Genomic DNA, 55,902 nt, shown 5'->3' on the forward strand with positions numbered 1-55,902 from the left:
CCGACGGTGGAGAGGACGACCGCGGCGGGGAGCGCCGGCTTGATCTCCTTCCACTTCGTGCCGAGACCGCCCTCGGCGAGGATCACGACGAGCGCGGCATAGCCGATGACCTGCGTCAGTTCCGCGTTGTCGAAGGCGACGTTGCCGATGCCGTCCTGCCCCATCGCGATGCCGATGCCCAGGTAGAGCAGCAGGCTGGGGAGCCCGCTGCGGGAGGAGATCCGCACGGCCGCGACGGCCACGAGCAGGACGAGGGAGCAGACGAGCAGGAGTTCGTTGAGCTGGTGGACAGTCAGTGGCCGTTCCTTCCCCTCACGTGCGGCTGGATCGTTCCTCCAGCGGCCGGTACTTCGTTACCTTACCTAATCTTTAACGCTTTCTTGACGCCCTCTTTGCATGTCCTCGCCCACCAGTACGGTTCTCTTCCTGACACCGCGTCCGGGCCGTCCGGACGCTGCGCCTAAGGTTGCTCCCGTACTCCAGGACCACCCTGCCCCTCGAAGGACAGCGATGCCCTCCAACACGACCGCGCCCCCCGGCAAGAAGACCGCCAAGAAGAAAGGGCGGCGCGCCCGCCTGCTCCTCCTCGTCCTGGTCGTCGCCCTGGTCGCGGGCATCGGCTTCGGCGGGTACTGGGGAGTCAGCACCGTCCGGGCCTCGTTCCCGCAGACGACCGGCGAGATCCGCCTCGACAAGCTCTCCGCCGACGTGGAGGTGAAGCGGGACGCGAACGGCGTCCCGCAGATCTACGCCGACAACGAGACGGACCTCTTCCGCGCCCAGGGCTACGTCCAGGCGCAGGACCGCTTCTACGAGATGGACGTCCGCCGGCACGTGACCGCGGGCCGCCTCTCCGAGATGTTCGGCGAGAGCCAGGTCGACACCGACGCCTTCCTGCGCACGCTCGGCTGGCGCCGGGTCGCGCAGCAGGAGTACGACGAGGTCCTGTCGCCGGAGACGAAGAAGTACCTCCAGGCGTACGCGGACGGCGTCAACGCCTACCTGAAGGACCACGCGAAGCCGGCCGACGTCTCGGTCGAGTACGCGGCGCTGGCGCTGACCAACGACTACGCGATCGAGCCCTGGACCCCGGTCGACTCGGTGGCCTGGCTCAAGGCGATGGCCTGGGACCTGCGCGGCAACATGCAGGACGAGATCGACCGCTCGCTCATGACGAGCCGGCTCAGCGCGCAGCAGATCAAGCAGCTGTACCCCGAGTACCCGTACGCGCTCCACCAGCCGATCGTGGACAAGGGCGCCGTCGACGAGTCCACCGGGAAGTTCGACCCGAAGGCCGAGGCCACCGAGGAGGACGGGACGACGACCGGGGACACCCCGGGCTCGGGCCCCGGCGGCTCCGGCGGCGGCGTGGCCTCCCAGCTCGGCGCGCTCTCCGAGGTCCTCGACACGGTCCCGGCGCTGCTCGGCCCGAACGGCAACGGCATCGGCTCGAACTCCTGGGTCGTCGCCGGGCAGTACACGACCTCCGGCAAGCCGCTGCTCGCCAACGACCCGCACCTCGCGCCCCAGCTGCCGTCCCTCTGGTACCAGATGGGCCTGCACTGCCGCTCGGTCTCGGCGACCTGCCGCTACGACGTCGCCGGCTACACCTTCTCCGGCATGCCCGGCGTGATCATCGGCCACAACGACAAGATCGCCTGGGGCCTCACCAACCTCGGCGCCGACGTGACCGACCTCTACCTGGAGAAGATCGGCCCCGACGGCTACCTCGTCGACGGCAAGGTCAAGCCCTTCGTCAGCCGCGAGGAGACCATCAAGGTCGCCGGCGGCTCCGACCGGAAGATCACCGTCCGGTCCACCGAGCGCGGGCCGCTCGTCTCCGACCGCTCCTCCGAACTGGAGCAGGTCGGCCAGACGGCGCCCGTCGGCAACGCCGCCCCCGACCGGGGCACCGGCTACGGCGTCTCGCTCCAGTGGACGGCGCTCCAGCCGGGCAGGTCGATGGACGCGATCTTCGCGCTCGACCGCGCCAAGGACTTCACCACCTTCCGGGCCGCCGCGAAGAACTTCGAGGTGCCCTCCCAGAACCTGATCTACGCCGACACCGAGGGCAACATCGGCTACCAGTCGCCCGGCAAGATCCCGCAGCGCGCCAAGGGCGACGGCACCCTGCCCGCGCCCGGCTGGGACTCCTCGTACCGCTGGAAGGGATACATCCCCTTCGACCGGCTGCCCTACGAGTACAACCCGGAGCGCGGCTACATCGTCACCGCGAACCAGGCCGTGATCGACGGGAAGAACTACCCCGACCTGCTCACCAAGGACTGGGGCTACGGCTCGCGCAGCCAGCGGATCAACGACCTCATCGAGTCGAAGACCAAGGACGGCGGCAAGATCTCGCCGGACGACATGCGGACCATGCAGACCGACAACCGCAGCGAGATCGCGACCCTGCTCAACCCGCTCCTGCTGAAGATCGACATCGCGGACCCGTCGGTCCGCGAGGCGCAGAAGCTGCTGGAGGGCTGGGACTACACCCAGGAGCCCGACTCGGCCGCCGCCGCCTACTTCAACGCGGTCTGGCGCAACGTCCTCAAGCTCGCCTTCGGGAACAAGCTGCCCAAGGAGCTGCGCGCCGAGGGCGACTGCATCAACGTCCTCCCGGCCCAGGCCACCGGACCCGTCGACGAGCAGAACAAGCTCGTCCGCGAGTGCGGCGAGCGCGACCCCGACTCGGCGCAGCCGGACGGCGGCGACCGCTGGTACGAGGTGGTCCGCCCGCTCCTGAAGCAGGAGAAGAACGAGTGGTGGACGACCCCCGGCAGCCGCACCGACGCGGCCACCGAGACGCGTGACCAGCTGCTCGCCCGGGCCATGAAGGACGCCCGCTGGGAGCTGACCGCCAAGCTCGGCAAGGACGTCTCCACCTGGAGCTGGGGCCGGCTGCACCAGCTGACCCTGAAGAACCAGACCCTCGGCACCGCGGGCCCCGGTGTGGTGCAGCAGCTCCTCAACCGCGGCCCGTGGAACCTGGGCGGAGGCGAGGCGGCCGTCGACGCCACCGGCTGGAACGCGGCCGGCGGCTACGACGTCATCTGGGTCCCGTCGATGCGGATGGTCGTCAACGTCGGCGACTGGGACAAGTCCCGCTGGGTCAACCTGACCGGCGCCTCCGGGCACGCCTTCCACTCGAACTACACCGACCAGACGGACGCCTGGGCGAAGGGCGAGCTGTACGACTGGGCCTACGGCAAGGCGGCGGTCGACGCGACGACGAAGGACACGCTCACGCTGAAGCCCTGATCAGGGGCGGAAGCGGGTGACCCCGGCCGGGGTCACCACCGCGTGCACGGGGTGGTCGTGCGGTTCCTCCGGGACCCGCGCGACCACCTCGTCCGCGTAGAGGAGCACCACCAGGGCCGGATCCACGCCCGCGCGGGCGAGCCGGGCCAGGACCCGGTCGTACGAGCCGCCGCCCCGCCCGAGCCGCATCCCGCGCCCGTCGACGGCGAGGCCCGGCAGCAGCACGGTGTCGGCGGCGCACACGGCCTCGGGGCCGAGCCGGGGCCCGGTGGGCTCCAGGAGGCCGCGGCCGGCCCGCGCGAGCGCCTCGCGGCCCTCGTACGCCGCCCAGTCCAGGTCGTTGTCGGGCAGCAGGACGGGGAGCAGGACCCGCACCCCGCGCGCGTGGAGGGCGTCGAGGAGGGCGCGGGTGCCCGGCTCGCGGCCGACGGAGACATAGGCGGCGACGGTGGCGGCTCCGGCGAGTTCGGCCAGTTCCATTCCCCGCCGGGCGAGGGATTCGGCCGTGTCCGCGAGGGAGTCGGGGGTGAGCGCGGATCGGGCGGCCAGAAGTCGGCTGCGCAGCACGCTCTTTTCGGACAACTCCGGTGTCATGACGGCCCTCTGTACGGTCGTGAAATTCTCGTAACTATCTTTATGCCAAGAAAGTTAACCGAAGTCACATCTTCTTCTCATTCCGAGTGGCTAAGGTGCTCCGCATGAATCTGTCGCTCCCCAGGCTCGGCCGGATCAGCAAGGCTGTCATCCCCGCTGCCGGTCTCGGTACACGCTTCCTCCCCGCGACCAAGGCGACGCCGAAGGAGATGCTGCCGGTCGTCGACAAGCCGGCCATCCAGTACGTCGTCGAGGAGGCCGTCGCGGCCGGTCTCTCCGACGTCCTGATGATCACCGGCCGGAACAAGCGTCCGCTGGAGGACCACTTCGACCGGAACTACGAGCTGGAGGAGGCCCTGATCCGCAAGGGCGACGGCGAACGCCTCTCCAAGGTCCAGGAGTCCAGCGACCTGGCCACCATGCACTACGTCCGCCAGGGCGCCCCGCGCGGCCTCGGGCACGCCGTGCTCTGCGCCGCCCCGCACGTCGGCGACCAGCCCTTCGCGGTGCTCCTCGGCGACGACCTGATCGACCCGCGCGATCCGCTGCTCGCGCGGATGGTGGAGGTCCAGGAGCGGGAGGGCGGGAGCGTCATCGCCCTGATGGAGGTGGAGCCCTCCCAGATCCACCTCTACGGCTGCGCCGCCGTGGAGGCGACCGCCGACTCCGACGTCGTGCAGGTGACGGACCTGGTCGAGAAGCCGGATCCGGGCGAGGCGCCCAGCAACTACGCGATCATCGGCCGCTACGTCCTGGATCCGGCCGTCTTCGACACCCTGCGGGAGACCGAGCCGGGCCGGGGCGGCGAGATCCAGCTGACCGACGCCCTTCAGAAACTGGCCTCCGACGAGAAGATCGGCGGCCCGGTGCACGGCGTCGTGTTCAAGGGGCGCCGCTATGACACCGGTGACCGCGGCGACTATCTGCGTGCCATTGTCAGACTCGCGTGCGAACGTGAAGATCTGGGACCGGACTTCCGGGCCTGGCTCCGGAGATACGTCAGCGAGGAGATGTAGCACCTTGAGCAGCAGCGCGGCACCGTCGCCGTCCCACGACGACCACGAGAAGCACGACCACGGGGAGGGGGTCGCGGACCCCTGTGCGGGCCCGGCCCGCGGCCTGTGGTCCGTCGACGAGCACCTCGACGACATCCTCGCGACGGTCTCCCCGCTCGAACCGATCGAGTTGCAGCTCCTCGACGCCCAGGGCTGCGTCCTGGTCGAGGACGTCACGGTGCCGGCCGCGCTGCCGCCCTTCGACAACAGCTCCATGGACGGATACGCGGTCCGGGTCGCCGATGTCGCCGGGGCCACCGAGGAGTTCCCCGCCGTCCTCACCGTCATCGGCGACGTCGCCGCCGGCGCCGGCGGCCTGCCCGAGGTCGGCCCCGGCCAGGCGGCCCGGATCATGACCGGCGCCCCGCTGCCGCCCGGCGCCGAGGCCGTCGTCCCCGTCGAGTGGACCGACGGCGGTACGGGCGGGGGCGCGGCCACCGGCATGACCGCCGCCAGCGCCGCCCCCGAGGGCTCCGCCGGCGAGGTCAGGGTCCACCGGTCCGCCGAGGCCGGCGCCCACGTCCGCAGGGCGGGCAGCGACGTGCGGGCCGGGGAGCTCGCCCTCGCGGCGGGCACGGTCCTGGGGCCGCCGCAGATCGGCCTGCTCGCCGCGATCGGCCGGGGCACCGTCAGGGTCCGCCCCCGCCCGCGCGTGGTCGTCCTGTCCACCGGCAGCGAGCTCGTCCAGCCCGGCGAGCCGCTGGGCGAGGGCCAGATCCACGACTCGAACAGCTTCGCGCTCGCCGCCGCCGCGCGGGACGCGGGCGCCCTGGCCTACCGGGTGGGGGCCGTCGCCGACGACGCCGAGTCGCTGCGCGCCACCATCGAGGACCAGCTCATCCGGGCCGACCTGCTCGTGACCACGGGCGGGGTGAGCGTCGGCGCCTACGACGTGGTGAAGGAGGCGCTGTCCGCCGACGGGCAGGTCGACTTCCGCAAGCTGGCCATGCAGCCGGGCAAGCCGCAGGGCTTCGGCGCCGTCGGAGCCGAGCAGATCCCGCTGCTCGCCCTGCCGGGCAACCCGGTCTCCTCGTACGTCTCCTTCGAGCTCTTCGTGCGCCCCGCGATCCGCGCCCTGATGGGCGTCGAGGACCTGCACCGGCCCCGGGTGCGGGCGCTGCTCGCCGCCGACGCGGCCGTGTCGTCCCCGGCGGGCCGCCGGCAGTTCCTCCGCGGCACGTACGACCCGGAGGCGGGCACCGTCACACCCGTGGGGGGTGCCGGATCCCACCTGATCGCGGCCCTCGCGCACGCGGACTGCCTGCTCGTGGTCCCCGAGGAGACGGAGAGCGTCGCGCCGGGCACCGAGCTGGAAGTGGTCCTCCTCGGCTGAGGGGGCGAGGGTGGGGGTACGGTGTCGTCCTTCACACAGCGACCGGGAGTGTCACGGCCATGAGCACGCAGCAAGGTCTCACCCACATCGACGAGGCGGGCGCGGCCCGCATGGTCGACGTATCGGCGAAGGACGTCACGTCCCGCACCGCCCGCGCCAGCGGGCGGGTCCTCGTCTCGCCGCGCGTGATCGAGCTGCTGCGCGGCGAGGGCGTCCCGAAGGGCGACGCGCTCGCCACCGCCCGCATCGCGGGGATCATGGGCGCCAAGAAGACCCCCGACCTCATCCCGCTCTGCCACCCGCTGGCCGTCTCGGGCGTCACCCTTGACCTGGCGGTCGCGGACGACGCCGTCGAGATCCTGGCGACCGTCAGGACGACGGACCGCACCGGCGTCGAGATGGAGGCCCTGACGGCCGTCTCGGTGGCGGCCCTCACCGTCGTCGACATGATCAAGGCGGTCGACAAGGGCGCGGTCATCTCCGACGTACGGGTGGAGGAGAAGACGGGCGGCAAGTCGGGCCACTGGACGAGGGCCGAGGCGTGACCGGCGCGGGCCGGGAGCCGGGGGCGCACGAGCACGGCGGGGCGCTGACCGGCCCGTACACCGCGCTGGTCGTCACCGCCTCCAACCGGGCTTCGGCCGGGGTGTACGAGGACAAGGGCGGGCCCCTGATCGCCGAGGGGCTGACGGCCCTGGGCTTCGCCGTGGACGGCCCCCGGGTCGTGCCGGACGGGGCGCCGGTCGAGGCGGCGCTGCGCGAGGGCGTCGCCGCCGGGTACGACGTCATCGTCACCACCGGCGGTACGGGCATCTCGCCCACCGACGAGACCCCCGAGGTGACCCGCCGGGTCCTGGAGCGGGAGATCCCCGGCATCCCGGAGGCGATCCGCGCGTACGGCCGCGAGAAGGTCCCGACGGCGGCGCTCTCGCGCGGTCTGGCCGGGGTCGCGGGCGGCACGCTGATCGTGAACCTGCCGGGGTCCCCCGGCGGGGTGCGGGACGGGCTCGCCGTCCTGGAGCCGCTCCTGCGCCATGCCGTCGACCAGATCCGCGGCGGCGACCACCCGAGAGCGTCGTGATCCCGTCCTGGCCGGCGGTCCTCGTCGACGGCGAAGTGCTGCTCCGCCCGATAAAGATGCGCGACCAGGCGGCCTGGCGCGAGGTGAACCGGCGCAACCGCGAGTGGCTGCGGCCCTGGGAGGCGACGGTGCCGCCGGCACCGCCCGGTGCGCCGGTCGCCCAGCGTCCGACGTACCGCCAGATGGTGCGCCACCTGCGGTCGGAGGCGAACGCCGGGCGGATGCTGCCCTTCGTCATCGAGTACCGGGGGCGGCTCGTCGGCCAGTTGACGGTGGCCGGGATCACCTGGGGCTCCATGTGCTCGGGGCACGTGGGGTACTGGGTGGACAGCGAGGTGGCCGGGCGCGGGGTGATGCCGACGGCGGTGGCGCTCGCCGTCGACCACTGCTTCCGCACGGTCGGGCTGCACCGCATGGAGGTGTGCATCCGTCCGGAGAACGGGCCCTCGCGCCGGGTGGCCGAGAAGCTCGGCTTCCGCGAGGAGGGCCTGCGGCCGAGGTATCTCCACATCGACGGCGCCTGGCGGGACCATCTGGTGTTCGCGCTGACGGCGGAAGAGGTGCCGGAAGGGCTGCTGCGGCGCTGGCACCACACGAGAATGCAATAAGTGTTCGAATTCCATCGCCAGTTGACGGTCAATCGATTGGAACAATCACAAAAAAGTTCAGTGATATCAGCCAGATCGTGCGACACACCGGGCCAATTGGCCGATGCGTGTTACAGAACCCCTCTACCGTGTGAGGCGTGAGCAGCAGCGGCCTCATCTACGCAGTCATCGTCGGGGCCTGGGCCGCCTACTTGGTGCCGATGTGGCTCCGCAGGCAGGACGAGTTGAACGAAGCCCGTCCGACGGAACGCTTCAGCACCGCCATCCGGCTGCTTTCCGGACGGGCGGGCATGGAGCGCCGGTACGCCAGGGAGCTGAAGCAGCGGGACCGTACGGCGGAGGGACCGACGCCCGACGTGGACCCGGACGCGGAGACCGAGCATCTCAGCTCGGTCGACGTCCGGGCCTTCTCCGCGCCCGCGGCCAGGACGGAAGCGCGCCTGGAACTCCCGGAGCCCGATCCTGAACCGGCCCCGCACCCGGCCCCGGCACACCCCGCCCCGCACCGCCCCGCACCGGGCGCCGCCGAGCGGGCCCGCAGAGGCAAGGTCCTCGCGCGGCGCCGCCGGGTCACCACCCTCCTCTTCGCCGTGTTCACCCTCGGCGCGGTGGTCGCGGCCGTCGGCGGCGTCCCCTTCCTGTGGGCGCCCGCGGTCCCCGCGCTGCTCCTCAGCGCGTACATCGTGCACCTGCGGGTCCAGGAGCGACGGCGCTTCGTGTACGTGATGGACCGGCGCCGCGCCGAGGCCGCCGCCGCCCGTCTGCGCGAGAGCCGGCGCCCGGCCCCGACGCCGGAGCCCGAGGCCGACGCGGCCCCGATGGCCCCGGCGCTCTCCCCGCAGGAGGCGGACCGGCGGGCCCTGGTCGAGCAGACCGACCACGCGGAGTGGGTGGACCAGCAGCGCGAGCGCGGCCCGGCCCGGGGCGACAGCTGGGACCCGGTCCCGGTGCCGCTCCCCACGTACGTCACCGCCCCGGTCGCCCCGCGCGCCACGAGCGGCATCGACATCACGGACCCGGAGACCTGGAGCGCGGCCCGCTCCTCGACCGTCGCCGACCCGGCTCCGGCCCCGTCCCCGGCGCCCCGGCAGCGCACCCCGCAGCCCCGGCCCGGCCGCACCCCGCTCTTCGACCAGTACGCGGACGACGACCGCCCCCGGGCGGCCAACGAATGACCCCGGCCGGGGGCCGCGAGGGCCCCCGGCTGACCTGCGGGGGAAGCGATTTTTGTTCTTCCCGATCGGGATGCTAATGTTTCACACGTCGCAAGGGCCTGTGGCGCAGTCTGGTAGCGCACCTCGTTCGCATCGAGGGGGTCTGGGGTTCAAATCCCCACAGGTCCACAGACACGGGAATCCCGTCCGATCGAAAGATCGGGCGGGATTTCTGCTTTCCCGGACTCGGCCGGTCGGCCCGCGCTCCAGGGCGCGGGCCCGACGGTGCGTCAGGTCAGGGGCTTCGCGAAGCAGCGGCTGTTGGGGTAGTCGCGGTAGTGGCCGAACTTCGCGCAGGGGGTGTAGCCGCTGGAGGTGTAGAGGGCTATCGCCTCCGGCTGGGCGGTGCCGGTCTCCAGGACCATGCGGGTGCGGCCGGCGGCACGGGCGTCGGCCTCCAGGGCCGCGAGGACGCGGCGGGCCAGGCCCAGGCCGCGGGCCTCGGGGACCACGTACATGCGCTTCAGCTCGGCGTCGCCGTCCGCGTAGCCCTCGTCGTTCGCGTCCTGGGTGCGCCAGCCGCCCGAGGCGACCGGGCGGCCCTCGGGGTCGTACACGAGGAGGTAGAGACCGCGCGGCGGGACGAACATTCCGGCGTCCAGCGGTGTGACATCGCCCTCGTCGTCGTAGCGGACGGCGTACTCCGCCTGGACCGCGTCTTCGAGCTTGACGGCGTCGGGGTGGTCATAAGGCGTGGGCTGGATGTTCATACGGTGAAGTGTATATGTGTGCATGGGGGTGGTGTCGGTATTCTCCCGGGATGCTCACTGTGACGTCCGTGAATGTCAATGGTCTCCGCGCCGCAGCCAAGAAGGGCTTCGTCGAGTGGCTGGCGGCCACCTCCGCCGACGCCGTCTGCCTCCAGGAGGTCCGCGCCGAGGAGGCGCAGCTGCCCGAGGAGGTGCGCAGCCCCGAGGGCTGGTTCACCGTGCACGCCCCCGCCGCCGCCAAGGGGCGCGCCGGAGTGTCGCTCTACACCCGGCGCGAGCCCGACGCCGTCCGCGTCGGCTTCGGCTCCGCCGAGTTCGACACCAGCGGCCGGTACGTCGAGGCCGACCTGCCCGGTGTGACCGTCGCCAGCCTCTACCTGCCCTCCGGCGAGGTCGGCACCGAGCGCCAGGACGAGAAGTACCGGTTCATGGGCGAGTTCCTGCCCTACCTCAAGGACCTCCGGGCCCGCGCGGCCGCCGACGGACGCGAGGTCGTCGTCTGCGGCGACTGGAACATCGCCCACCGCGAGGCCGACCTCAAGAACTGGAAGGCCAACCGGAAGAACGCCGGCTTCCTGCCCGAGGAGCGGGAGTGGCTCGGGAGGGTCCTCGACGAGGGCGACGGCGGCTACGTCGACGTCGTGCGGGAGCTCCACCCCGACCAGGACGGGCCCTACTCCTGGTGGTCCTACCGGGGGCGCGCCTTCGACAACGACAGCGGCTGGCGCATCGACTACCAGATGGCCACCCCCGGACTCGCTGCCAGGGCCGTCAAGGCCCACGTCGAGCGCGCCGCCACGCACGAGGAGCGCTGGAGCGACCACGCCCCCGTGACCGCCGTCTACGAGAGGTAGCCGGCTCCCGCGCCCGGACGGGGCCGGACCTGGCGGGCGGTCACGAGGACGTCCCGGGGGCCTCGCCCAGGCGCCGGTCCAGGGCCATCGACAGCTCGGCCTCGACGACGCTCTTGGCGAGCGGGCGCAGCCGCCACAGGTCGTCGCCCTGCGCGTGGGTGCGCAGGAGCTCGGTGAAGAGCGCGGCGAGTGCGTCGGCGTGCTCGCGGACGCGGCTGCCCGCCTTGAGGACCTCGGCGAGCGGGACGCCCTCCCGGACCAGGGCGGCGGAGACGTCGAGCAGCCGGCGGCTGATGTGGATGATCTCCTCGCCGTCGGTGACGAGGTAGCCGAGGTCGAGGGCGGCCGCCAGGTTCTCGGCGGTGACCTCGCCGGCGAAGTGGTCGGCGAGCTCCTCGGGGGTGAGGCGGACCGGCTCCTCCTCGGAGGGGGCGGGGAGCGCGAGGACCTCGCGGACGTTGCGGCCGCTCTCGAAGGCGGTGGTGAGGTCGGCGATGCCGTTGAGGGTGTGGCCCCGCTCCAGGAGGGCGGCGATGGTGCGGAGCCGGGCCAGGTGGCCGTCGTCGTACCAGGCGATGCGGCCCTCGCGGCGGGGCGGCGGGATCAGGCCGCGCTCGCGGTAGAAGCGCAGGGTGCGCACGGTGATGCCGGCGGTGGAGGCGAGCTCCTCCATGCGGTACTCGCGGTGCGCGGGGGCGGCGCCGTCCGTGGTGACGGTGGGCGCGGAGGCGGGGGGCGCGGCGACGGCGGGCGTTCCTTCCGCAGCGCCGCCGGGTGTCCGGTGCGGGCCGCGGTCCGGCGTCCCGCCCGATGTGCCGCCCGGCGTCCCGCCCGTGGTGCCGCTCGTCGTCCGGCGTGGGCCGGGGTGCGGGGCACCGCCCGGCGCCCCGTTCCTGGTGTCGCCCGGGACCTCGGGTGGGCCTTCCTGTGCGCCCGTCTCGGGACGTGATCCTTCTGCCACACCCGCCAGCCTATGTTGTACCGCCGGTAACTTTCCCTCGTCGTACCCCTACCGCTCGGTAGGGAGCTGCTCTACAGTCCCGACTGTGCCAGTGATTGCTGGCGTAATCGTGGCCGGGCGCACGGGAGGCGGCATGGCGAAGCACGAGCAGGTCAAGGTGGCGGTGATCGGGTCGGGATTCGGCGGCATCGGGGCCGCCGTCCGGCTCCGCCGCGAGGGGGTCACCGACTTCGTCGTCCTGGAGCGGGCCGACTCCGTGGGAGGCGCCTGGCGCGACAACAGCTATCCCGGCTGCGCCTGCGACGTCCCGTCCCACCTCTACTCCTTCTCCTTCGCGCCCAACCCCGACTGGCCCAGGACCTTCTCCGGGCAGCGCCACATCCGCGCCTACCTGGAGCACGTCACCGACACCTTCGGGATCCGCCCCCACCTCCGCCTCGGCCACGAGATGCTGAAGGCCCGCTGGGACGCCGACACCCTGCGCTGGGAGATCGAGACCAGCGGCGGCACCTTCAGCGCCGAGGTCCTCGTCGCCGCCGCCGGGCCGCTCTCGGACCCGAGGATCCCCGACATCCCGGGCCTCGCCGACTTCCCCGGCAAGGTCTTCCACTCGGCCCGCTGGGACCACGACTACGACCTGCGCGGCAAGCGCGTCGCCATGGTCGGCACCGGCGCCTCCGCCATCCAGATCGTGCCCGAGATCCAGCGCGAGGTCGGCCGCCTCACCCTCTTCCAGCGCACGCCCCCCTGGGTCATGCCCCGCATGGACCGCTCGATCAGCGCCCCCGAGCGCTGGCTCCACCGCGCGCTCCCCGCCACGGCGACCCTGCGCCGGGGCATCCTCTGGGGCATCCGCGAGCTCCAGGTCGGCGCCTTCACCAAGCACCCGGGCGAGCTCGGCCTGGTCGAGAGGCTCGCCAAGGCGAACATCGCGCGCTCCATCAAGGACCCGGAGCTGCGGGCCAAGCTCACGCCCTCGTACCGCATCGGCTGCAAGCGGATCCTGCTCTCCAACACGTACTATCCGGCGCTCGCCCGGCCGAACGTGGACGTCGTCGCCTCCGGCCTGCGCGAGGTCCGCGGCTCGACCGTGGTCGCCGCCGACGGCACCGAGACCGAGGTCGACGCGATCGTCTTCGGCACCGGCTTCCACGTCACCGACATCCCGATCGCCGACCGGATCGTCGGCGCCGAGGGCCACACGCTCGCCGAGTCCTGGAAGGACGGGGTCCAGGTGCTGCGCGGCGCCACCGCGGGCGGCTTCCCCAACCTCATGATGATCATCGGGCCGAACACCGGCCTCGGGAACTCCTCGATGATCCTCATGATCGAGTCCCAGCTGAACTACCTGGCCGACTACCTCCGCCAGCTCAAGGTGCTCGGCGGCCGGGCCGCCCTCGCCGTCCGCCCCTCCGCCGTCGGCGCCTGGAACCGCAAGGTCCAGTCCCGGATGGAGCGCACCGTGTGGAAGGCCGGCGGCTGCGACAGCTGGTACCTCGACGCGAACGGCCGCAACACCACCCTGTGGCCCGGCACCACCGCCGAGTTCCGGCGCGAGACCCGGCAGGTCGACCTCTCCGAGTACGAGGTGATCCGGGCGCCCAAGCCCGCGCCGGCGCCCCAGGCCCCCACCGCCCGGAAGAAGAAGGAGACCGCCAAGTGACGCTCCACAGCCTGCCCGCGCCCCGCGCGCTCACCGCCGTCTCCGCCGACGGCACTCCGGTCCACGTCGAGGTGTACGGCCCCGAGGGCGCGCCCGCCGTCGTCCTCGCCCACGGCTGGACCTGCTCGATCGCCTTCTGGGCCGAGCAGATACGGGCGCTCGCCGCCGACCACCGGGTCATCGCCTACGACCAGCGCGGCCACGGCAGGTCCCCGGCGCCGGCCGCCGACCGGGGCGCCGGCTACTCCACGACGGCGCTCGCCGACGACCTGGAGGCGGTGCTCGCGGCGACCCTCGGCCCCGGCGAGCGGGCCGTCCTGGCCGGACACTCCATGGGCGGCATGACGGTCATGGCCGCGGCCGGGCGGCCCGGGTTCCGGGAGCACGCCGCCGCCGTCCTGCTCTGCTCCACCGGGCCCTCGCGGCTGACCGCCGAGGCCACCGTCGTACCGCTGCGGCCCGGCGGCCTGCGCAGCCGGCTGACCGCGGCCGTCCTCGGCTCGAAGGCCCCGCTCGGCCCGGTGAACGCCGTCTCGAAGAAGGTCCTGAAGTACGCGACGATGGGACCGGGTTCGGCGCCCGAGCGGGTCGAGGCCTGTGCCCGGATCGTGCACGCCTGCCCGCGCGGCGCCCGGCACGGCTGGTCGCACGTCCTGGCCGGACTCGACCTGGAGGCGGGACTGCGGGAGCTGCGGCTGCCGGTGGCCGTGCTCGTCGGCACCGCCGACCGGCTCACCCCTGCCGTCCACGCGCGGGGGATGGCGGAGGCGCTGCCGCACTGCACGGGACTCGTCGAGCTGGCCGGCATGGGCCACATGACGCCGGTGGAGGCCCCCGAGGCCGTCACCGCGCAGATCCGTGAACTGACCCTCACGTACCTGGGCGTGAAGTCCGGGGACCAGGAGAAGGAGAAGCAGGCATGAGCAGGGTGAGCCTGGAAGGACAGGTCGCGGTCGTCACCGGCGGGGCCCGGGGGGTCGGGGAGCTCCTCGCCCGCAAGCTGTCCGCGCGCGGCGCGCGGATCGCGCTCGTCGGCCTGGAGCCGGAGCAGCTGAAGGAGGTCGCCGGGCGGCTGCACACCGAGGCCGACTGGTGGCACGCCGACGTCACCGACCACGAGGCGATGGCCCGGGTGGCCGCCGAGGTGAAGGAACGGTTCGGGAAGGTCGACATCGTCGTCGCCAACGCCGGTGTCGCGTCGGGCGGTCCGTTCGTCGACTCCGATCCGGCCGCCTGGCGGCGGGTCATCGAGGTCAACCTGATCGGCGGGGCGGTGACCGGACGGGCGTTCCTGCCGGTCCTCATGGAGTCCCGGGGGTACTTCCTCCAGATCGCCTCGCTCGCGGCCATCACCCCGGCCCCGATGATGACGGCGTACTGCGCCTCCAAGTCGGGCGTCGAGGCCTTCGCGCACAGTCTGCGCGCCGAGGTCGCGTACAAGGGCGTGAAGGTGGGCGTCGGTTACCTGTCCTGGACCGACACGGACATGGTGCGGGGCGCGGACCAGGACGACGTGATGAAGGAGCTGCGGCAGCGGCTGCCGTGGCCCTCGAACCGCACCTATTCGCTCGGTCCGGCCGTCGACCGGATCGTGGCCGGCATCGAGCGGCGCTCGGCCCATGTGTACGCGCAGTGGTGGCTGCGCGGGATGCAGTCGGTCCGCGGCTACCTGCCCGGGGTGATCGCCACGGTCGGCAAGCGCGAGATGCGGCGCTTCGAGCCCCGCCTGAGCTCGGTCTCCAAGGGTCTGGTGGGCGCGGGGGGCGCGGCCGACGAGCAGGCGCGGGCGGAGGGCCCGGCGGCGCGGTAGCGGCGCACGGGACGGCTGTCGGGCCGGAGTCGGCCGCCCGGTAGCCGTCCGTCACTGATCGAAATGCGTGGAATCTGCGCCCGTGCAAGGCTGGTCGAGGCCCGCGGGGCACATCGCCCCCGGCCCCTCACACCCCTCTAGGAGTGAACCCTCATGGGCATGAAGGACCAGTTCAAGGACAAGGCGGATCAGCTCAAGGAGCAGGCCAGGCAGGCCTCGGGCAAGGCCAAGGACGAGGCGTCCGAGCGCGCCTCCCAGGGCCGGGGCCGCTCCGAGGAGGACACCCGCCGGGCCCAGCAGGAGGCCCAGGACCGCATGAACCAGGACTACGACGCCTGACGTCGGCCCGTCCTTGACGAAGGCGCACCCGGGACGCCGGGTGCGCCTTCGCGCGCGTCCGGCCCCGGGTCCTTCGCGCGCCCGGGTCTTCGCGCGCGTCCGGCGCCGGGTCCCTGCCGCGCCCGGATCCCTTCCCGCGCCCGATCCCTTCCCGCGCCCGGACCTCGGCCCGCGCCCGGCCCCCGGCCCTCGCCTTCGGGCCCGTCCGGTGGCCGTGCCCGGATTCGGATCTCGTCCGGTATCTCCCGCGCGCCCGCGCCCGGATCTTCGTACCGTGATCGGCATGGCCGTACTCGAGCGACTCCGCCCCGATCACGCACCCGCCCTGCTCCTCTTCGAGCGGGAGAACCGGGCCTACTTCGCCGCGCGCGTGCCCGACCGGGGGGACGCCTACTTCGACGCCTTCGCCGAGCGGCACCGGGCGCTGCTCGACGAGCAGGAGACCGGCGCGATCGTCTTCCACGTCCTGGTGGCGGAGGGCGGGGAGGTCATCGGCCGGTTCAACCTGGTGGACGTCGCCGACGGGAGCGCCGAGCTCGGCTACCGGGTGGCCGAGCGGGCCACCGGGCGCGGGGTGGCGACGGCCGGGGTGCGGGAGCTGTGCCGGCTGGCCCGCGAGGAGTACGGGCTCAGCCGGCTCACCGCCGCCACGACCCTCGACAACGCGGGGTCGAGGACCGTGCTCGGCCGGGTCGGGTTCGGCGCGGTCGGGAGCGTCACGCTCGACGGCGGCGCGCCCGGCACCGCCTACGAGCTGGACCTCGCGCTGACCTCCTAGGGAGCGCTAGGGCGTGTCGTCGAACTCCCGTCTGCCCTCCGTGCGACGACGGGAGTGTGACGACACGCCCTAGCCCTCGGGCCGCGGCGGCAGTTTCGGGCGGGAGCGGTCCGGGAGGGACTCGTAGCCCGGGGGGCTCGCCGCCGGGGTCTCGTCGAGCAGGGCGAGGGCGACGTGGACCGCGTCGTCGAGCTGGGCGTGCCGGCCCTCGGCCCAGTCGAGGGGGGTGCGCAGGACCGCCAGGTCGGGTTCGACGCCGTGGTTCTCCAGGGACCAGCCGTACTCGGGGAACCAGGCCGCGTTCATCGGGACCGTGATCTGGGTGCCGTCGCCGAGCCGGTGGCGGCCGGTCATGCCGACGACCCCGCCCCAGGTGCGCTGCCCGACGACCGGGCCGAGGCCGAGGAGCTTGAAGGCGGCGGTGATCATGTCGCCGTCGGAGGAGGTGGCCTCGTCGGCGAGGGCGACCACGGGGCCGCGCGGGGCGTTGGAGGCGTAGCTGACGGGCTGGGCGTTCCGCGTGAGGTCCCAGCCCAGGATCTTGCGGGTCAGCTTCTCCACGACGAGTTCGCTGATGTTGCCGCCGGCGTTGCCTCGCACGTCGACGATGAGGGCCGGCCGGGAGACCTCCATCCGCAGGTCGCGGTTGAACTGGGCCCAGCCGGAGCCGCCCATGTCGGGGATGTGCAGGTAGCCGCAGCGGCCGCCGCTGATCTCCCGTACCACCGCGCGCCGTTTGGCGACCCAGTCCTGGTAGCGCAGGGGCCGTTCGTCGACGAGCGGGACGACGGCGACGCGGCGGGCCCGGCCCTCGCCCTCGGCGGGGGTGAAGGTGAGCTCGACGGTGGTGCCGCCGGTGCCGGAGAGCAGCGGGTAGGGCCCGGCGACCGGGTCCACGGGCCGGCCGTCGACGTGGGTGAGGACGGCGCCCTCGCGGATGCCGGTGCCGGCGAGCGGGGAGCGGGCCTTGGAGTCGGAGGAGTCGCCGGGGAGGATGCGGCGGACCGTCCAGCCGGCCTCGCGGGGCACGAGGTTGACCCCGAGCAGGCCCATCGGCCGCTGGTAGTGCGGCGGGCCCTCGTTGCGGCGGGCGGGGGTGACGTAGGCGTGCGAGGTGCCCAGTTCGCCCATGACCTCGCGGAGCAGGTCGGCGAACTCGTCGGGGGACGCGACCCGTTCGACGAGGGGCCGGTACTGGTCGAGGACGGCCGTCCAGTCGACCCCGCCCATGCCGGGCTCCCAGAAGTAGGCGCGGACGATCCGGCCGGCCTCGTCGAAGGCCTGGCGCCACTCGGCGCCCGGGTCGATCTCGTGCAGGATGCGCCGCAGGTCCAGGTAGACGGTGGAGTCGCCGTCGCCGGACTCGGTGGCGGGCACGGCCCGCAGTTCGAAGTCGTCGGCGACGACGAGCCGGGTGCCGTCGCCGCTGACCGCGAACCAGTCGAGGTCCTTGGCGAGTTCGCTCTTGCGGGCCTTGGTGATGGAGAAGTGCTCCAGGGTGGGCTTGCCCGAGGTGTCGGTCGGGTTGGCGAAGGTCTCGCCGAGCGCGCCCGAGATCGGCCAGCGCAGCCAGACCAGGCCGCCGCCGCTGACGGGGTGCAGCGCCGAGTACTTGGAGGCGGAGACCGGGAAGGGCGTGACGCGGTCGGACAGGCCCTCGATCTCGACGGTGACGGTGCCGTCGGCGGCCTCCGTGTCGTCGTCGGCGGGGTCGAGCCCGCCGGCCGCCGGCCGCCCGTCGGGAAGCAGCGCGAACGGGGACGGCGTGGCGGAGGAGAGCGGGACGAGGTAGGGGCGGCAGCCGAGCGGGAAGGACAGGTCGCCGGTGTGCACGTCGTACACCGGGTCGAAGCCCCGCCAGGAGAGGAAGGCGAGGTAGCGGCCGTCCCGGGTGAAGACCGGGTTCTCGTCCTCGAAGCGGCCGTTGGTGACGTCGACGACGGTGCGGGCGCCGGGGCCGGAGATCCGGGCCATCTTGATGGAGCGCAGGGAGCGGCCGATGCCCGGGTGGGACCAGGTCAGCCAGTCGCCGTCGGGGGAGAAGGCCAGGTCGCGGACGGGCCCGTTGACGGACCGGATCAGCTCGGTGACCTCGCCGTTGGACTCCTCGGTCGCGTCGAGGAGGAGGAGCCGGCCGTCGTGGGAGGCGATCGCGAGCCGCTCGCCGTCCGGGTCGGACACCAGCTCCTCGACGCGGCCGAGGTCGCCCGAGGCGAGTCGGCGGGGCGGCCGGTCGCCGCTGGCGCGCGGCAGGTAGGCGACCTCGACGGCGTCCTCGCCCTCGGCGTCGGTGACGTACGCGACCTGGCCGCCGCTGCCGAGCATCTCGGGCAGCCGGACCCGGACGCCGGGGGTGTCGATGATGGTGCGGGCGGGACCGTCGCGGTGCGTCAGCCAGTACAGGCTGCCGCGCACGGAGACGGCGGAGGCCCGGCCCGTCTCGTCGACGGAGACCGCGTCGACGTGGTGGGCGGCCGGCACCTGGTAGGAGCGCCGGCCGACGCGCTGACCGCCGAGGCGGACCGCCAGCCTGCGGGGGCGGGAGTCGGCGGTGAGGGCGTCGACGACCCACAGGTCGCCCGCGCACTGGTAGACGACCCGGTGTCCGTCCGTGGAGGCATGCCGGGCGTAGAAGTCGTCGTGGTCGGTGTGGCGGCGCAGGTCGGTGCCGTCGGGCCGGCAGGAGTAGAGGTTGCCGACGCCCTCGTGGTCGGAGAGGAAGGCGACGCGCCCGCCGACGGCCATGGGGGCGTCGAGGTGGCCGCCGATGCCGGGCAGCAGGCGTTCCCCGTGGAGCCAGAGGCGGCCGGTGGCGCCGCCCAGGTAGCGCTTCCAGGCGGCCGGTTCGTGCGGCGGCTTCCCGGTGAGGAGGAGGCTGCGGCGCTCGCCGTCCTGTCCGGTGATCGTGGTGTCGTCGGTGACCGCTATGTCCGAGACGGGGCCCCAGGGCAGGCGGAGGCCGGGGGAGCCGTCGGTGGGGACGGTGTAGGCCCAGGAGTAGTACGAGAAGGGCTGCCCGTGCGAGGAGACGGCGAGGATGTCGGAGCGGCCGTCCTTGTCGGGGGGCGTCCAGCCGCAGACCCGGGTGTCGGTGGAGCCCCAGTGGGTGAGGCGCCGGGCGGGGCCGCCGTCGATGGGGACGAGGTGGATCTCGGGGTCGAGGCTGCGCCAGTTCGTGTAGGCGATGTGGCGCCCGTCCGGCGAGAAGCGCGGGTGGCCGACCCGGGTCCGGTCGACGGTGAGGCGCCAGGCCCGGCCGGGGCGGTGGCCCTCGGGGACGAGCGGGGCGAGCCACAGGTCGTCCTCGGCGGCGAAGCACAGCAGGTCCTCGTGGAGGTGCGGAAAGCGGAGATACGCGACGTCGTCACTCACCCGTTCATGCTTTCCGCGCGGAGGGGGCGCGGCAACTCGTACACGCATGCGGACGTCCGCGGGAGTGTGGCCCAGGACACGTACGAAACGGTTTCGTTTCGCTGGGGGGCTGGGTATATCGTTGTGGTGTACGAAACCGTTTCGTTCGGATCGGAGCCCCGGCCATGGCACGCAGCAGACTCACTCCCGAGCGGGAGTCCGAGCTGTACGCGGCCGTGCTCGACCTCCTCCGCGAGGTCGGCTACGACGCCCTCACCATGGACGCCGTCGCCGCCCGCACCCACTCCAGCAAGGCCACCCTCTACCGCCAGTGGGGGAGCAAGCCCGAGCTGGTCGCCCGGGCCATGCGGCACAACAAGCCGGTCGACATCGCCGACATCGACACCGGATCCCTGCGGGGCGACATCCAGGAGATGCTCGCCCTCACGGACGACTGCCAGATGGACAAGGACGCCGCGCTGATGCGGGGTCTCGCCCATGCCGTCCACACCCACCCCGAACTGCACCGCGCGCTGCGCGAGCTGCTCATCGAACCCGAGATGAACGGCCTCGACGAAGTGCTGCAACGAGCGGTCCGCAGGGGGGAGATCGACGCCGGGAACCCGGCGCTCAAGCTCGTCCCGCACATGCTGATCGGCGCGTTCATCGCCCGCCCCCTGATCGAGGATCAGCCGGTCGACCGCGCCTTCCTCAGCGCCTACTTCGACGCCGTCGTGCTCCCCTCACTCGGCGCCTGAAGCACCGGAGGCACCGGCCTCCGCAGCCCCACCTCTGCACCTGACGACGAACCGCTCACGCCGTCGGGCCGGCTCCCCATGCCCTGTCCCGCCCCACACTGGGAGTACGCCCCCGTGGCCACGTTCCTCTACAAGCTGGGCCGCACCGCCTTCCGGCGCCGACGGCTCGTCGCCCTCCTCTGGGTGGCGCTCCTCGCGCTCGCCGGCGTCGGTGCCGCCACCGCGCCCACCGCAACCTCCAGCTCCTTCTCGATCCCCGGCACCGAGGCCCAGCGCGCCTTCGACCTGCTCGAAGAGCGCTTCCCTGGCGCCGGAGCCGACGGGGCCACCGCCCGCGTCGTCTTCCAGGCCCCCGAGGGCGAGAAGATGACCGACCCGGCGCACAAGGCCGTCGTCGAGGAGACCGTCTCCGCGCTGAAGTCCGGCTCCGACCAGATCGTCCAGGTCACCGACCCGTACACCGCGCACGCCGTCTCGCAGAACGGCTCCACCGCCTACGTCTCGGTCTCCTACAAGGTCAACGCCATGGAGCTGACCGACGGGACCCGCGACGCCCTGAAGCAGGCCGGGGAGAACGCGCAGGGCAAGGGCCTGACCGTCGAGGTCGGCGGCGACGCCCTCCAGACCATGCCCGAGCAGGGCGCCAGCGAGGCCATCGGCATCGTCCTCGCGGGCTTCGTCCTGGTCGTCACCTTCGGCTCGCTCGTCGCGGCCGGACTCCCGCTGCTCACCGCCGTCATCGGCGTCGGCATCGGCGTCTCGACGATCACCGCCCTCGCGAACGTCCTGGACCTCGGCACCACCACCTCCACCCTCGCGTCGATGATCGGCCTCGCCGTCGGCATCGACTACGCCCTCTTCATCGTGTCCCGCTACCGCGCGGAGCTCGCCGAGGGCCGGGAGAAGGAGGAGGCCGCCGGACGCGCGGTCGGCACCGCCGGCTCCGCCGTCGTCTTCGCCGGACTCACCGTCGTCATCGCCCTGGTCGGCCTGGCCGTCGTCAACATCCCGATGCTGACGAAGATGGGCTTCGCCGCCGCGGGCACGGTCGCCATCGCGGTCCTCATCGCCCTCACCCTGATCCCGGCGCTGCTCGGCTTCGCCGGCGACAAGGTCGTCAGCCGCAAGCAGCGCAAGGGCACCGCCAAGACCAGCGACAGGCCGAACGGCGGCACCCGCTGGGCCCGCTTCGTGATCCGCCGCCCGCTGATGGTGCTGATCGTCGGCGTCCTCGGCCTCGGTGCGATCGCCGTGCCCGCCGCCTCCCTGGAGATGGGCCTCCCGGACGACGGCGTGAAGCCCACCTCCACCTCCGAGCGCCGGGCGTACGACGCGCTGTCCGACGGCTTCGGACCCGGCTTCAACGGCCCGCTGATGGTCGTCGTCGACGGCGACAAGGCCACCGCCGACCGGACGGTCTCCACGATCAAGGGCCTCGACGGCTGGGCGGCGGTCACCCCCGCCACCCCGAACAAGGCCGGCGACGCCGCGATGATCACCGTGGTCCCGAAGGACCGGCCGTCCTCGACGGCCACCGAGGGGCTGGTCCACGACATCCGCGACGCCACCGGCGACGACGTCCTCGTCACCGGCGCCACCGCGATGAACATCGACTTCTCGCAGAAGATGAACGACGCCCTGGTGCCCTACCTGGCCCTCGTCGTCGGCCTCGCCTTCGTGCTCCTGACCCTGGTCTTCCGCTCGGTCCTCGTCCCGCTGAAGGCGGCCCTCGGCTTCCTGCTCTCGGTGGTCGCGGCCCTCGGCGCGGTCGTCGCGGTCTTCCAGTGGGGCTGGCTCGGCAGCCTCTTCGGGGTGGAGCAGACCGGCCCGATCATGTCGATGATGCCGATCTTCATGGTGGGCGTCGTCTTCGGCCTCGCGATGGACTACGAGGTCTTCCTCGTCACCCGCATGCGGGAGGCGTACGTCCACGGCGAGCGTCCCGGCGAGGCGATCGTGACCGGCTTCCGGCACAGCGCCCGGGTGGTCACCGCCGCCGCGGTGATCATGATCGCGGTCTTCTCCGGCTTCATCGGCATGGACGACCAGATGGTCAAGATGATCGGCTTCGGCCTGGCCGCCGCCGTCCTCTTCGACGCCTTCGTGGTCCGCATGGCGATCGTCCCGGCCGTCCTCGCGCTCCTGGGCCGCAAGGCCTGGTGGCTGCCGAAGTGGCTGGACCGGATCCTGCCGAACGTGGACGTGGAGGGCGAGGCCCTCTCCCGGTCCGCCGAAGGAACCGGCGCCGCGAAGCCGGACCTCGTGAAGGTCTGATCCCGGCTCCGGGCCCCGTGCGCCGTCAGTGCGTCGTCATCGACGTGCTGGCGGCGTACGTGTGCTTGAGGAAGCGGAGCAGGGCCGTGGTGTCGAACTGGACGACGGTGACCCCGTCGTCCGTGTGCAGCTCGACGACCGTCTGGACGCGGCCGCAGGGCCAGACGCCTATGTCGCCGCGCCGGGTCGGGGCGCGCAGGCCGGTCTCCAGGAGGGCCCTCGGGAAGGACCACTCGACGGCGCCGGGGAAGCCGAGGCGGACCGTGGCGGGGGAGTGATCGGGGTCGTAGCGGAGGGACACCGGGACCGGGCGGGAGAGCGGGGCGTCGCTGATGATCCGCCCCTTGGCGTGGTCGTCGACGATGTGGTCGTGCGGGCCGGCCATCGGAGGCTCCTCACATTTGTCCTCTTATCGACTAATGGTTCCACTTCTTCCCGCCGGAGGCGCGTCGCATGCGCGTCCGGTGACCGGTGTGCGCGGAGTCACGTGCCGCCGTGCGCCGCCGTTCTGTGACCGATGCGCTCTTGCAAGCTCTTCGCAGGAGCGCTCTATCATTCCGGACGTGCATGTACCTGACGGATTCATCAACGCCCCCGTATCGGCCGCCGCCGGTGTCGTCGCCGCCGGCGCCGTCGCCGTCGGCCTGCGCGGAGCCCGCCGCGAACTGGACGAGCGGACGGCACCGCTCGCCGGTCTCGTCGCGGCCTTCATCTTCGCCGTCCAGATGCTGAACTTCCCGGTCGCCGCGGGGACCAGCGGACACCTCCTCGGCGGAGCGCTCGCCGCGATCCTGGTCGGCCCCTGGACCGGCATCCTGTGCATCGCCGTGGTCCTGCTCATGCAGGGCATCCTCTTCGCCGACGGCGGCCTCACCGCCCTCGGCGTGAACATCACGGTGATGGGCGTCGTCACCGTCGTCGTCGCCTACGCGATCTTCCGCGGCCTCGTCCTCGTCCTGCCGCGCACCCGGCGCTCCGTGACCGTGGCCTCCTTCGCCGCCGCGCTCGTCTCCGTGCCGGCCGCGGCCACCGCCTTCACCCTGATCTACGCGATCGGCGGCACCACCGACGTCCCCGTCTCCAAGGTCCTCACGGCCATGGTCGGCGTGCACGTCCTGATCGGCATCGGGGAGGCCGTCATCACCATGCTGACCGTCGGCGCCGTGATCGCCGTCCGCCCCGACCTGGTCCACGGCGCCCGCGGCCTGACCGCGCCGCTCAAGCTCCGCGTCGACGGCGCACTGGTCGACGCCGCCCCGGCCCCCGCCCCGGCCCCGGCCCCGGCCGCCGGCGTCTCCCCGAAGAAGCTGTGGGCCGGCGGCCTGGTCACCGCCCTCCTCCTCGCCGGCTTCGTCTCCTTCTACGCCTCCGCCAGCCCCGACGGCCTGGAGAAGGTCGCCGCCGACAAGGGCATCGACGCCAAGGTCGAGGACCACGCAGCCGCCGACTCCCCGCTCGCCGACTACGGCGTCAAGGGCATCGAGGCCCCCCGGCTCTCCGGCGGCCTGGCCGGCGTCATCGGCGTCGGCGCCACCCTGGCCGTCGGCTCCGGCGCCTTCTGGGTCGTCCGCCGCCGCAAGACCGCCGCCCAGGAGGCGTGACATGGGTGCGGGGCACGCGCACAAGCTCTACCGGGACGGGCGGTCGCCCGTCCACGGGCTGCCCCCGCACACCAAACTCGTCGCCGTCCTCGGCTTCGTCGTGGTCGTCGTCTCGACGCCCCGCGAGGCCGTCTGGGCCTTCGCCCTCTACGCGGCGCTCCTCGCGGGCGTCGCGGCGAAGGCCCGGATCCCGGCCGGCTTCCTGCTCAAGCGGCTGGTCATCGAGGTCCCGTTCGTCGCGTTCGCCCTCCTCATGCCCTTCGTGGTGCCCGGCGAGCGGACCACCTTCCTCGGGATCCAGCTGAGCGTCCCCGGCCTGTGGGGCGCCTGGAACGTCCTCGCCAAGGGCACCCTCGGCGTCGCCGCCTCCGTGCTCCTCGCCTCCACCACCGAACTGCGGGCCCTGATCCTCGGCCTCCAGCGGCTGAAGCTCCCGCCGCTGCTCGTCCAGATCGCCTCGTTCATGATCCGGTACGGCGACGTCATCACCGACGAGATGCGCCGCATGTCCGTCGCCCGCCGCTCCCGCGGCTTCGAGGCCCGGGGCGTCCGCCACTGGGGCGTCCTCGCCAAGTCCGCGGGCGCGCTCTTCATCCGCTCCTACGAGCGCGGCGAACGCGTCCACCTCGCCATGGTCAGCCGCGGCTACACCGGCACCATGCCGGTCATCGACGAGGTCACCGCCAGCCGCGCCCAGTGGGCGTACGCCGCCGCCCTGCCGCTCACCGCACTCCTGATCTGCCTCCTGGGATGGACCCTATGACCGCCTCTCTGGACGTGCGCGGCCTCGCGTACGCGTACCCCGACGGCCACCAGGCCCTCTTCGGAGTGGACCTGACCGTCGGACGCGGCGAGCGGGTCGCCCTCCTCGGCCCCAACGGCGCCGGCAAGACCACCCTCGTGCTCCACCTCAACGGCATCCTCACCGGCGGCGCGGGCACCGTCACCGTCGCCGGGCTGCCGGTCGGCAAGCAGCACATGGCCGAGATCCGCCGCAGGGTCGGCATCGTCTTCCAGGACCCCGACGACCAGCTCTTCATGCCGACCGTCCGCGAGGACGTGGCCTTCGGACCGGCCGCCGCCGGGCTCCGGGGCGCCGAGCTCGACGCCGTCGTCCGCGGCGCCCTCGAACGGGTCGGCATGGCGGAGTTCGCCGACCGGCCCCCGCACCACCTCTCCTTCGGCCAGCGCCGCCGGGTCGCCGTCGCCACCGTCCTCGCCATGGAGCCGGAGATCCTCGTCCTGGACGAGCCGTCCTCCAACCTGGACCCGGCCTCCCGCCGCGAGCTCGCCGACATCCTCCGGACGCTCGACGTCACCGTCCTGATGGTCACCCACGACCTGCCCTACGCCCTGGAGCTCTGCCCGCGCTCGGTCGTCCTCAGCGAGGGCGTCATCGCCGCCGACGGGCCGACCGCCACGATCCTCGGCGACGAGGACCTGATGGCCCGGCACCGCCTGGAGCTGCCCTTCGGCTTCGTCCCGGGCTCGGTGGCCTGAGCCGCCCCCGGAATCCGCCACTCGGCGACCGCGTTGCACCATGGAGGGTCGGATCGGCGAGTGAGGAGCGGGGACGTGGACGTCCAGGGCACGGTGGCGGCGGGCTGGGAGCCCGTCAGGGACGCGTTCCTGCGCAACTTCGAGCAGCGGGGCGAGCGCGGCGCGGCCGTCGCCGTCCACCACGACGGCGAGAAGGTCGTCGACCTGTGGGCGGGCACGAAGGACGTCGACGGCACGGAGCCCTGGACGGCGGGCACCGCCCAGGTCGTCCGCTCGGCCACCAAGGGCGTCGCCGCCGCCGTGCCGCTGCTCCTGCACCAGCGCGGACAGCTCGACCTGGACGCCCCCGTCGCCGTCTACTGGCCCGCGTTCAAGGCCCACGGCAAGGAGCGGGTGACCGTACGGCAGCTCCTCGCGCACCGGGCCGGAGTGCCCGTCCTCGACCGGCCCCTCAGCCTCGCCGAGGCGGTCGACCTGCCGACGGCGACGGCCGCGACGGCCGCGCAGGCCCCCGTCTGGGAGCCCGGCACCGCGCACGGCTACCACGCCCACACCTTCAGCTGGCTCCTCTCCGGACTCGTCCAGGGGGCCACCGGGCGCACCGTCGGCCGCTGGGTCGCCGAGGAGATCGCCGGACCCCTCGGCCTCGACCTGTGGATCGGCCTGCCCGCCGCCGAGGCGCACCGGGCCGGCCGGCTCGGGCCCGTCGAGGAGATCGACCCGCCCGGCGGCGGCGCGCTCCGGCTCCGCCCCAAGCGCTCCGTCACCGAGGCCTACCAGGACCCGGCGTCGCTCACCCGGCGCGCCTTCGGCGTCATCGACCCCAAGCCCGACGAGAACGACCCCGTCTACCGGGCCGCCGAACTCCCCGGCTCGGCGGGCGTCGCCACCGCCCGCTCCCTGGCCCGGTTCTACGCCGCCACCCTCGGGCCCGTCGACGGGGCCGAGCGCCTCTTCGCCCCGGCGACGGTCACGCTGGCCCGCACGGAGGAGTCGGCGGGTCCGGACCGGGTCCTCCTGGTCGGCACCCGCTTCGGCCTCGGCCACATGCTGCACGGCCCGGCGTCCCCACTGCTCGGACCCACCTCCTTCGGCCACCCCGGCCGGGGCGGCTCCCTCGGCTTCGCCGATCCGGAGTCCGGCATCGCCTTCGGGTACGTCACCAACGGCATGCGCAGGACGGTCACGGCCGACCCGCGCGCCCAGGCACTCGTCCGGGCGGTGCGCTCCGCCCTGGGGTGAGAACCCGCCCCGCAGGCCGAAAACGCCCTCTGACCGGCCGAAAAACATGTCCCCGCAGGGGACTTGACATTGTGCGCGGAAGTCGGGGAGTTCCCCGGCCACCTGGCCGATACCGTGTGGCCGCTCCCCTGACCGAGGGAGCGGGCGCGGGGGTGCGTGGTGATCGAGATTCCGCTGCGGCGGTCCGGATACGGAACGGTCCGGCTCGCCGAAAGCCGGCTCTGGGAGACGTACGGCAGCATCGGGCTGCTCTCCACCGGGCGCGGTCTCGCGCCCTGGCCGTACGCCCGCTGGGACCGGGCGGCCCGCCGCTCGCTGACCCGCGCCGACGTGACCGTCCCGGGCTGGCTCGTCCATCTCCACCGCGCCCGGGGCGGCGTCCTCCCCTCGTTCCTCCTCGTCGTCCCGTGCCCCACCCGGGGCGACCTCGCGGCCGACCTCGCCGCGCTCGCCGCCGTCCCCGCGGCCCGCGTCCGGGAGGAACTGGAGCAGTGGTTCCCGCAGGGGATCCCCGCCGAGGTGCGCCCCCTGTACGCGGACCCGCCCACCCGCCTCGCCGAGCTGTGCGACGTCCTGCCCCGCTACCGGCGCGCGGCCCTGGCGCCGTACGAGGCGTCCCTGCGCGTCGCCACGGAGGAGGACATCCTGCTGCGCGCCCGGATCCTCGCCACGCAGGGCCCGGAGCGGCTGCTCGGCTCCCTGCGCGGGCTCCGGCTCTCGCGGCACGGCGACGTCCTGCGGCTGCACGGGGCCGGGACGCCCGGCCGCACCGCCGTGGCGGACGTCTCGCGACTCGTCCTCGTCCCCCTGGTGTTCGGCAGGGGAGCCCCGTACGCCGCGACCGCGCCCGACGGCACCACGGCCGTCGCCTACCGCGCCGAGGGAGCCGCCGCGCTCCTCGGGGAGACGCGACCGCCCGGCCGAAGGGACACCGGCGCGGAGCCCGGCCCCGGGGACCGGCTGGAGATCCTGCTCGGCCGCAGCCGGGCCGGCGTCGTCCGCGGCCTCGTCGCCCCCACCACCACCTCGGACCTGGCCGCCGCCCTCGGGCTCGCCCCGAGCACGGTCTCCGAGCACCTCGCCGCCCTCGTCGCCGCGGGCGTGGTGCGCCGCCGCAGGGAGGGCGTACGGGTGCTCTACGAGCTGGACGGCCCGGGTGTCGCGCTGCTCCGGCACATGGACGACAGGCGTAGGGTCAACGCACCCGACACGTAAACCAGTTGAAAGCAGGAGGAACCGAATGAGCACGGACGGTACGGGCGTTGCACACGACACCTACGAGAAGCTGCTCGCCCTGCTGGACGAGCGCGGCGCGTCCTACCGGGTGATCGAGCACGCCCCCGAGGGCGCCACCGAGGCGGTCAGCGCGCTGCGGGGCCACGCCCTCGACCGGGCGGCCAAGTGCATCATCGCCATGGTGAAGATCGGCAAGAAGGAGAAGCGCTTCGCGCTCGTCGTCGTCCCGGGCGACCGGCGCATCGACCTGAACGCGGTGAAGGCGCTGTACGGCGGCACGTACGTCTCCTTCGCCTCCCCGGAGATCGCGGAGGAGCTCGCCGGCTCGCGGAGCGGCACGATCCTCCCCTTCTCCTTCGACGAGCGGCTCGAACTGATCGTGGACCCGGACCTGCTCGTCCACCCCGAGTTCTTCTTCAACGCGGCCCGGCTCGACCGCTCGCTCGCCCTCTCCGTCGAGGATTACCGGACGATCGCCGAGCCGCGCGTGGAACGGGTCTCGACCGTCTGACGCCCGGCCGTCAGGCGACGGCAGGCGTCAGGGCGAGCACCATCCCGAGCCCGACGAGCACGGTCCCGATCACCTTGTTCAGCACGCTCTGCCGCCGCAGCAGCCGGGTGCGCAGGGACTGCTGGGAGAAGAGCACGGCCGCCAGCGCGAACCAGACCAGGTGCGCGAACGACATGAAGAGGCCGTAGCCGACCTGCTGGAAGACCGGGGTGTCGGCGCTGACGACCTGGGTGTACGTGCTCAGCACGAAGAGCATGGTCTTGGGGTTGAGCGCGTTCGTCAGGAAGCCGGTGCGCAGCGCCCCCGCCTTCGACAGGCCGGCGTCGTCCGACAGGTCGATGTCCACCTGGGCCTTGGTGACGAACGTCTTGTACCCGATGTACACCAGGTACGCGGCGCCGATCAGTTTCATCGCGGTGAAAAGCATCGGGGTCCGGGAAACCAGGAGTCCCACGCCCAGCATGGTGTAGGTGACGTGGACGAGAACACCCAGCGCAATACCGACGGCGGCGAGAACGCCGGCGGTCCGCCCGTACAGATAGCTGTTCCGCACGGTCATCGCGAAGTCCGCACCGGGACTGATGACTGCCAGAATGGTGATGACCGCTACGGCGATTAGCTGACCCATTTTCCCGTCTTCTCACTCGGGTGGTGAAAGGGCGCGGGCGCGCCGTCGTGGCCGCCCCCGCGCCGGACCGTCCTCCGGACGCCTACGGCTTGTGACGGTAGGTGATCACCAGCACGTCGCGCGAGGCCGGGGAGGCGGGGTCCACCTGCTCGATGGGCGTGACGCCGTGGTAGACCCGCTCGTCGTTGACGAGCGCCACGTCGAGCGGGTCGGTGAGCGAGAACTTCTCCACCGGCCGCTGGTCCAGGTCGAAGACGGTGGACTCGCCGCCGATGGCGTTCGAGCGGCCGATCATCGCCATCAGGACGAAGGTCACGCCGTCGCGGTGGACGCCCTCGGGGGTCGGCAGGCCGACCTCCTCGCCGTCGACCTCGATGCGGAACTGGTGGGCCTCGATGTGCCAGCCCGAGTACGGGGCGAGCCGGCCGAAGATGTCGCAGCCCAGCGTCAGGAGGCTGTCCATCGTGCGGCCGCGCAGGATCTGGTCCTCGAACGGCTCGTAGTGCCGGGCCACGCCGCCGTTGAGGTTGTTGTAGTCGAGGCCCTGGTAGTGCGGCTGGTGGTCCTCGAAGCGGTAGTCGGCGCTCGCCCGCGGCGCGCTCAGCGTCGCGTGCCGGCGGCGGCGGTAGCGGCCGCCGTCCGCCATGTAGCCGTCGAGCGGCATCCGGGACCAGCTGTCCCGGAAGGGCTCCAGGTCGTCGAGCGCGCTCTCCGAGCGCCGCAGGAGCAGCGACCTCACCTTCTCGCCGGAGATCAGGTCGAAGCTCCGGGAGGAGAGCGATTCGACGATCTCCTCGACACCGGACTCGTACGACGCGTGCGACGCGGACGCCTGCTGCTGGGCAGCCATTTCTTCCCCCTGGGTCAAAAATTGTTCGTCGGCGGGACCGATCGTGTTGTTCCGCCGCCGTGCGTGTCAAAGACTTTCGGCCCTGGCCGAATGGCCTTGAGTCCGCGCTCTCTTGCCATTCGTCCATGAATTCCGTGAACAATGTGTTGCGAAAAGGTTTCACGGGATGCTGGGATCGGCCCATGGATCTCACGAGGCGTTTCGACGGATACGCGGCACTGGTCACGGGCGCGGCGCGCGGCATCGGCGCGGCCACCGCCCGGCGGCTGGCGGCGGAGGGCGCGCGGGTCCTCGTCACCGACATCGACGAGGCGGCGGCCCGGGAGACGGCGGGGCGGCTGCCGGGAGCGGAGGCGCTGCGCTGCGACGTCGGCGACCAGGAGTCGGTGGACGGGGCCGTCGCGCACGCCGTACGGGCCTTCGGCCGCCTCGACGTCCTGGTGAACAACGCCCTCGCCCCCGTCGCCGCCGACCGGGACCGCTTCGAGGACGAACCCGACGAGGGCTGGACCGGCCAGCTCGGCGTCACGCTGATGGGCGCCGTGCGCTGCTCCCGGGCGGCGCTGCCGCACCTCGCGGCGGCCGGCGGGCGCGGGGCGATCGTGACGATCGGCTCCGTCAACGCGGAGGCGGACTTCGGCGGCCACGCGTACAGCGCCGCCAAGGCGGGCCTCGCGTCCCTCACCCGCACCCTGGCGGGCGACGCGGGGCCGCGCGGGGTCCGGGTCAACCAGATCAACCCGGGCACGATCGCGACCTCGGCCTGGGAGGGCCGGGAGGCCGACCTCGCCGCCCTGGCCACCCGGGTCTACCCCCTGGGCCGCGTCGGCACCCCCGAGGACGTCGCGGCGGCGGTGGCCTTCCTGGCCTCCGCGGACGCCGCCTGGATCACGGGCACGACCCTCCGCGTGGACGGCGGCCTGCTCGCGGTGAACACCCACTTCGCGGAGGTGCTGAACCCGTAGCGGGTGTTCCGACGCTCAGGCCGCGGGCTTCTTCATCAGCTCCAGGAGCGAGGAGAAGCTGTCCGTCGCGTGCCCGGCGTCCATGCCGCGCCGGAACAGCTCGACCACGGCGGCCGGCAGCGTGGTGTCGACGCCCGCGTCCGCGTGGGTGTGCAGGACGTGCTCGACGCTGGCCGTCCCCATGGCGAGCCGGTCCACGTCGCCGTCGTGCCGCGCGCCGTCGACGCGCTCGGTGTAGAAGCCGAGGAAGCCGGGGAGCGAGTTCGCCGTCTCCACGGCGTGCGGCAGGATGTCCGCCGCCTTCAGGCCGTTGGCGTCGGCGAGGGCCACGGCCTGCCAGTAGCTCAGCATCGAGGTCCAGAACATGGTCATGCCGATCTGGTACATCAGCGCGGCGAGCCCCGGGTCCTCGCCCCGGTGGTCGGTCCGGCCGGTGAGGACCTCCAGGGCGGGCCGGTGCGCCTCGAAGGCGTGCAGCGGACCGCTGTAGAAGGTCGACGACTCGGCCCGGCCGATGCCGGAGGGCGGCACGGTCACGCCGCCGGTCAGCTGGACGGCTCCGCGCTCGGCGGCCCAGCGGGCGGCGGCCCGGGCCTTCTCGGGGGTGTCGGAGCTGAGGTTCACCAGGACCCGGCCGGACAGCGCGCTCTCGGCGGGGCCGAGCGTGGCGTACACGGCGTCGTAGTCGGTGAGGCTCAGGATCACCAGCTCGTTGGCGGCGAGTGCCTGCCGGACGTCCGCCGCGAGGGTCGCCCCGCGGGTGACCAGGGCGTCCGCGCGGGACGCGGTGCGGTTCCAGACGGTGACGTCGTAACCCCGGTCGAGGTAGGCACCGGCCATGGCCCGGCCCATGGGGCCGAGGCCGATGACGGTGACGGAGGGGCGGGTGGTGCTGGGCATGACGGTCTCCACTCTTCGTGAGCGACGGGGGAAGTGCTAAAACGACCGCTCTATTTAGCGCGTGGTGAGAACGTAGCACGGTTCTAGAACGAGCGCTCTACTTAGTCGCCGGATAGAGTGGGCGCATGCAGACCAGCACACGGGACCGGATCGTCGTCGCCGCCGCGCGACTTCTCCAGCGGCAGGGCTATGTCGGTACGGGCATCAAGCAGATCGCCCAGGAGGCCCAGGCCACCCTCGGCTCCGTCTACCACTTCTTCCCGGGCGGGAAGGAGACCGTCGCCGTCGCCGCGATCCGGCACAGCAGCGAGGAGTTCGCGGACCTCCTGCGGACGGCGCTGGACAGCGAGGAGGACCCGGCGGACGCGATCGTGGCCTGCGCCGGGCGACTCGCGGAGGAGCTGCGGGAGTCGGGCTGGATCGACGGCTGCCCCGTCACCGCGGCGGCCCTGGAGACGCTGGGCACCGAGTCGGAGATCCAGCGGGCGTGCGGCGACGCCCTGCGCGACTGGCAGGCGCTGGTCCACGACAAGCTGCTGCGCGGCGGCTTCTCCGCCGAGAGCGCCCGGGAGCTGGCGAGCGTCGTGATCTCGGCCCTGGAGGGCGCGGAGGTCACCGCCCAGGTGGCCCGCAGCGAGGAGCCCCTCCAGGTGGCGGGCCGCCAACTCGCCCGCCTGATCCGGGCGTCCGAGCGGTAAGGGCCGGCGGCCGGTCGGCGACCGCCGCCTGCCGGCAGGTGTCCTCGTGGTCCGCGTCCGTCCGGCGTCCCTCGTGGGTGGGTGTCGTCAGTCCGAGGTCTCGCGGACGTCGGCCAGGGTGGCGCCCGCGTGGTCGATCAGGGTCTTCGGGTCCGTCGCGAAGACCGTGTGCGGGGTGCCCGCCGCCGCCCACACCACAGCGTGCTCCAGCACGCCCCGGTCGGCGATGACCCGGGTGCGGGTGCGGTGGCCGAAGGGCGGGACGCCCCCGATCGCGTACCCCGTCGCCTCCCGGACCGCCTTCGCGTCCGCGCGCGTCACCTTCGCCGCGCCCAGCTCCTGGCGGACCCGCTCGACGTCCACCCGCGAGGCGCCGTCCATCAGGACGAGCACCGGCTCCCCGTCGGCCGCGAAGATCAGCGACTTCACGATCTCGGCGACCTCGCAGCCGATGGCCTCGGCGGCCTGGAGAGCGGTGCGGGTCTCGTCCGGGAAGCGGCGGATCTCGACGTCGAGACCCAGCTCCCGCAGGGCGGCGGCGAACCGGGGGTGGGCGGCGGACGCGGTGTCCTCGTCGGTCGTCATGGCCCGCACGCTAGCGGTCGGCGCACGGGCGGCGCGACGGCGTTCCGGCCCGTGGTCACCCGGCCTTCAGGACCCGCGCGACGACCGGGCCCGCCGCGTCGCCGCCGTGGCCGCCGGCCTGGACGACGGCCGCCGCGGCGAGGTCGCCGGAGTAGCCGGTGAACCAGCTGTTGGACGTGGCCTGGCCGTCTATCTCGGCGGAGCCGGTCTTGGCGCCCTTGGGGGACGGGACCCCGCTCATCGCGCCCGTGGCGGTGCCGTCGGAGCGGGTCGCCGCCGCCGTCATCATCCGGCGCAGCCCGCGCGCGACCTCGCCGGGGAGCGGCTCCGCCTCGGCGAAGTCACGGTCGTCGAGCTCCCTCGCCACCAGGTACGGCTGGAGGAAGCCGCCGTTCTTCGCGGTCGCGGAGAGCGAGGCCACGTTCAGGGCGCTCATCGCGATCCTGCCCTGGCCGATGTACGAGGCGGAGGTCTCGTTCCCGGCCGACTCGGGCACGGAGCCGTCCCAGGCCCCGACGCCGATGTTCCACTCCTGGCCGATGCCGAACCAGCGCCGGGCGGTCGCGCCGAGCGCGGTGTCCGCGATCTTCTGGTCGGCGAGGGGGCCGATCGCCTTGATGAAGGCGGTGTTGCAGGAGCGGCTGAAGGCGTCGGTGAGCGTGGCGCCGGAGATGCTGAAGTCCTTCAGGTTGTGGAAGGTCCGGCCCCTCGACAGCACCTCGGAGGGGCACTCGACCTTGTCGCCCGGCCCGGCCACGCCGTGCTCCATCATCATCGCCGCCGTGACGATCTTCATCGTCGAGCCGGGCGCCTGCTGGCCCTGGAGCGCGGTGTTGAACTCGGTGGCCGGGTTGTTCGCGACCGCCCGGATCGCCCCCGTCGACGGCTCGACCGCGGCCACCGCGGCCTGCCCGAACCCCTTGACCGCCTTCTCCGCCGCCGCCTGGACGCCCGCGTCGATGGTGGTCCGCAGCGTGCCCGGCTTCCCCTTCCGCAGCACGAGGAGCGGGGTGTCGGGGAGGCTCTCGCTGCCCGAGTCGATCCAGGTCTCGACGCCCGCGGTGCCGTCGACCCTCGCCCCGTACCGCCTGCGCAGCTCGGCCAGGACCGGCCCGAGCGAGGGGTACTTCGCCGCCGTCAGCTCCACGCCGTCGTGGTCCACGGCCTTCACCTCGGCGGTCTTCGCGACGCCGGTGCGCAGGGCGCCGGCCGCGGTCAGCTTCGGGTGGAGCACGCTCGGCTGCCACTTCACGAGCGGGCGGCCGGTGGTCTCGCCGCGCACCACGGTGAGTTCGGAGGCGTACGACCAGTCCTTGGAGACGTCCTCGTAGGTGATCGTGGCCTTCACCGTGAACGGCACCTTCGCGCCGACCGGCGTCCCCGGCGTGATGACCGCCTTCGAGACCTTCCCGCCCTCGCGGTAGGCGGCGACCGAGGTCCCGGCCGTGACCGGGTCGTTCGTCAGCTGTCCCGCCCGCTCGGGCTCCCCGGCGGCCCAGGCGGCCAGGAAGTCCTTCGCGGTGGTGGTGACCTCGTCGGGGGTGACGGGCCCCGTTCTCGGCGCGGCCTCGGAGCGCGTCCCGGTCTCGCCGCCCGTCACCCCGGTCCACAGGTTGTAGCCGCCGTATCCGACTCCGCCCGCCACCACGGCGAACACGCCCCCGACGATCGCGACCTTGGCCCCACTGCGCATGGCTGCGCCTCCCCTCCCCCGGTGGACCGTCGAGTCAAGCAGTCAGGACGTTCGGGTGTCGAGCACCTGTCGTCACATCCGTCAAACCTGCCCCGGCTGTTCCCGGTTACGATACTTTGAACGCGTTCAAGTCTGCGGGATCGGGGGCGGGGCATGCACGTCGACACGCGACACGGTGTCCATCCATGGCAGTTCGGTCTGGCGCTGCTCGCCGTGATGACCCCCGTGGTCCCGGCGCTGGCGTGGGTGGACGACGGCTTCGTCGCCCTGCCCCTCTTCCTCGGGACCGCCGCGGTGACCGCCGTCCCGCTCCTCTTCCACGGCCGACCCGCGGGCTTCGCCCTGGCCGCCTGGGCCGTCTCGCTGCCGCTGCTCGCGTGGAGCTTCCTCGGCGCCCTGGCGGGGATGTTCGTCTTCTTCCCCTCGGTGCTCCAGCTGTGGCTGGCCTCCGCCGCGGATCCGCGCGAGCGGCCGAGGGCGGCGGGGGTGATGACCGGCGCGGGTCTCGTCCTGTCGGTGCTCCAGGTGGGGCGCCTCATGGTCGGCTGAGGACGAGGAGGGCGCGACCACCGGCCGCGCCCTCTCGCCCCGTGCCGGTCGGCCGGTCTCAGAACATCAGGTTGTACGTGTTCCAGCCGCCGCCGACGAGGGTCCGGGCCGAGCCGGGGACGAGCTCGCCGGGGTACCTGAGCGTGCCCTGGTAGGCCCAGAGCTTCCCGGCGGCGTCCCGTGCGACGAGGTCGGAGTGCGCGTCACGGCCGAGTTCGGCGGTGCCCACGACGGCCGTGTACGTGTTCCACCCGCCGCCGACGCGCCGGCGCTGCTCGAAGGGCGGCGAGGGGACGGGACCCCGGACGTCGTACTTCCACAGCACGCCGTCCTTGTCGCGGGCCAGGACCCCGTCCCTGGAGCCCGACATGGTCAGGGCGGTGTACGTGTTCCAGCCGCCGCCCACCCGCTGCCGCGGTCCGTACGGGACGTCGTACCTCCGCTCGTAGCGCCACAGCACGCCGTCCCGGTCCCGGGCGACCAGACCGCCGTCACCGACGCCGACGAGTGCCGTGTACGCGTTCCAGCCGCCGCCGATCCGCCGTCGCGGGGCGAAGGGGGCGGAGGGCCTGCCGGTGCCCTCGTAGTACCAGAGGACCCCGGCCCTGTCGCGGGCGACGAGGTCGCCGCGGCCGTCCGCCGTGGGGGTCGTGATCGGGACGACGGCGGTGTAGGCGTTCCACCCGCCGCCGACCCGCTTGCGCGGGGCGAACGGCCGGGAGACGTCGCCCGTGCCCTCGTACCGCCACAGCACGCCGTCCTTGTCCCGGGCGTGGACGGCGCCGCGCTGACTCGCGTAGGGCGTTCCGGCGACGAAGTCGAGACCGAGCGTGCCCTCGGCCACGGTCCTGCCCGTGCTGTCCGTCAGTCCGACCAGGACGCGCGGGTGGCCCAGGACGACCGCGCTCCGGTCGGCGTCCAGGGTGATCGTGTAGGTGAGGGTGGCGGCGGCCGGCACCTCGGGAAGGTCGAGGGAGGGCCGCACGGGGGGATCCGGCAGGGACGGAGGGAAGTAGGGCATGTTCCACGCGCACGCGCCGTACGAGACGCCGTTGACCGCGCAGGTGGAGCGAATCACGTCCTCGCTCACCGGCGAGCCGCCCGGAACCTCCGCCAGCCAGGTGTCCAGCTCGAAGGACGCGGACACCGGCCCCTGGACGCCCGCCGGCAGCGTGGCCGTGAACCGCAGGGTCACCGGTCCTTCCTCGCCCGCCGGGACGGTCAGCCGGCCACCCTCCTGGACGACCGTCCCGGGCTCGGCGGCCGCCCCGGCGACGGCCGCCGGGGACGCGGCGAACGCCGCCGGCCCCCCGAACGTCACCGGCGCCAGGGACGCGGCCAACGCCGCCGCCACCACGGCCGTACGCACACGCGTCACGGAAACCTCCTCGCCCCGGATACGGGACCCCAGATGCCACCGGAGACGCGGAAACGCCCCCCTCTTGCACCCGTTGGACCCCGCGACGGCGCGAAGGGTTGTACGGCCCCCGGAAACCGACCCGGATCCGGCTTCCCCGCTACACCCAGGTGTCCAGCCACATCCGGTTTCTCCACTGGTCCAGTGGAATGGGGGTGCCGGTGTAGATGGGCCAGAAGTAGATGAAATTCCAGACGATGAGCAGGACGAGACATCCCGCCGCCACCGCGCCGAATGTCCGGCGTCTTTCCGATGAACCGCGGGGGCCGATGATGGCACCCAGCATCATGGCCACCGCCAGGCACAGGAAAGGCACGAAGACGACCGCGTAGAAAAGGAAGATGGTGCGTTCCTGGTAAAGGAACCAGGGGAGCCAGCCGGCCGCGATGCCGCAGGCGATCGCGCCCGCCCGCCAGTCGCGGCGGAAGGCCCAGCGCCACAGGACGTACAGGATCGCGAAGCACGCGGCCCACCACAGGAGCGGGGTGCCGAGGGCCAGGACCTCCTGGGCGCACTTCTCGGTCGCGTCGGCCGGGCAGCCCTTCGTGCCGGGGGCGGGGGACTCGTAGAAGTACGAGACCGGGCGGCCGAGCACGATCCAGGACCAGGGGTTCGACTGGTAGGTGTGCGGCGAGGTGAGGCCGACGTGGAAGGTGTACACCTCCGACTCGTAGTGCCACAGGCTGCGCAGCCAGTCCGGCAGCCAGCCCCAGGTGCCGCCGCCGACCGCCTTGTCGTGGTCCTCGGCCCAGTGCCGGAAGTAGCCCTTGTCGCTGACCAGCCAGCCCGTCCAGGTCGCCAGGTACGTGGCCACGGCCACCGGCACCACCGACACGAACGCCGGGACGAGGTCCTTCCTGATCACCGCCGCGTACGGGCGGACCGCGCCGGCCGTCCGGCGCCCGCCGACGTCCCACAGGACGGTGAGCAGGCCGAACGCGACCATCACGTACAGGCCGTTCCACTTGGTCGCCGCCGCGAGGCCCAGGGAGACGCCCGCCGCGATCCGCCACGGGCGCCAGCCCAGGCGCAGGGTCTCCGCGATCTCCGCGTCGGGCCGCAGCACCCCCTCCTCGTCCTCGGGGAGGGCGGCGGCGAGCCGCTTCCTGGTGCGGTCCCGGTCGAGGACGAGACAGCCGAAGGCGGCCAGCACGAAGAACATCAGCACCTGGTCGAGCAGCGCGGTGCGGCTCATCACGAAGTGCAGTCCGTCGACGGCCAGGAGCAGGCCCGCCAGACAGCCCAGGAACGTCGAGCGGAACAGACGGCGGCCGATCCGGCACAGCATCAGCACGGAGAGCGTGCCGAGCAGCGCCACCATGAACCGCCAGCCGAAGGGCTCGAAGCCGAAGAGCTTCTCCCCGACGCCGATCACCCATTTGCCCATCGGCGGGTGGACGACGTACCCGGGATCGGTCGGCACCAGGACCGAGCCGGGGTCGGTGAGGATCGTCTTGTCGATGTCCTTCGGCCAGGCCCCCTCGTACCCCTGGTTGATCAGCGCCCAGGAGTCCTTGGCGTAGTACGTCTCGTCGAATATCACCGCGTGCGGCTTGCCCAGGTTCCAGAACCGCAGCAGGCCCGCCACCGCCGTGACCAGCAGCGGACCGCCCCAGGCCAGCAGGCGCCAGAGCCGCTCCGCCCGGTCGGGGCCGATGCCGAGGAGCGACCAGGTCCGCGCGGACGGCCGGGTGTACGGGGGGACGAGCCGGTCGCGCAGCCCGATCGGCGCGGCGTCCGGGGCGGGCGGCGTGTAGCCGAAGCGCCGCAGCCGTCGCTGCCAGGAAGAGGGCTCTGCCACGGGCGCCGCCACGGGGTGCTGGCCCTCCAGGGCCTCGGGTGCGGTACTGGTCACCGCGCCATCGTAGGGAACGCGCCTGTGCGCGTCGCCTGTCCGGGCTGGGAGGATGTCCCGTGTGACAGGAACGCTGGTACTCGCAGGGACCCCCATCGGCGACATCGCGGACGCCCCGCCCCGCCTCGCCACCGAGCTGGAGAGCGCGGACATCGTGGCCGCCGAGGACACCCGGAGGCTGCGCGGCCTCACCCGGGCGCTCGGCATCCACACCTCGGGCCGGGTCGTGTCGTACTTCGAGGGCAACGAGTCGGCCCGTACGCCGGAGCTGGTCGAGGCGCTGGTCGGCGGCGCGCGCGTGCTGCTCGTGACCGACGCGGGCATGCCGTCCGTCTCGGACCCCGGCTACCGGCTCGTCGCCGCGGCCGTCGAGCAGGACATCAAGGTGACGGCCGTCCCCGGCCCGTCCGCCGTGCTCACCGCGCTGGCCCTCTCCGGTCTCCCCGTGGACCGCTTCTGCTTCGAGGGCTTCCTGCCGAGGAAGGCCGGCGAGCGCCTCGGACGGCTCCGCGAGGTCGCCGGCGAGCGGCGGACCCTCGTCTACTTCGAGGCCCCGCACCGGCTCGACGACACCCTCGCCGCGATGGCCGAGGTGTTCGGCGCCGACCGCAGGGCCGCCGTCTGCCGCGAGCTGACCAAGACGTACGAGGAGGTCAAGCGGGGCGCGCTGGGCGAGCTCGCCGAGTGGGCGAAGGACGGCGTGCGCGGCGAGATCACCGTCGTCGTCGAGGGCGCCCCGGAGACCGGCCCCGCCGAACTCGACGCCGAGGAGCTGGTGCGCAGGGTGCGGGTGCGCGAGGAGGCGGGGGAGCGCCGCAAGGAGGCGATCGCCGCCGTCGCGGCGGAGGCGGGTCTTCCCAAGCGGGAGGTGTTCGATGCCGTGGTCGCGGCAAAGAATGCGGACGCGTCGGGCCCCGGAAAGGGTAAAGGACTAATCTGAAAGGCAAAGCCGAACCCGGCGCCGGGACTCTTCGCGGGGCGCTTGGCAAGGGAAGGGCCAAAAGCCTTCCATGGTTCGTCCGCCGCTGATGCGCTCCGGCCGGAAAAGGCGTCCACTGATCAGTGGAGAGGAGCTGGCATGAGCGAGATCACCGGCACCGGCATATCCGTCGCCCATGAGGCGTACGCCTTCGCCTGCATGCGCTGTGGATACGGCTGGGAGCAGGCGTACGACATCGAGCACCACGTCGACGCCGCCGGCCAGGAATTCGTCGTCTACAAGGCCGACGGGGAGCGGGTACCGTCCCCGCTGTCCAGTCCCACCTGCATGAACTGCGGCGGCCACGTCGTCCGCATCATGCGCGCGGGGCAGGTTTCGTCGGTGCTCGACCTGATCGCCGCGACCGAGAAGCACCGGCACGGGGCGCGGTCGACGAAGCCCGTCGGGCCGGCCGGACCGATCGGCCAGGAGCTGACCGAGGACACCCCCGAGAAGCCGCCGGTGCCGCACCACTGGCACCTGTCGGACCTCTTCCACCGCAGGCGTCACCCGTAGATCACCGGCATCCACCGGTAACCCCGAGCGGCGGCACTCATGGCCCTCGTACGATCGTGGTCATGAGTGCCAAGGACGCCCCGCCGCCGCTGCCCGAACCCCTCCTCGTGGAGGTCGCGGACTCGCACACCCACATGGACCTCCAGTCCGGGACCGTCGAGGAGGCCCTCGTCAAGGCCGCCGCCGTCGGCGTGACCACGGTCGTCCAGGTCGGCTGCGACGTGAAGGGCTCGCGGTGGGCCGCCGAGACGGCCGCCGCCCACGCGAACGTGCACGCCGTCGTCGCCCTGCACCCGAACGAGGCGCCCCGGATCGTGCTCGGCGACCCCGACGGCTGGTCCCGCCAGGGCGCCCGGCAGGGCGGCGGTGACGCGGCCCTCGACGACGCCCTCACCGAGATCGACCGGCTCGCCGCCCTCCCGCACGTCCGCGGGGTCGGCGAGACCGGGCTCGACTTCTTCCGCACGGGACCCGAGGGCGTCGCCGCGCAGGAGCGTTCCTTCCGCGCCCACATCGAGATCGCCAAGCGCCACGGCAAGGCCCTCGTCATCCACGACCGCGAGGCCCACGCCGACGTGCTGCGCGTCCTGGACGAGGAGGGCGCCCCCGAGCGGACCGTCTTCCACTGCTACTCCGGCGACGCCGCCATGGCCGAGATCTGCGCCGCCAAGGGCTACTACATGTCCTTCGCCGGCAACGTCACCTTCAAGAACGCCCAGCCGCTGCGGGACGCGCTCGCGGTCGCCCCGCTGGAGCTCGTCCTCGTCGAGACCGACGCCCCCTACCTCACCCCCGCCCCCTTCCGGGGCCGCCCCAACGCCCCCTACCTGATCCCGGTCACCGTCCGGGCGATGGCCGAGGTCCGCGGCATCGGGGAGGACGAGCTGGCCGGGGCCATCGCCGTGAACACGGCCCGCGCCTTCGACTACTGAACATAACGGTTACGTATCGTAGCCGGGTCGATCGGCTGGGTGACGGCGGCCGGGGCTAGGGTCCCGGCCTCGTGAGCACTTCCCAGGGCAGTCACCGAGCAGGACGGCGGGGCGCGGCCGCGACCCTGCCCGTGCACGAGCAGCCGACCCAGGCGGCGCCCCTCGTCCTGCCACCGGTCACCGAGGTGTCCCTGCCCGGGCAGGGCTCCCGGGCCGGGGCCCGCCGGGCCGCCCGCCGCCGCAGGGCCGCGGGCGGCGCCGGGTCCGCCGCCGAAGGGCTGCGCAGGCTCGTCCCGCAGGCCCTCGTCGTCGCCTTCCTCGCCGGCGGCACCAGCGCCTTCGTCGCCGACGACAAGGCCGTCGAACTCTCCGTCGACGGCGTCCCCCGCACCCTCCACACCTTCGCCGACGACGTGCGCGAGCTCCTCGCCGACGAGGGCGTCCCCGTCGGCGCGCACGACATCGTCGCCCCGGGACCCGGCGAGGCCCTGGCCGACGGCGACGAGATCGTCGTCCGGTACGGGCGGCCGGTCTCCCTCACCCTCGACGGGCAGCGCCGCCAGGTCTGGACGACCGCCGGGACCGTCGAGGGAGCGCTGCGCCAGCTCGGGGTCCGCGCCGAGGGCGCCTATCTGTCCGCCTCGCGCGGCGCGGCCATCTCCCGTCAGGGCCTCGCCCTCGACGTCCGCACCGAGCGGGCCGTCACCTTCCTCGCCGACGGCCGCGAGCGGACCGTCCGCACGAACGCCGCCACCGTCCGGGAAGCCCTCGCCGAGGCCGGGATCACGCTCTCCGGGCAGGACACCACCTCCGTCCCCGCCGACTCCTTCCCCCGCGACGGCCAGACCGTGAACGTGCTGCGGATCACCGGCTCCCGGCAGGTGCGGGAGGAGTCCGTCCCGTACGCCGTCCGGCGCGTCCGCGACCCCGGGCTGTTCGCCGGCACGGAGGTCGTCGAGCAGCAGGGCGCCCCGGGCGTCCGCCGCGTCACGTACAGCCTGCGCACCGTCAACGGCGTCGCGCAGCGCCCGCGCAGGACCGGCGAGGAGATCGTCCGCGAGCCCGTCGCCCGCACGGTGCGGATCGGCACCCGCCCGCTGCCCACCTCCGTCGCCGGCGCCGACGGCCTGGACTGGGGCGCGCTCGCCGCCTGCGAGTCCGGCGGCCGCCCGAACGCGGTCGACCCCTCGGGGACGTACGGCGGGCTCTACCAGTTCGACCCCGGCACCTGGCACTCCCTCGGTGGCACCGGCACCGCCCAGGACGCGCCCGCCGCCGAGCAGACCTTCCGCGCGAAGAAGCTCTACGTGCAGCGCGGGGCGAGCCCGTGGCCCCACTGCGGCCGCAGGCTCCTCCGGTGAGCCCGCCGACGACCCCCGGCCGTACCGGGGCCCCGTAGGCTGTACCGGTGAGCACCACCACCGGCCCCGAAAGCCCCGACGCCCTCCTCGGCCCCGCCGACATCCGTGAGCTGGCCGCCGCCCTCGGCGTGCGCCCCACGAAGCAGAAGGGCCAGAACTTCGTCATCGACGCCAACACCGTCCGGCGGATCGTCCGCACGGCCGAGGTGCGGCCCGAGGACGTGGTCGTGGAGGTGGGTCCCGGACTCGGCTCCCTCACCCTGGCCCTCCTGGAGGCCGCCGACCGCGTGACGGCCGTCGAGATCGACGACGTGCTCGCCGCCGCGCTGCCCGCCACCATCGCCGCCCGGATGCCGGCCCGCGCCGACCGCTTCGCGCTCGTCCACTCCGACGCGATGCACGTCGAGGAGCTGCCGGGCCCGGAGCCGACCGCGCTCGTCGCGAACCTGCCCTACAACGTGGCCGTGCCCGTCCTGCTCCACATGCTGGAGCGGTTCCCGACCATCGAGCGGACCCTCGTCATGGTCCAGGCCGAGGTCGCCGACCGGCTCGCCGCGAAGCCCGGCAACAAGGTCTACGGCGTCCCCTCCGTCAAGGCCAACTGGTACGCCGAGGTCAAGCGCGCCGGGTCCATCGGCCGCAACGTCTTCTGGCCCGCGCCGAACGTCGACTCCGGCCTCGTCTCCCTCGTCCGCCGCACCGAGCCGCTCGCGACCACCGCGACCCGGCAGGAGGTCTTCGCGGTCGTCGACGCGGCCTTCGCACAGCGCCGCAAGACCCTGCGCGCCGCCCTCGCCACCTGGGCGGGCTCGCCCGCGGCGGCCGAGGAGGCCCTGGTGAAGGCCGGGATCTCGCCGCAGGCGCGCGGCGAGTCGCTGACCGTCGAGGAGTTCGCGCGGATCGCGGAGGCGAAGGCATGAGCGGCGTCACCGTACGCGTCCCCGCCAAGGTCAACGTCCAGCTCGCGGTCGGCGCGGCCCGCCCCGACGGCTTCCACGACCTGGCGAACGTCTTCCTCGCCGTCTCCCTCCACGACGAGGTCACGGCGACCCCCGCCGAAGGCCTCACGATCACCTGCGAGGGCCCGGACGCCGACCAGGTGCCGCTGGACCGCACCAACCTGGCCGCGCGCGCGGCCCTGCTGCTCGCCGCCCGGCACGGCATCTCCCCGGACGTGCACCTGCACATCGCGAAGGACATCCCGGTCGCCGGCGGCATGGCCGGCGGCAGCGCCGACGGCGCGGGCGCGCTGCTCGCCTGCGACGCGCTCTGGGGCCTGGACACGCCCCGCGACGTGCTCCTGGAGATCTGCGCCGAGCTCGGCTCGGACGTGCCCTTCAGCCTGGTCGGCGGCGCGGCGCTCGGCACCGGGCGCGGCGAGAGGCTGACGGAGCTGCCCGTCGGCGGCACCTTCCACTGGGTGTTCGCCGTCGCCGACGGCGGGCTCTCGACCCCGGCGGTGTACGGCGAGTTCGACCGGCTCGCGGAGGGCACCGAGATCCCCGGGCCGGCCGCCTCCCCGGCCCTCCTGGAGGCCCTGCGCACCGGGGACACCGCCGCCCTCGCGGGCACCCTCGCCAACGACCTCCAGGCCCCGGCGCTCTCCCTGCGGCCCTCGCTCGCCGCGACCCTGGCGGCCGGCACGGCGGCGGGCGCGCTCGCGGCCCTGGTCTCCGGCTCGGGCCCGACCACGGCGTTCCTGGTGAAGGACGCGGAGGCGGCGGAGGCCGTCGCCGCCGCCCTCGTCGCCTCCGGCACCTGCCGCACGGCCCGCACCACGACGTCCCCTGCGGCGGGCGCGGTCGTCGTCTAGAGCTTGTTCCTGGTGATCCTGGCCAGCAGGAGGTTCGGCTCCGGGGCCACGGTCGCGTAGTAGGCCGCGCCGGGGACGTAGAGCGTCTTCGCGCGGACCGCGACCGAGGTCGGGTTGACGAGGCCGTCGGCGCCGGTGAGGACGGTCCGGTGCGTGCCGTCGGCGCGGACCAGCTCCAGCCTGCTGTCCAGGATCAGCGCGGCCAGGGCCGTGTCGCCGTGCCCGGTGAAGGTGAAGTCGTCGATCCCGGTCAGCCCGGTCGCCCTGGTCTCCACCGGTCCGGCCGTCCGGTCCTCCGCGAAGGGGATCCGCAGCAGCGTCGAGTGCGCGGAGTTGGACACCCAGACGGCACCGTCGTGGAGCTTGAGGCCGTTGGCGCCGAAGGGGAGCGCCGCGGTCGGCGCCAGGGCCGTCCCCTCCGCCCAGACCGAGGGCGCGCCCCCGCCCAGCGGGACGCTCCACACCGCGCCGCGCGCCGAGTCGGCGGCGTACAGCGTGCCGTGCTCCTCGTCCAGGTCGAGCCCGTTGGGCAGGGAGCCGGCCGGCAGCTGCGCGATCCGCTCGGGCGCGCCGCCGCCGGGACGGACGCGCCAGACGCCGGTCTCCGCGGTGCCGGTGGCGTAGTTGACGTAGAGGGTGCCGTCGTGGGCGCGCGCGATGCCGGTGACGACCGCCGCGCCGAGGCTCGGGGTCTTCGGGTCGGCGACCGGGGGCAGCGTCGCGAGGACGGTCCTCGCGCCCGCCTTGGTGACCCGGACGACCTGCCGGGCGTACGCGAAGGTCAGGACGGCCGAGCCGTCGGGCTCCAGGGCGATGTTCTCCGGGGTCTGCCCGACGGCGAAGTCGAAGCGGGCGACGACGCGGGGGCCGGAGACGGCCGGTTCACCGGTCGGCGCGGGGCCGGCGGCGAGGGCGCCGAGGGCGGCGGTGGCGACGGCGACGGCGGCCAGGCGTGGGTGTCGGGGCACGGGACTCTCCTCGGGGTGGCGGACGCCCCGGGCCGGTGGGACGGCACCCGGGGCGGTGGGTGACTCCGAGGAGAGGCTGTCGGGTCGGCGGCGGGGGAGCGGCGCAGCCGGGGCCGCGAGGTCGCCCGCGTGGCCGAGGGCATGCGGCCGGTGGGGGAGCGGGGGGCGTCCGCTGGGCCGGTACCGGGGCGCTGGTCCGGGTTGCTGGTGGGGCCGGGTGCCGGGTGCCGGGCTGCCGGTCGAGCCGGGGCGCCCGCCGGGCCGGTATGGGGCCGCTGATCGAGCCGGGGTGCCCGCCGGGACGGTCCTCGTCCGCCGGTCGAGCCGGGGTGCCCGCCGGGCCGGTCCTCGTCCGCCGGTCGAGCCGGGGCGTCCGCCGGGCCCGTACTCAGCCGGCGGTTGAGTATCCGCGCCCTGACGGACCGCCGTGCGGGCGCGGGACCGTGGCCGTATGGGAAGCCGTACGAGAACCAGCGCGCGTGAGCTCGCCGCCGCCACCCCGGCGACGCGGGACCGGTACGTCGATCTGCTGCGGGTGGCCTCGCTCGCGGTCGTGGTCCTCGGCCACTGGCTGATGGCGGCCGTCACCGCCGACGGGCAGGTCGGGAACCTGCTCGCGGCCGTACCGGAACTCCAGGCGGTGACCTGGGTGTTCCAGGTGATGCCGGTGTTCTTCTTCGTCGGCGGCTTCTCGCACGCCCTCGCCCACCGCTCGCGTCCCCGGTACGCGGCCTTCCTGCGGGCCCGGCTCCAGCGGCTGCTGCGGCCGACGATGGTGTTCGTCGGGGTGTGGGGCGCGGCGGCGCTGGTGCTCCAGCTGTCCGGCGCCGACGGGGGGCTCACCGGGGTCGCGCTGCGGCTCGTCGCCCAGCCGCTCTGGTTCATCGGGATCTACCTGGCGATGGTGGCGTTCACGCCGCCGCTGCTGCGGCTGCACGAGCGCTGGGGCTGGGGCGCGTTCGCGGCGCTCGCGGGCGGGGCGGTCGCCGTGGACGTGCTGCGGTTCGCGGTCGGCGTGCCGTACGTCGAGTTCCTGAACTTCGCGTGTGTGTGGCTCGCCGTCCACCAGCTCGGCTTCCTCCGCGCCGACGGCAGGATCCGCCGCCCGGCGCTGCTCGCCGGGGCGGGTCTCGTCGGCGCGACCGCGCTCGTGGCCCTCGGGCCGTATCCGCTGTCGATGGTGGGCATGCCCGGCGAGAAGGTGTCGAACATGGCACCGCCGACCCTCGCGCTGCTCTGCCACGGGCTGTGGCTGGTCGGGGCGGTCGAGCTGCTGAGGGGCCCGGGCGCGCGGCTGGTCGCCCGCGCCGGGGTGTGGCGGGCGGTGGTCGCCGCCAACGGGATCGCGATGACCGCGTTCCTCTGGCACCTGACGGCCATGCTCGGCGTGTACGGGGCGCTCCTCGGGATCGGCGCGGAGCTCCCGGCCCCGGCCTCGGGCGCCTGGTGGGCGCAGGTCCCGCCGCGGTTCGCGGCGGCCGGCCTGCTCACGGCCCTGCTCGTCGCCGTCTTCCGCCGCTTCGAGGCCCCGGTCCCGGCGGCCCCGGTCCGCGACGGGGGCGACGGGCTCGCGGCCCTCGGGATCGCGCTCGCCCTGTCCGGGGTGCTCGGCCTCTCCCTGACGGGCTTCGCCGGGCTCCTCGAAGGGCACGCGGCGACCCTGATCGCGGTCCCCGTCACGGCCCCGGCGGCGGTCGGCCTGGCCCTGGCGGGGTGGCTGCTGGTGGAACGGGCGGGCCGGGTCAGACGCTGACGACGGTCGCCCGGCCCGCGCGGAGGGTCATCAGGTCCTCCGGACGCGAGGTCAGCACGGTGACGGGGCCGGGCGCGGCGAGGGCCGTCGCGGCGACCGTCGCGTCGACGGCGTACCGGTGCCACTTCCGGGTGGGCCCGCTCATGCTCCTCGTGCCACCGCTCATGCCACCCGGGGGAGGGGCCTGCGCGGCGACGTACCCTAGGACGTCGATCGATCCCCCGTACAGGAGTCAACGTGGCCGTCAACCTGGTCAATGTCGAGGCCGTCAGCAAGGTGTACGGCACCCGTGCCCTGCTCGACGGGGTCTCGCTCGGGGTCTCCGAGGGGGACCGGATCGGGGTCGTCGGCCGCAACGGTGACGGCAAGACCACCCTCATCCGGATGCTCGCCAAGCTGGAGGAGGCCGACACCGGCCGGGTCACCCACAGCGGCGGGCTCCGGCTCGGGGTGCTCACCCAGCACGACTCCCTCGACTCCGAGGCCACCATCCGGCACGAGGTCATCGGCGTCATGGCCGACCACGAGTGGGCGGGCAGCGCCAAGATCCGCGACGTGCTCACCGGGCTCTTCGGCGGGCTCGACCTGCCCGGCTTCGAGAAGGGCCTCGACACCGTCATCGGCCCGCTCTCCGGCGGCGAGCGGCGGCGCATCGCGCTCGCCAAGCTCCTCATCGAGGACCAGGACCTGATCGTCCTCGACGAGCCCACCAACCACCTCGACGTCGAGGGCATCTCCTGGCTCGCCCAGCACCTCCAGGAGCGCCGTTCCGCGCTCGTCTGCGTCACCCACGACCGGTGGTTCCTCGACCAGGTCTGCACCCGCATGTGGGACGTGCAGCGCGGTGACGTGCACGAGTACGAGGGCGGCTACTCCGACTACGTCTTCGCCCGTGCCGAGCGCGAGCGGATCGCCGCCACGGAGGAGGCCAAGCGGCAGAACCTGATGCGCAAGGAGCTCGCCTGGCTGCGGCGCGGCGCCCCCGCCCGCACCTCCAAGCCCCGCTACCGCATCGAGGCCGCGAACGAACTCATCGCCGACGTGCCGCCGCCGCGCGACACCTCCGAGCTGATGAAGTTCGCCAACGCCCGCCTCGGCAGGACCGTCTTCGACCTGGAGGACGTGTCCGTCACCGCCGGTCCCAAGGAGCTGCTCAAGCACCTCACCTGGCAGCTCGGCCCCGGCGACCGCATCGGCCTCGTCGGCGTCAACGGCGCGGGCAAGACCTCACTCCTGCGGGCGCTCACCGAAGCGGCCGTCAGCCAGGGCGAGAAGCAGCCCGCCGCCGGCCGGATCGTCGTCGGCAAGACCGTCCGGCTCGCCTACCTCTCGCAGGACGTCACCGAGCTCCCCGCCACGCTGCGCGTCCTGGAGGCCGTGCAGCAGATCCGCGACCGGGTGGACCTCGGCAAGGGCCGCGAGATGACCGCCGGTCAGCTCTGCGAGCAGTTCGGCTTCAGCAAGGAGAAGCAGTGGACGCCCGTCGGCGACCTCTCCGGCGGTGAGCGCCGCCGCCTCCAGCTGCTGCGCCTGCTGATGGACGAGCCGAACGTCCTCTTCCTCGACGAGCCCACCAACGACCTCGACATCGAGACCCTGACCCAGCTGGAGGACCTCCTCGACGGCTGGCCGGGCTCCATGATCGTCATCTCCCACGACCGGTTCTTCATCGAGCGCACCACGGACCGGACGTTCGCCCTGCTCGGAGACAAGACCCTGCGGATGCTGCCGCGCGGCATCGACGAGTACCTGGAGCGCCGCCGGACCATGATCGAGGCGTCGGCCCCGACGCCCGCCGCCGCGCCCACGCAGCAGAGGCCGGGCGTCTCCGCGGCCGACGCCCGCGCGGCCAAGAAGGAGCTCCAGAAGGTCGAGCGGCAGCTCGACAAGGTCTCCGACAAGGAGGCGAAGCTGCACGCCCAGATCGCCGACAACGCCACGGACTTCGAGAAGGTGGCGAAGCTCGACGCGGAGCTGCGCGCCCTCGCCGGGGAGCGCGAGGAGCTGGAGATGCGGTGGCTGGAGCTGGCCGAGGACGCGTAGGTCTGGCCCGTCGGGGCGCATAACGAGGGCATCACAGGCCGGTCCTCCCTTGGGTACAAGGGGAGGACCGGTCGCTTTTGCGCCATGGCGTGAGTGGTAGAAAGAAAACCCGTTCACGTCAAGGGGGAAACGCTGATGACCCAGCCGCCCAGCAACCAGCCGCCGGGGGGCTTCGGAGCCCCCCAGGACCCGAACCAGTCCCCGGACCAGGCCCCGGGCCCGGACCTCTCCAAGGGCCCGGACGTCCCGCCGGTGCCGCCGGCCCCGCCGCAGGCGCCGCCCGTCCCGCCGCAGGCGCCCGCCGCGCCGCCCGCCCCGCAGTCCCCGCCGCCCTCGGCACCGGGACCGTACGGCCAGGCGCCGCAGGCCGGTTACGGCTACCCGCAGCAGCCGGGCCAGCAGCCGGGGCAGCAGCCGGGCCAGCCCGGTCAGCCCCCGCAGTCGGGGCCGTACGGTCAGCCGGGCCAGGCGCCGCAGCCGGGGCCGTACGGTCAGCCCGGTCCGTACGGGCAGCCCGCGCCGCAGCCCTACGGCTACCCGCAGCAGGGCCAGCCGGGCCAGCCCGGTCCGTACGGGCAGCAGCAGAACCCCTACGGCGGCTACCCGACCCAGCCGATGTACCAGGGCGCCCCCACCCCGCCCCAGACGCCCGGTGGCGGCGGTCCGTTCAAGGGCCGCACCGGCATCGTCGCCGGTGTCGCCGCCGCGGCCGTCCTGGTCGCCGCCGTCACGACCTGGGCCGTCGTCGGCGGGGACGACGACAAGGACCCGGTGGCCCAGCCCACCGCCACCGCCAGCTCCTCCGCCCCGAAGCCCACCGAGTCGGTGGACCAGGGCGACGGCTCGGGCGACGGGGACAAGGGCGAGGACGACCTCAACGCGGGCCGCCAGGCCGGCGAGGCGAAGGTCGGCTGGCTGCTCAAGAACACCGTGGACCTGCCCCGCAACGGCTCCGACGTCTTCGGCCCCTGGATCGTCGGCGACACCGTCGTCAAGGCGATGTACAAGGGCGTCGACGGCTACGGCCTCGCCGACGGCAAGCCCAAGTGGCACGTGGACCTGCCGTTCGAGCTGTGCGCGGTGCCGCCGGAGCCCGCCGCGGACGGCTCCATGGTCTTCGGCTACGCCGAGAGCGCCAAGGACGGCGCCAAGTGCACCCAGCTCCAGAAGATCGACCTCAAGACCGGCAAGCCCGGCTGGAAGAAGGCCGTCCCGAAGGCCACGGGCCTCTTCGCCTTCTCCGACAACACCCTGGCCATCAGCGGCAACACGGTCACCGCCGCCGGTTCCAGCAGCGCGTACGGCTTCTCGCTCGCCGACGGCCACCAGCTCTTCAAGGGCGCCGACACCGGCTGCAAGCCCTTCGCGTACGCGGGCGGCAGCAAGCTGATCGCCGCCCTGGACTGCCCCTCGGGCAGCACCAGCAAGAAGACCCAGGCGGTCGCCCAGGTCGACCCCACCACCGGCAAGCCGAAGTTCACCTTCAAGCTGGAGGCGAACTGGGAGGTCGACAAGGTCTACTCGGTCGATCCGCTGGTCGTCTCGGCCACCCAGCGCGAGCAGAAGAAGTGGACCATCTTCGCGCTCGACGCCAACGGCAGGCTCCGCTCGACGATCCAGGGCGGCAGCGACAAGTTCGCGCCCTCCTGCGGCGGCAGCTTCGTCATCTTCGGCAAGAACCTCCAGGGCTGCACGGGTGTCGCCGCCGACGCGAACACCTTCTACATGGCCACCGACACCGGTTACGGCAAGGCCAACGAGGTCGTCGCCTTCGACCTGGCGACGGGCAAGGCCAAGTGGCGCTCCAAGGCCCCCGGCGACCAGTCGATGACGCCGCTGCGCATGGACGGCGGGCAGGTCCTGGTGTACGTGGACCCGTCGTACGACAAGGGCGGCGCCGTCGCCGCCATCGCCCCGACCGGCGGCGCGCCGAAGATCCTGCTCCAGCACCCCGCCTCGACCGCCCAGATCGAGAGCAGCTTCTACAGTGCGGGCTTCGCCTACGGCGGCGGGAGCTTCGTGGTGGCGGCGGGACGTGTGTCGGCGTCCAACGACAAGGACGAGATGCAGGTCAAGACGATGATGGCCTTCAGCAAGTGAGGTACACGGACCGATGACGCAGCCACCCCCGCCGCCGAACCAACCCCCGGACCCGCAGGGCGGCTTCGGCGCCCCGACGCCCCCGCAGCCGGAGCCGGGCTACGGCTACCCGGCGCAGCCGCCGGCCCAGCCCGAGCCGGGCTACGGCTACCCGCAGCAGCCGCCGGCCCAGCCGGAGCCCGGTTACGGCTACCCGCAGCAGCCGCCGGCGCAGCCCGAGCCCGGTTACGGCTATCCGCAGCAGCCGCCGGCCCAGCCCGGTCAGGGCTACGGCCAGCCGCCGCAGCAGCCGTACGGCTATCCCGGCGCGCCGCCGCAGCAGCAGCCCCCGTACGGCTACCCGACCCAGCCGCAGCAGCCCCAGTACGGCTACCAGCAGCCCGTCGCCACCCCTCCGGCGACGGGCCGGGGGAAGCTGTCGGCGCAGCTCCAGATCGTCATCGCGGCGGCCGTCGCCGTCGTCCTGATCATCGGCGCGGGCATCTGGTACGCCAACTCCGGCGGTGACGGCGGCGGCGACCAGGCCAAGGGCTCGGGCGGCACCTCGCAGGGCTCCACGACCGGCGGCGGCGCCACCGGCGGCAACGGCCTGGGCGGCGGCGGCAAGGAGAAGGCACCGGCCGACACCAAGTCGACGATGACCTTCCAGGTCCCCGTGCCGAAGGTCGCGGACGTCACCGACGTGTCCGGCTCCTGGATCACCGACAAGGCGTTCGTGAAGCCGGGCGTGAACTCGGTGGTGGGCTACGACCTGGACAAGGGCACCGTCCTGTGGACGCTGCCGCTGACCGGCCAGGTCTGCGGCGCCTCGCGCCACGTCACCGCGGACAACAAGGTGCCGATCCTCTTCGAGGCCACCAAGCGCGTCGCGCCGCGCTACTACCAGCCGTGCACCGAGGTCGGCGTGGTCGACCTGAACACCGGGAAGCTGCTCTGGTCCACCTCGGTCACCGGCGGCTCGGCCGGCGACCAGAAGGCGCGGTTCAGCGAGGTCACGCTCAGCGGGGCGACGGTCGCGGCCGGCGGCACCGACGGAGGCGCCGCCTTCGACCTGGCCAACGGCAACCCGCGCTGGAAGCCGCAGGCCAACGACCAGAACTGCTACGACATGGGCTACGGCGGCGGCGAGGGTCTCGTCGCGGTCCGCAAGTGCGGCTCGTACGACAGCCCGAGCCTGCTGATCCAGAACCTCAACCCGACGACGGGCGCCCCGCTCTCGCAGTACAAGATGCCGGCCGGCGCGAAGTACGCCTCGGTCGTCTCCACCAAGCCGCTGGTCGTCGCGGCCGACGTCGGCGAGACCGCCGGTGACGGCAGCGGCATCTCGGACTACTTCTCCCTCGACGAGAAGACCGGGAAGCTGAAGGCGAAGATCACGGCGGACGCGGACCAGTACGGGGGCCGCTGCCGCGCCACCGAGGTCGAGTCGTGCACCCAGGTCCTCGTCGGCAACGGCCGGCTGTACGTGCCGACCGAGGAGCACGAGGGCAGCACCGGCGAGTACGGCGACGAGACCAACGAGATCATCGCCTTCGACCTGGCCACCGGGCGCACCGTGCCGGAGAAGGCCGACGCCGGGGACAAGTACAGCTTCGTCCCGCTGCGGATGGACGGCGGCAACCTCATCGCCTACAAGGCCCCGCCCTACGACCAGGGCGGCCGGATCGTCTCGGTCGACGGCGGCACGATGAAGGAGACGCTCCTCCTGGAGAACCCGGCGAACAAGACGATCCACAGCGCGGAGAGCAGCTTCAGCCTGAACGGCGCCGAGCTCCTCTACCGCGACGGCCGGTTCTTCCTCTCGAAGACGCTCGTCAGCAAGCCGCGGGAGAACCCCTCTCCCAACGACATCAAGGAGCACCTGGTGGTCTCCTTCTCCGTCGGGCACTGACGACCCGTCACGCGGCCGTGGGCCCTTCCGGTGATCCGGAGGGGCCCACGCGCATGTCGGCGGCCGGGGCGGGGGAGCGTGTAGCTTGCCGGGTCAGGCCGACGGGGCGTCCGGACGGCCGGGAGGAGGGGGGATGACCGGGATGGGCGTACGCCTGGTGGTGGTGGACGACCACCGGCTGCTCGCGGAGGCGCTCGCCTCGGCGCTGAAGCTGCGCGGGCACCGGGTGCTCGCCGCGGCCGCGCCGGTGGCGGGGGCCGCGGAGCTGGTGGTGGGCCGGGCGCCGGAGGTCTGTCTCGTGGGCACGGCGACGCCGGACGCGCCGGGCACCTTCGACCCGGTCGTACGGATCAAGCGGGAGCGGCCGCAGGTGGCCGTGGTGGTGCTCGGCCCGGTGCCGTCGCCGCGCGGGATCGCGGCGGCGTTCGCCGCCGGGGCCTCGGGGTACGTCCGCCACGACGAGCGCATCGAGGGCGTCGAGCGCGCCCTGGTGAAGGCGCGGGCGGGGGAGACGGCGGTGGCGCCGCAGCTGCTCCAGGGGGCCTTCGCGGAGCTGCTCCACCCCTCGGCGCAGCCGGAGGACGAGGCCCAGCGGCTGCTCCGGCTGCTCACCCACCGGGAGGTGGAGGTCCTGGTGCGGGTCGCGGAGGGCGAGGACACGCGGCTGATCGCGGCGGGGATGGGAATCGCGCCGAGTACGGCGCGGACGCACGTGCAGCGGGTCCTGATGAAGCTGGAGGTCGGTTCGCGCCTGGAGGCGGCGGCGCTCGCGGCCCGTACGGGGCTGCTGGACCGGGCGGTGCCGGGGCAGCGCGGCTCCCTCTGAGGCGTCTTCGCGAAGCCCCCGGGCGCGGGGGCGGGTTCACCCTTGACCGGCATGTTCGAATGTGGTTTTTTGTGCGTGGTTCTGTTTGGTTCGCCCTGGAGGGCACCCCGTGAAGAAGACCGTCACCACGCTCGCCGACGGGCGCGAGCTGATCTACTACGACACGCGCGACGACATCGTCCGCGCCGCCGTCGACCCCCGCCCCCTCACCCCCGTCGTCTCCCGCTCCGAGATCCGGTACGACCGGCTCACCGGCGACCAGGTCGCCGTCGCCTCGCACCGGCAGAGCCGCACCTACCTCCCGCCGGCCGACGCCTGCCCGCTCTGCCCCTCCGGCGACGGACACGAGAGCGAGATCCCCGAGGAGAGCTACGAGGTGGTGGTCTTCGAGAACCGCTTCCCCTCGCTCTCCGGCGGCGTCGGCCGCTGCGAGGTCGTCTGCTTCACCGACGACCACACGGACTCCTTCGCCGACCTCACCGAGGAGCGCGCCGCCCTCGTCCTCGACGCCTGGGCCGACCGGACCGCCGCGCTCTCCGCCCTGCCCGGCGTCGAGCAGGTCTACTGCTTCGAGAACCGGGGCGCGGAGATCGGCGTCACCCTGCCCCACGCGCACGGTCAGATCTACGCCTTCCCGTACGTCACGCCCCGGACCGCCGCCATGCGCCGCCGCGCCGACGAGCACCGCGCGGCGACCGGACGGAACCTCTTCGACGACGTCGTCGCCCGCGAGCGGGCCGACGGCTCCCGGGTGGTCCTGGAGACCGAGCGCTGGATCGCCTTCGTGCCGTACGCCGCCCACTGGCCGTACGAGGTGCACCTGCACCCCAAGCGCCGGGTGCCCGACCTGCTCGCCCTCGACGCGGCGGAGCGCACAGAGTGCGCACAGGTCTACCTGGAACTGTTGAGGCGCTTCGACCGGATCTTCGGCCCGGACGAGCCGCCGACGCCCTACATCGCCGCCTGGCACCAGGCGCCGTTCACGGACGACCGGCGGGAGGACTTCGGACTGCACCTGGAGCTCTTCACCGTCCGACGGGCCTCCGGCAAGCTGAAGTTCCTCGCGGGCACGGAGTCCGGCATGGGCGCGTTCATGAACGACGTACGGCCGGAGGACGCGGCCCGGCGCATCCGAGAGGTGGCAGGCGCATGACGCGCAAGTATCTGGTGACGGGCGGGGCGGGCTACGTGGGAAGCGTGGTCGCCGCCCACCTCCTGGAGCGGGGCCACGAGGTCGTCGTCCTCGACGACCTCTCCACCGGCTTCGCCGAAGCCGTCCCCGAGGGGGCCGGGTTCGTCGAGGGCCGCGTCCAGGACGCGGCGCGGTGGATCGACGGCTCGTACGACGGCGTCCTGCACTTCGCCGCCTTCTCCCAGGTCGGCGAGTCGGTCGCGAAGCCGGAGAAGTACTGGGAGAACAACGTCGGCGGCACCATGGCGCTGCTCGCCGCGATGCGCGCCGCCGGGGTGGGCCGGCTGGTCTTCTCCTCCACCGCCGCCACCTACGGCGAGCCGGAGACCGTGCCGGTCACCGAGACCGCGCCGACCGCCCCCACCAGCCCGTACGGTGCGAGCAAGCTGGCCGTCGACCACATGATCGGCGGGGAGTGCGCCGCGCACGGCCTGGCCGCCGTCTCGCTGCGCTACTTCAACGTCGCCGGGGCGTACGGCACGCTCGGCGAGCGCCACGAGCCCGAGTCCCACCTGATCCCGCTCGTCCTCCAGGTCGCCCTGGGGCGGCGCGAGGCGATCTCCGTGTACGGCGAGGACTACCCGACCCCGGACGGCACCTGCGTCCGCGACTACATCCACGTCGCCGACCTCGCCGAGGCCCACCTGCTGG

Annotated in this window: 51 protein-coding genes, 1 tRNA gene and 1 pseudogene (2 of these 53 cut by a window edge); 38 read left to right on the forward strand and 15 right to left on the reverse strand. The window is 73.2% G+C overall.

Annotated elements, in window-relative coordinates; all coding sequences use genetic code 11:
- Positions 1–269: the start of a potassium/proton antiporter gene (locus ACFYXU_RS34635; RefSeq protein ID WP_361395045.1), read on the reverse strand. 1,294 nt of this gene lie to the left of the window's left edge; the window shows 269 of its 1,563 coding nt (coding positions 1–269); the start codon lies at positions 267–269; the stop codon falls past the left edge of the window.
- A 241-nt stretch (positions 270–510) separates the two neighbouring features.
- Here ACFYXU_RS34635 and ACFYXU_RS34640 point away from each other — a divergent pair, with 241 nt between their 5' ends.
- Entirely contained in the window at positions 511–3,264 is a 2,754-nt protein-coding gene (locus tag ACFYXU_RS34640) for a penicillin acylase family protein (RefSeq protein ID WP_389461585.1), read from the forward strand.
- On the opposite strand, the gene ACFYXU_RS34645 is transcribed toward ACFYXU_RS34640, so the two are convergent.
- Positions 3,265–3,858 (reverse strand): 5-formyltetrahydrofolate cyclo-ligase, encoded by a 594-nt coding sequence (locus tag ACFYXU_RS34645; RefSeq protein WP_389408826.1) that lies wholly within the window; start codon positions 3,856–3,858, stop codon positions 3,265–3,267. It abuts the gene before it with no gap.
- Positions 3,859–3,962: 104 nt separating this feature from the next.
- Between ACFYXU_RS34645 and galU the strand changes: the two genes are divergently transcribed.
- The 7 genes from galU (at position 3,963) to ACFYXU_RS34680 (ending at position 9,278) form a co-directional block, all read left to right on the forward strand.
- Positions 3,963–4,874 (forward strand): UTP--glucose-1-phosphate uridylyltransferase GalU, encoded by a 912-nt coding sequence (gene galU / locus ACFYXU_RS34650; protein ID WP_329853197.1) that lies wholly within the window; start codon positions 3,963–3,965, stop codon positions 4,872–4,874.
- Positions 4,875–4,878: 4 nt separating this feature from the next.
- Positions 4,879–6,246 (forward strand): gephyrin-like molybdotransferase Glp, encoded by a 1,368-nt coding sequence (glp, locus tag ACFYXU_RS34655; protein ID WP_376508317.1) that lies wholly within the window; start codon positions 4,879–4,881, stop codon positions 6,244–6,246.
- Positions 6,247–6,305: 59 nt separating this feature from the next.
- Entirely contained in the window at positions 6,306–6,791 is a 486-nt protein-coding gene (gene moaC, locus ACFYXU_RS34660; protein ID WP_329853199.1) for a cyclic pyranopterin monophosphate synthase MoaC, read from the forward strand.
- Positions 6,788–7,327, forward strand: a complete 540-nt coding sequence (locus ACFYXU_RS34665; protein ID WP_361394694.1) for a MogA/MoaB family molybdenum cofactor biosynthesis protein — start codon at positions 6,788–6,790, stop codon at positions 7,325–7,327. The genes moaC and ACFYXU_RS34665 overlap by 4 nt, the downstream gene beginning before the upstream one ends.
- On the forward strand, positions 7,324–7,935 hold the full coding sequence (locus ACFYXU_RS34670) for a GNAT family protein (RefSeq protein ID WP_361394696.1): 612 nt from the start codon (positions 7,324–7,326) through the stop codon (positions 7,933–7,935). The genes ACFYXU_RS34665 and ACFYXU_RS34670 overlap by 4 nt, the downstream gene beginning before the upstream one ends.
- 137 nt (positions 7,936–8,072) lie before the next feature.
- Positions 8,073–9,110: a gephyrin-like molybdotransferase receptor GlpR gene (glpR, locus tag ACFYXU_RS34675; RefSeq protein ID WP_329853204.1), complete on the forward strand. Its 1,038-nt coding sequence runs from the start codon at positions 8,073–8,075 to the stop codon at positions 9,108–9,110.
- Between the two features lie 94 nt (positions 9,111–9,204).
- Positions 9,205–9,278: transfer RNA gene (locus tag ACFYXU_RS34680), tRNA-Ala, on the forward strand.
- 101 nt (positions 9,279–9,379) lie between these two features.
- Here the strand turns inward: ACFYXU_RS34680 and ACFYXU_RS34685 are convergent.
- Positions 9,380–9,859 carry a GNAT family N-acetyltransferase gene (locus tag ACFYXU_RS34685; RefSeq protein WP_361394702.1) on the reverse strand — a complete coding sequence of 160 codons (480 nt, stop codon included), beginning with the start codon at positions 9,857–9,859 and terminating at the stop codon, positions 9,380–9,382.
- 50 nt (positions 9,860–9,909) lie between these two features.
- On the opposite strand from ACFYXU_RS34685, the gene ACFYXU_RS34690 reads away from it, so the two are divergent.
- Entirely contained in the window at positions 9,910–10,713 is an 804-nt protein-coding gene (locus ACFYXU_RS34690) for an exodeoxyribonuclease III (protein ID WP_329853208.1), read from the forward strand.
- A 40-nt stretch (positions 10,714–10,753) separates the two neighbouring features.
- Here the strand turns inward: ACFYXU_RS34690 and ACFYXU_RS34695 are convergent, their stop codons facing one another.
- Complete coding sequence (locus tag ACFYXU_RS34695) at positions 10,754–11,386, reverse strand: MerR family transcriptional regulator (protein ID WP_389461700.1); 633 nt, start codon at positions 11,384–11,386, stop codon at positions 10,754–10,756.
- Positions 11,387–11,807: 421 nt separating this feature from the next.
- Between ACFYXU_RS34695 and ACFYXU_RS34700 the strand changes: the two genes are divergently transcribed.
- The 5 genes from ACFYXU_RS34700 (at position 11,808) to ACFYXU_RS34720 (ending at position 16,264) form a co-directional block, all read left to right on the forward strand.
- On the forward strand, positions 11,808–13,337 hold the full coding sequence (locus ACFYXU_RS34700) for a flavin-containing monooxygenase (RefSeq protein WP_376508316.1): 1,530 nt from the start codon (positions 11,808–11,810) through the stop codon (positions 13,335–13,337).
- Positions 13,334–14,260 carry an alpha/beta fold hydrolase gene (locus ACFYXU_RS34705; RefSeq protein ID WP_384561966.1) on the forward strand — a complete coding sequence of 309 codons (927 nt, stop codon included), beginning with the start codon at positions 13,334–13,336 and terminating at the stop codon, positions 14,258–14,260. The genes ACFYXU_RS34700 and ACFYXU_RS34705 overlap by 4 nt, the downstream gene beginning before the upstream one ends.
- Entirely contained in the window at positions 14,257–15,147 is an 891-nt protein-coding gene (locus ACFYXU_RS34710) for an SDR family oxidoreductase (protein ID WP_389461587.1), read from the forward strand. The genes ACFYXU_RS34705 and ACFYXU_RS34710 overlap by 4 nt, the downstream gene beginning before the upstream one ends.
- 153 nt (positions 15,148–15,300) lie before the next feature.
- Complete coding sequence (locus ACFYXU_RS34715) at positions 15,301–15,486, forward strand: hypothetical protein (RefSeq protein ID WP_389408825.1); 186 nt, start codon at positions 15,301–15,303, stop codon at positions 15,484–15,486.
- 283 nt (positions 15,487–15,769) lie between these two features.
- Positions 15,770–16,264 carry a GNAT family N-acetyltransferase gene (locus ACFYXU_RS34720; RefSeq protein ID WP_376508314.1) on the forward strand — a complete coding sequence of 165 codons (495 nt, stop codon included), beginning with the start codon at positions 15,770–15,772 and terminating at the stop codon, positions 16,262–16,264.
- A 69-nt stretch (positions 16,265–16,333) separates the two neighbouring features.
- On the opposite strand, the gene ACFYXU_RS34725 is transcribed toward ACFYXU_RS34720, so the two are convergent.
- Positions 16,334–19,636, reverse strand: coding sequence for a S41 family peptidase (locus tag ACFYXU_RS34725; protein WP_389408824.1), 3,303 nt, complete (start codon positions 19,634–19,636; stop codon positions 16,334–16,336).
- Positions 19,637–19,800: 164 nt separating this feature from the next.
- On the opposite strand from ACFYXU_RS34725, the gene ACFYXU_RS34730 reads away from it, so the two are divergent.
- On the forward strand, positions 19,801–20,373 hold the full coding sequence (locus tag ACFYXU_RS34730) for a TetR/AcrR family transcriptional regulator (RefSeq protein WP_329853216.1): 573 nt from the start codon (positions 19,801–19,803) through the stop codon (positions 20,371–20,373).
- Positions 20,374–20,487: 114 nt separating this feature from the next.
- A complete protein-coding gene (locus tag ACFYXU_RS34735) occupies positions 20,488–22,647 on the forward strand; it encodes an MMPL family transporter (RefSeq protein ID WP_376508312.1) in 2,160 nt (719 codons plus the stop codon).
- A 25-nt stretch (positions 22,648–22,672) separates the two neighbouring features.
- Here ACFYXU_RS34735 and ACFYXU_RS34740 read toward each other — a convergent pair whose 3' ends face one another.
- Complete coding sequence (locus ACFYXU_RS34740; protein WP_376508311.1) at positions 22,673–23,032, reverse strand: SsgA family sporulation/cell division regulator; 360 nt, start codon at positions 23,030–23,032, stop codon at positions 22,673–22,675.
- Positions 23,033–23,210: 178 nt separating this feature from the next.
- Here ACFYXU_RS34740 and ACFYXU_RS34745 point away from each other — a divergent pair, with 178 nt between their 5' ends.
- The 6 genes from ACFYXU_RS34745 to ACFYXU_RS34770 all read left to right on the forward strand — a co-directional run bounded on the left by ACFYXU_RS34745 (position 23,211) and on the right by ACFYXU_RS34770 (position 28,737).
- The gene (locus tag ACFYXU_RS34745; RefSeq protein WP_389461590.1) at positions 23,211–24,248 is read left to right on the forward strand and encodes an energy-coupling factor ABC transporter permease; all 1,038 of its coding nucleotides are present in this window, start codon (positions 23,211–23,213) and stop codon (positions 24,246–24,248) included.
- A 1-nt stretch (position 24,249) separates the two neighbouring features.
- Complete coding sequence (gene cbiQ / locus ACFYXU_RS34750; RefSeq protein ID WP_376508309.1) at positions 24,250–25,011, forward strand: cobalt ECF transporter T component CbiQ; 762 nt, start codon at positions 24,250–24,252, stop codon at positions 25,009–25,011.
- A complete protein-coding gene (locus ACFYXU_RS34755; protein WP_376508308.1) occupies positions 25,008–25,748 on the forward strand; it encodes an energy-coupling factor ABC transporter ATP-binding protein in 741 nt (246 codons plus the stop codon). The genes cbiQ and ACFYXU_RS34755 overlap by 4 nt, the downstream gene beginning before the upstream one ends.
- Positions 25,749–25,823: 75 nt before the next feature.
- A complete protein-coding gene (locus ACFYXU_RS34760) occupies positions 25,824–26,990 on the forward strand; it encodes a serine hydrolase domain-containing protein (RefSeq protein ID WP_376508307.1) in 1,167 nt (388 codons plus the stop codon).
- Between the two features lie 159 nt (positions 26,991–27,149).
- Positions 27,150–28,205 (forward strand): ArsR family transcriptional regulator, encoded by a 1,056-nt coding sequence (locus ACFYXU_RS34765; protein ID WP_389461593.1) that lies wholly within the window; start codon positions 27,150–27,152, stop codon positions 28,203–28,205.
- Between the two features lie 25 nt (positions 28,206–28,230).
- Positions 28,231–28,737, forward strand: a complete 507-nt coding sequence (locus ACFYXU_RS34770; RefSeq protein ID WP_389461595.1) for a YbaK/EbsC family protein — start codon at positions 28,231–28,233, stop codon at positions 28,735–28,737.
- A gap of 10 nt (positions 28,738–28,747) precedes the next feature.
- On the opposite strand, the gene ACFYXU_RS34775 is transcribed toward ACFYXU_RS34770, so the two are convergent.
- Together ACFYXU_RS34775 and ACFYXU_RS34780 are read right to left on the reverse strand one after the other, a co-directional pair.
- Entirely contained in the window at positions 28,748–29,365 is a 618-nt protein-coding gene (locus ACFYXU_RS34775; RefSeq protein WP_376508304.1) for a LysE family translocator, read from the reverse strand.
- 82 nt (positions 29,366–29,447) lie between these two features.
- Positions 29,448–30,215, reverse strand: a complete 768-nt coding sequence (locus ACFYXU_RS34780; RefSeq protein ID WP_389461597.1) for a 2OG-Fe dioxygenase family protein — start codon at positions 30,213–30,215, stop codon at positions 29,448–29,450.
- A gap of 182 nt (positions 30,216–30,397) precedes the next feature.
- Here ACFYXU_RS34780 and ACFYXU_RS34785 point away from each other — a divergent pair, with 182 nt between their 5' ends.
- Positions 30,398–31,180 (forward strand): SDR family oxidoreductase, encoded by a 783-nt coding sequence (locus tag ACFYXU_RS34785; protein WP_329853232.1) that lies wholly within the window; start codon positions 30,398–30,400, stop codon positions 31,178–31,180.
- 15 nt (positions 31,181–31,195) lie between these two features.
- Here ACFYXU_RS34785 and ACFYXU_RS34790 read toward each other — a convergent pair whose 3' ends face one another.
- Entirely contained in the window at positions 31,196–32,080 is an 885-nt protein-coding gene (locus ACFYXU_RS34790; RefSeq protein ID WP_389408819.1) for an NAD(P)-dependent oxidoreductase, read from the reverse strand.
- Between the two features lie 125 nt (positions 32,081–32,205).
- On the opposite strand from ACFYXU_RS34790, the gene ACFYXU_RS34795 reads away from it, so the two are divergent.
- Positions 32,206–32,778 (forward strand): TetR/AcrR family transcriptional regulator, encoded by a 573-nt coding sequence (locus ACFYXU_RS34795; RefSeq protein ID WP_376508301.1) that lies wholly within the window; start codon positions 32,206–32,208, stop codon positions 32,776–32,778.
- A gap of 87 nt (positions 32,779–32,865) precedes the next feature.
- Here ACFYXU_RS34795 and ACFYXU_RS34800 read toward each other — a convergent pair whose 3' ends face one another.
- Positions 32,866–33,363 (reverse strand): YbaK/EbsC family protein, encoded by a 498-nt coding sequence (locus tag ACFYXU_RS34800; RefSeq protein WP_376508300.1) that lies wholly within the window; start codon positions 33,361–33,363, stop codon positions 32,866–32,868.
- 55 nt (positions 33,364–33,418) lie between these two features.
- Positions 33,419–35,056: a penicillin-binding transpeptidase domain-containing protein gene (locus ACFYXU_RS34805; protein WP_389461600.1), complete on the reverse strand. Its 1,638-nt coding sequence runs from the start codon at positions 35,054–35,056 to the stop codon at positions 33,419–33,421.
- A 153-nt stretch (positions 35,057–35,209) separates the two neighbouring features.
- Between ACFYXU_RS34805 and ACFYXU_RS34810 the strand changes: the two genes are divergently transcribed.
- Positions 35,210–35,605, forward strand: coding sequence for a hypothetical protein (locus ACFYXU_RS34810; RefSeq protein WP_376508298.1), 396 nt, complete (start codon positions 35,210–35,212; stop codon positions 35,603–35,605).
- A 58-nt stretch (positions 35,606–35,663) separates the two neighbouring features.
- Here ACFYXU_RS34810 and ACFYXU_RS34815 read toward each other — a convergent pair whose 3' ends face one another.
- Entirely contained in the window at positions 35,664–36,983 is a 1,320-nt protein-coding gene (locus tag ACFYXU_RS34815; RefSeq protein WP_389461602.1) for a tachylectin-related carbohydrate-binding protein, read from the reverse strand.
- A gap of 139 nt (positions 36,984–37,122) precedes the next feature.
- Entirely contained in the window at positions 37,123–38,877 is a 1,755-nt protein-coding gene (locus tag ACFYXU_RS34820; RefSeq protein WP_384824825.1) for a dolichyl-phosphate-mannose--protein mannosyltransferase, read from the reverse strand.
- A gap of 52 nt (positions 38,878–38,929) precedes the next feature.
- Here ACFYXU_RS34820 and rsmI point away from each other — a divergent pair, with 52 nt between their 5' ends.
- From rsmI to ACFYXU_RS34850, 6 genes are all read left to right on the forward strand, one after another.
- Positions 38,930–39,817, forward strand: a complete 888-nt coding sequence (gene rsmI / locus ACFYXU_RS34825; protein ID WP_376508291.1) for a 16S rRNA (cytidine(1402)-2'-O)-methyltransferase — start codon at positions 38,930–38,932, stop codon at positions 39,815–39,817.
- Between the two features lie 138 nt (positions 39,818–39,955).
- Positions 39,956–40,372, forward strand: a complete 417-nt coding sequence (locus ACFYXU_RS34830) for a hypothetical protein (protein WP_329853242.1) — start codon at positions 39,956–39,958, stop codon at positions 40,370–40,372.
- A 62-nt stretch (positions 40,373–40,434) separates the two neighbouring features.
- Complete coding sequence (locus ACFYXU_RS34835; protein ID WP_376508290.1) at positions 40,435–41,304, forward strand: TatD family hydrolase; 870 nt, start codon at positions 40,435–40,437, stop codon at positions 41,302–41,304.
- Between the two features lie 71 nt (positions 41,305–41,375).
- Positions 41,376–42,665 carry a ubiquitin-like domain-containing protein gene (locus ACFYXU_RS34840; protein ID WP_376508289.1) on the forward strand — a complete coding sequence of 430 codons (1,290 nt, stop codon included), beginning with the start codon at positions 41,376–41,378 and terminating at the stop codon, positions 42,663–42,665.
- A gap of 47 nt (positions 42,666–42,712) precedes the next feature.
- On the forward strand, positions 42,713–43,585 hold the full coding sequence (gene rsmA / locus ACFYXU_RS34845; protein ID WP_389461605.1) for a 16S rRNA (adenine(1518)-N(6)/adenine(1519)-N(6))-dimethyltransferase RsmA: 873 nt from the start codon (positions 42,713–42,715) through the stop codon (positions 43,583–43,585).
- Positions 43,582–44,478, forward strand: coding sequence for a 4-(cytidine 5'-diphospho)-2-C-methyl-D-erythritol kinase (locus ACFYXU_RS34850; protein ID WP_389461607.1), 897 nt, complete (start codon positions 43,582–43,584; stop codon positions 44,476–44,478). The genes rsmA and ACFYXU_RS34850 overlap by 4 nt, the downstream gene beginning before the upstream one ends.
- Here the strand turns inward: ACFYXU_RS34850 and ACFYXU_RS34855 are convergent.
- Positions 44,475–45,446 carry a hypothetical protein gene (locus ACFYXU_RS34855; protein ID WP_389461609.1) on the reverse strand — a complete coding sequence of 324 codons (972 nt, stop codon included), beginning with the start codon at positions 45,444–45,446 and terminating at the stop codon, positions 44,475–44,477. The two genes, ACFYXU_RS34850 and ACFYXU_RS34855, sit on opposite strands and share 4 nt — an antisense overlap.
- Positions 45,447–45,897: 451 nt before the next feature.
- On the opposite strand from ACFYXU_RS34855, the gene ACFYXU_RS34860 reads away from it, so the two are divergent.
- Positions 45,898–47,199 (forward strand): acyltransferase, encoded by a 1,302-nt coding sequence (locus tag ACFYXU_RS34860; protein WP_389461611.1) that lies wholly within the window; start codon positions 45,898–45,900, stop codon positions 47,197–47,199.
- Here ACFYXU_RS34860 and ACFYXU_RS34865 read toward each other — a convergent pair.
- A pseudogene (locus ACFYXU_RS34865) lies at positions 47,189–47,320 on the reverse strand (DNA-binding protein); the annotation flags it as partial. The gene ACFYXU_RS34860 and the pseudogene ACFYXU_RS34865 sit on opposite strands and share 11 nt — an antisense overlap.
- A 116-nt stretch (positions 47,321–47,436) precedes the next feature.
- On the opposite strand from ACFYXU_RS34865, the gene ACFYXU_RS34870 reads away from it, so the two are divergent.
- The 6 genes from ACFYXU_RS34870 to galE form a co-directional block, all read left to right on the forward strand.
- Positions 47,437–49,242, forward strand: coding sequence for an ABC-F family ATP-binding cassette domain-containing protein (locus ACFYXU_RS34870; protein WP_389461613.1), 1,806 nt, complete (start codon positions 47,437–47,439; stop codon positions 49,240–49,242).
- 135 nt (positions 49,243–49,377) lie between these two features.
- Positions 49,378–51,342 carry a PQQ-binding-like beta-propeller repeat protein gene (locus ACFYXU_RS34875; protein ID WP_389461615.1) on the forward strand — a complete coding sequence of 655 codons (1,965 nt, stop codon included), beginning with the start codon at positions 49,378–49,380 and terminating at the stop codon, positions 51,340–51,342.
- Positions 51,343–51,355: 13 nt separating this feature from the next.
- Entirely contained in the window at positions 51,356–53,233 is a 1,878-nt protein-coding gene (locus tag ACFYXU_RS34880) for a PQQ-binding-like beta-propeller repeat protein (protein ID WP_389408809.1), read from the forward strand.
- A 142-nt stretch (positions 53,234–53,375) separates the two neighbouring features.
- On the forward strand, positions 53,376–54,059 hold the full coding sequence (locus ACFYXU_RS34885; RefSeq protein WP_376508368.1) for a LuxR C-terminal-related transcriptional regulator: 684 nt from the start codon (positions 53,376–53,378) through the stop codon (positions 54,057–54,059).
- Between the two features lie 109 nt (positions 54,060–54,168).
- A complete protein-coding gene (gene galT / locus ACFYXU_RS34890; protein ID WP_376508281.1) occupies positions 54,169–55,212 on the forward strand; it encodes a galactose-1-phosphate uridylyltransferase in 1,044 nt (347 codons plus the stop codon).
- On the forward strand, positions 55,209–55,902 hold the 5' portion of the coding sequence (galE, locus tag ACFYXU_RS34895) for a UDP-glucose 4-epimerase GalE (protein ID WP_389408808.1). Its footprint extends 296 nt past the window's final position; only the first 694 of its 990 coding nucleotides appear in the window; its start codon is at positions 55,209–55,211; the stop codon falls past the right edge of the window. Before galT ends, galE begins: the two co-directional genes overlap by 4 nt.

It is taken from the genome of Streptomyces sp. NPDC002232 (assembly GCF_042890295.1).
In the GTDB taxonomy this organism is placed as follows: Bacteria; Actinomycetota; Actinomycetes; order Streptomycetales; family Streptomycetaceae; genus Streptomyces.

What these genes read in the sequence shown, in the direction of transcription:
- ACFYXU_RS34640 (WP_389461585.1), top strand. Translation starts at nt 511, where the DNA reads ATGCCCTCCAACACGACCGCGCCCCCCGGCAAGAAGACCGCCAAGAAG.
- ACFYXU_RS34645 (WP_389408826.1), bottom strand. Translation starts at nt 3,858, where the DNA reads ATGACACCGGAGTTGTCCGAAAAGAGCGTGCTGCGCAGCCGACTTCTG.
- galU (WP_329853197.1), top strand. Translation starts at nt 3,963, where the DNA reads ATGAATCTGTCGCTCCCCAGGCTCGGCCGGATCAGCAAGGCTGTCATC.
- moaC (WP_329853199.1), top strand. Translation starts at nt 6,306, where the DNA reads ATGAGCACGCAGCAAGGTCTCACCCACATCGACGAGGCGGGCGCGGCC.
- ACFYXU_RS34685 (WP_361394702.1), bottom strand. Translation starts at nt 9,859, where the DNA reads ATGAACATCCAGCCCACGCCTTATGACCACCCCGACGCCGTCAAGCTC.
- ACFYXU_RS34690 (WP_329853208.1), top strand. Translation starts at nt 9,910, where the DNA reads ATGCTCACTGTGACGTCCGTGAATGTCAATGGTCTCCGCGCCGCAGCC.
- ACFYXU_RS34695 (WP_389461700.1), bottom strand. Translation starts at nt 11,386, where the DNA reads ATGGAGGAGCTCGCCTCCACCGCCGGCATCACCGTGCGCACCCTGCGC.
- ACFYXU_RS34700 (WP_376508316.1), top strand. Translation starts at nt 11,808, where the DNA reads ATGGCGAAGCACGAGCAGGTCAAGGTGGCGGTGATCGGGTCGGGATTC.
- ACFYXU_RS34710 (WP_389461587.1), top strand. Translation starts at nt 14,257, where the DNA reads ATGAGCAGGGTGAGCCTGGAAGGACAGGTCGCGGTCGTCACCGGCGGG.
- ACFYXU_RS34715 (WP_389408825.1), top strand. Translation starts at nt 15,301, where the DNA reads ATGGGCATGAAGGACCAGTTCAAGGACAAGGCGGATCAGCTCAAGGAG.
- ACFYXU_RS34720 (WP_376508314.1), top strand. Translation starts at nt 15,770, where the DNA reads ATGGCCGTACTCGAGCGACTCCGCCCCGATCACGCACCCGCCCTGCTC.
- ACFYXU_RS34730 (WP_329853216.1), top strand. Translation starts at nt 19,801, where the DNA reads ATGGCACGCAGCAGACTCACTCCCGAGCGGGAGTCCGAGCTGTACGCG.
- ACFYXU_RS34740 (WP_376508311.1), bottom strand. Translation starts at nt 23,032, where the DNA reads ATGGCCGGCCCGCACGACCACATCGTCGACGACCACGCCAAGGGGCGG.
- cbiQ (WP_376508309.1), top strand. Translation starts at nt 24,250, where the DNA reads ATGGGTGCGGGGCACGCGCACAAGCTCTACCGGGACGGGCGGTCGCCC.
- ACFYXU_RS34755 (WP_376508308.1), top strand. Translation starts at nt 25,008, where the DNA reads ATGACCGCCTCTCTGGACGTGCGCGGCCTCGCGTACGCGTACCCCGAC.
- ACFYXU_RS34770 (WP_389461595.1), top strand. Translation starts at nt 28,231, where the DNA reads ATGAGCACGGACGGTACGGGCGTTGCACACGACACCTACGAGAAGCTG.
- ACFYXU_RS34775 (WP_376508304.1), bottom strand. Translation starts at nt 29,365, where the DNA reads ATGGGTCAGCTAATCGCCGTAGCGGTCATCACCATTCTGGCAGTCATC.
- ACFYXU_RS34780 (WP_389461597.1), bottom strand. Translation starts at nt 30,215, where the DNA reads ATGGCTGCCCAGCAGCAGGCGTCCGCGTCGCACGCGTCGTACGAGTCC.
- ACFYXU_RS34785 (WP_329853232.1), top strand. Translation starts at nt 30,398, where the DNA reads ATGGATCTCACGAGGCGTTTCGACGGATACGCGGCACTGGTCACGGGC.
- ACFYXU_RS34790 (WP_389408819.1), bottom strand. Translation starts at nt 32,080, where the DNA reads ATGCCCAGCACCACCCGCCCCTCCGTCACCGTCATCGGCCTCGGCCCC.
- ACFYXU_RS34795 (WP_376508301.1), top strand. Translation starts at nt 32,206, where the DNA reads ATGCAGACCAGCACACGGGACCGGATCGTCGTCGCCGCCGCGCGACTT.
- ACFYXU_RS34800 (WP_376508300.1), bottom strand. Translation starts at nt 33,363, where the DNA reads ATGACGACCGACGAGGACACCGCGTCCGCCGCCCACCCCCGGTTCGCC.
- ACFYXU_RS34805 (WP_389461600.1), bottom strand. Translation starts at nt 35,056, where the DNA reads ATGCGCAGTGGGGCCAAGGTCGCGATCGTCGGGGGCGTGTTCGCCGTG.
- ACFYXU_RS34810 (WP_376508298.1), top strand. Translation starts at nt 35,210, where the DNA reads ATGCACGTCGACACGCGACACGGTGTCCATCCATGGCAGTTCGGTCTG.
- rsmI (WP_376508291.1), top strand. Translation starts at nt 38,930, where the DNA reads ATGTCCCGTGTGACAGGAACGCTGGTACTCGCAGGGACCCCCATCGGC.
- ACFYXU_RS34830 (WP_329853242.1), top strand. Translation starts at nt 39,956, where the DNA reads ATGAGCGAGATCACCGGCACCGGCATATCCGTCGCCCATGAGGCGTAC.
- ACFYXU_RS34835 (WP_376508290.1), top strand. Translation starts at nt 40,435, where the DNA reads ATGAGTGCCAAGGACGCCCCGCCGCCGCTGCCCGAACCCCTCCTCGTG.
- ACFYXU_RS34850 (WP_389461607.1), top strand. Translation starts at nt 43,582, where the DNA reads ATGAGCGGCGTCACCGTACGCGTCCCCGCCAAGGTCAACGTCCAGCTC.
- ACFYXU_RS34860 (WP_389461611.1), top strand. Translation starts at nt 45,898, where the DNA reads ATGGGAAGCCGTACGAGAACCAGCGCGCGTGAGCTCGCCGCCGCCACC.
- ACFYXU_RS34875 (WP_389461615.1), top strand. Translation starts at nt 49,378, where the DNA reads ATGACCCAGCCGCCCAGCAACCAGCCGCCGGGGGGCTTCGGAGCCCCC.
- ACFYXU_RS34880 (WP_389408809.1), top strand. Translation starts at nt 51,356, where the DNA reads ATGACGCAGCCACCCCCGCCGCCGAACCAACCCCCGGACCCGCAGGGC.
- ACFYXU_RS34885 (WP_376508368.1), top strand. Translation starts at nt 53,376, where the DNA reads ATGGGCGTACGCCTGGTGGTGGTGGACGACCACCGGCTGCTCGCGGAG.